General features: G+C 33.3%; 59 protein-coding genes (1 of these 59 running past the window's edge). 9 read left to right on the forward strand and 50 right to left on the reverse strand.

Features of this window, described 5'->3' with window-relative positions; translation table 11 throughout:
- Positions 1–124: 124 nt before the first annotated feature.
- On the reverse strand, positions 125–856 hold the full coding sequence (locus tag FQU21_RS11335) for a metallophosphoesterase family protein (protein ID WP_147678128.1): 732 nt from the start codon (positions 854–856) through the stop codon (positions 125–127).
- Positions 857–1,059: 203 nt separating this feature from the next.
- On the opposite strand from FQU21_RS11335, the gene FQU21_RS11340 reads away from it, so the two are divergent.
- On the forward strand, positions 1,060–4,512 hold the full coding sequence (locus FQU21_RS11340; RefSeq protein ID WP_147678129.1) for a pyruvate carboxylase: 3,453 nt from the start codon (positions 1,060–1,062) through the stop codon (positions 4,510–4,512).
- Between the two features lie 130 nt (positions 4,513–4,642).
- Here the strand turns inward: FQU21_RS11340 and FQU21_RS11345 are convergent, their stop codons facing one another.
- The 6 genes from FQU21_RS11345 to FQU21_RS11370 form a co-directional block, all read right to left on the reverse strand.
- Complete coding sequence (locus FQU21_RS11345) at positions 4,643–5,044, reverse strand: UPF0158 family protein (protein WP_147678130.1); 402 nt, start codon at positions 5,042–5,044, stop codon at positions 4,643–4,645.
- 1,112 nt (positions 5,045–6,156) lie between these two features.
- Positions 6,157–7,416, reverse strand: a complete 1,260-nt coding sequence (locus FQU21_RS11350; RefSeq protein ID WP_147678131.1) for a POTRA domain-containing protein — start codon at positions 7,414–7,416, stop codon at positions 6,157–6,159.
- Positions 7,416–8,165: a hypothetical protein gene (locus tag FQU21_RS11355; RefSeq protein ID WP_147678132.1), complete on the reverse strand. Its 750-nt coding sequence runs from the start codon at positions 8,163–8,165 to the stop codon at positions 7,416–7,418. The genes FQU21_RS11350 and FQU21_RS11355 overlap by 1 nt, the downstream gene beginning before the upstream one ends.
- The gene (locus FQU21_RS11360; protein WP_147678133.1) at positions 8,149–9,156 is read right to left on the reverse strand and encodes a glycoside hydrolase family 113; all 1,008 of its coding nucleotides are present in this window, start codon (positions 9,154–9,156) and stop codon (positions 8,149–8,151) included. The genes FQU21_RS11355 and FQU21_RS11360 overlap by 17 nt, the downstream gene beginning before the upstream one ends.
- A 36-nt stretch (positions 9,157–9,192) precedes the next feature.
- The gene (locus FQU21_RS11365; protein ID WP_147678134.1) at positions 9,193–10,104 is read right to left on the reverse strand and encodes a hypothetical protein; all 912 of its coding nucleotides are present in this window, start codon (positions 10,102–10,104) and stop codon (positions 9,193–9,195) included.
- Positions 10,105–10,127: 23 nt separating this feature from the next.
- Positions 10,128–10,844 carry a DUF547 domain-containing protein gene (locus tag FQU21_RS11370; protein WP_187269374.1) on the reverse strand — a complete coding sequence of 239 codons (717 nt, stop codon included), beginning with the start codon at positions 10,842–10,844 and terminating at the stop codon, positions 10,128–10,130.
- A 203-nt stretch (positions 10,845–11,047) separates the two neighbouring features.
- Here FQU21_RS11370 and FQU21_RS11375 point away from each other — a divergent pair, with 203 nt between their 5' ends.
- Genes FQU21_RS11375 through FQU21_RS11395 form a run of 5 tightly spaced genes read left to right on the forward strand, consistent with a single transcriptional unit; the run spans position 11,048 to position 16,669 of the window.
- On the forward strand, positions 11,048–12,391 hold the full coding sequence (locus FQU21_RS11375; RefSeq protein ID WP_147678135.1) for an NAD(P)/FAD-dependent oxidoreductase: 1,344 nt from the start codon (positions 11,048–11,050) through the stop codon (positions 12,389–12,391).
- Positions 12,392–12,394: 3 nt separating this feature from the next.
- Positions 12,395–14,017, forward strand: a complete 1,623-nt coding sequence (locus FQU21_RS11380; protein ID WP_147678136.1) for a 4Fe-4S binding protein — start codon at positions 12,395–12,397, stop codon at positions 14,015–14,017.
- The gene (locus FQU21_RS11385) at positions 14,017–14,493 is read left to right on the forward strand and encodes a toxin-antitoxin system YwqK family antitoxin (RefSeq protein WP_147678137.1); all 477 of its coding nucleotides are present in this window, start codon (positions 14,017–14,019) and stop codon (positions 14,491–14,493) included. The genes FQU21_RS11380 and FQU21_RS11385 overlap by 1 nt, the downstream gene beginning before the upstream one ends.
- Positions 14,490–15,182, forward strand: coding sequence for a glycosyltransferase family 2 protein (locus tag FQU21_RS11390; RefSeq protein ID WP_147678138.1), 693 nt, complete (start codon positions 14,490–14,492; stop codon positions 15,180–15,182). Before FQU21_RS11385 ends, FQU21_RS11390 begins: the two co-directional genes overlap by 4 nt.
- Positions 15,179–16,669 (forward strand): cellulose synthase family protein, encoded by a 1,491-nt coding sequence (locus FQU21_RS11395; RefSeq protein WP_147678139.1) that lies wholly within the window; start codon positions 15,179–15,181, stop codon positions 16,667–16,669. Before FQU21_RS11390 ends, FQU21_RS11395 begins: the two co-directional genes overlap by 4 nt.
- A 24-nt stretch (positions 16,670–16,693) precedes the next feature.
- On the opposite strand, the gene FQU21_RS11400 is transcribed toward FQU21_RS11395, so the two are convergent.
- The 7 genes from FQU21_RS11400 to FQU21_RS11430 all read right to left on the reverse strand — a co-directional run bounded on the left by FQU21_RS11400 (position 16,694) and on the right by FQU21_RS11430 (position 28,380).
- Entirely contained in the window at positions 16,694–18,667 is a 1,974-nt protein-coding gene (locus FQU21_RS11400) for a putative porin (protein ID WP_147678140.1), read from the reverse strand.
- A 221-nt stretch (positions 18,668–18,888) separates the two neighbouring features.
- Positions 18,889–20,202 (reverse strand): DUF4302 domain-containing protein, encoded by a 1,314-nt coding sequence (locus tag FQU21_RS11405; protein ID WP_147678141.1) that lies wholly within the window; start codon positions 20,200–20,202, stop codon positions 18,889–18,891.
- A gap of 46 nt (positions 20,203–20,248) precedes the next feature.
- Positions 20,249–21,199 (reverse strand): substrate import-associated zinc metallohydrolase lipoprotein, encoded by a 951-nt coding sequence (locus FQU21_RS11410; protein ID WP_147678142.1) that lies wholly within the window; start codon positions 21,197–21,199, stop codon positions 20,249–20,251.
- Between the two features lie 18 nt (positions 21,200–21,217).
- Positions 21,218–22,672, reverse strand: coding sequence for a RagB/SusD family nutrient uptake outer membrane protein (locus FQU21_RS11415; protein WP_147678143.1), 1,455 nt, complete (start codon positions 22,670–22,672; stop codon positions 21,218–21,220).
- Between the two features lie 4 nt (positions 22,673–22,676).
- Positions 22,677–26,198, reverse strand: coding sequence for a SusC/RagA family TonB-linked outer membrane protein (locus tag FQU21_RS11420; RefSeq protein ID WP_187269375.1), 3,522 nt, complete (start codon positions 26,196–26,198; stop codon positions 22,677–22,679).
- Positions 26,199–26,424: 226 nt separating this feature from the next.
- Positions 26,425–27,672: a FecR family protein gene (locus FQU21_RS11425; RefSeq protein ID WP_147678145.1), complete on the reverse strand. Its 1,248-nt coding sequence runs from the start codon at positions 27,670–27,672 to the stop codon at positions 26,425–26,427.
- A 90-nt stretch (positions 27,673–27,762) separates the two neighbouring features.
- Entirely contained in the window at positions 27,763–28,380 is a 618-nt protein-coding gene (locus FQU21_RS11430) for an RNA polymerase sigma factor (protein ID WP_147678146.1), read from the reverse strand.
- 382 nt (positions 28,381–28,762) lie between these two features.
- Between FQU21_RS11430 and FQU21_RS11435 the strand changes: the two genes are divergently transcribed.
- The 3 genes from FQU21_RS11435 to FQU21_RS11445 all read left to right on the forward strand — a co-directional run bounded on the left by FQU21_RS11435 (position 28,763) and on the right by FQU21_RS11445 (position 32,991).
- The gene (locus tag FQU21_RS11435; RefSeq protein ID WP_147678147.1) at positions 28,763–29,347 is read left to right on the forward strand and encodes a ribonuclease HII; all 585 of its coding nucleotides are present in this window, start codon (positions 28,763–28,765) and stop codon (positions 29,345–29,347) included.
- A gap of 115 nt (positions 29,348–29,462) precedes the next feature.
- On the forward strand, positions 29,463–31,892 hold the full coding sequence (locus tag FQU21_RS11440; RefSeq protein WP_147678148.1) for a ribonuclease HII: 2,430 nt from the start codon (positions 29,463–29,465) through the stop codon (positions 31,890–31,892).
- Between the two features lie 49 nt (positions 31,893–31,941).
- Positions 31,942–32,991 carry a nucleoid-associated protein gene (locus FQU21_RS11445; RefSeq protein ID WP_147678149.1) on the forward strand — a complete coding sequence of 350 codons (1,050 nt, stop codon included), beginning with the start codon at positions 31,942–31,944 and terminating at the stop codon, positions 32,989–32,991.
- 169 nt (positions 32,992–33,160) lie between these two features.
- Here the strand turns inward: FQU21_RS11445 and argS are convergent, their stop codons facing one another.
- The 36 genes from argS to fusA all read right to left on the reverse strand — a co-directional run.
- Entirely contained in the window at positions 33,161–34,936 is a 1,776-nt protein-coding gene (argS, locus tag FQU21_RS11450; protein WP_147678150.1) for an arginine--tRNA ligase, read from the reverse strand.
- Between the two features lie 89 nt (positions 34,937–35,025).
- Complete coding sequence (ctlX, locus tag FQU21_RS11455; protein ID WP_147678151.1) at positions 35,026–35,961, reverse strand: citrulline utilization hydrolase CtlX; 936 nt, start codon at positions 35,959–35,961, stop codon at positions 35,026–35,028.
- Positions 35,962–36,074: 113 nt separating this feature from the next.
- On the reverse strand, positions 36,075–36,989 hold the full coding sequence (locus tag FQU21_RS11460; RefSeq protein WP_147678351.1) for a dimethylarginine dimethylaminohydrolase family protein: 915 nt from the start codon (positions 36,987–36,989) through the stop codon (positions 36,075–36,077).
- Between the two features lie 73 nt (positions 36,990–37,062).
- Complete coding sequence (locus FQU21_RS11465; protein WP_147678152.1) at positions 37,063–38,349, reverse strand: citrate synthase; 1,287 nt, start codon at positions 38,347–38,349, stop codon at positions 37,063–37,065.
- A gap of 171 nt (positions 38,350–38,520) precedes the next feature.
- Positions 38,521–39,810 (reverse strand): phosphopyruvate hydratase, encoded by a 1,290-nt coding sequence (gene eno / locus FQU21_RS11470; RefSeq protein WP_147678153.1) that lies wholly within the window; start codon positions 39,808–39,810, stop codon positions 38,521–38,523.
- A 154-nt stretch (positions 39,811–39,964) separates the two neighbouring features.
- Complete coding sequence (carA, locus tag FQU21_RS11475) at positions 39,965–41,071, reverse strand: glutamine-hydrolyzing carbamoyl-phosphate synthase small subunit (RefSeq protein ID WP_147678154.1); 1,107 nt, start codon at positions 41,069–41,071, stop codon at positions 39,965–39,967.
- Between the two features lie 108 nt (positions 41,072–41,179).
- Positions 41,180–41,650, reverse strand: coding sequence for a 50S ribosomal protein L17 (gene rplQ / locus FQU21_RS11480; RefSeq protein WP_147678155.1), 471 nt, complete (start codon positions 41,648–41,650; stop codon positions 41,180–41,182).
- A 58-nt stretch (positions 41,651–41,708) separates the two neighbouring features.
- Complete coding sequence (locus tag FQU21_RS11485) at positions 41,709–42,701, reverse strand: DNA-directed RNA polymerase subunit alpha (RefSeq protein WP_147678156.1); 993 nt, start codon at positions 42,699–42,701, stop codon at positions 41,709–41,711.
- 95 nt (positions 42,702–42,796) lie between these two features.
- On the reverse strand, positions 42,797–43,402 hold the full coding sequence (gene rpsD, locus FQU21_RS11490; protein WP_147678157.1) for a 30S ribosomal protein S4: 606 nt from the start codon (positions 43,400–43,402) through the stop codon (positions 42,797–42,799).
- 193 nt (positions 43,403–43,595) lie between these two features.
- Positions 43,596–43,979, reverse strand: coding sequence for a 30S ribosomal protein S11 (rpsK, locus tag FQU21_RS11495; protein WP_092847718.1), 384 nt, complete (start codon positions 43,977–43,979; stop codon positions 43,596–43,598).
- A gap of 99 nt (positions 43,980–44,078) precedes the next feature.
- Complete coding sequence (gene rpsM / locus FQU21_RS11500) at positions 44,079–44,453, reverse strand: 30S ribosomal protein S13 (protein ID WP_147678158.1); 375 nt, start codon at positions 44,451–44,453, stop codon at positions 44,079–44,081.
- Positions 44,454–44,455: 2 nt separating this feature from the next.
- The gene (gene ykgO / locus FQU21_RS11505; protein ID WP_013305171.1) at positions 44,456–44,572 is read right to left on the reverse strand and encodes a type B 50S ribosomal protein L36; all 117 of its coding nucleotides are present in this window, start codon (positions 44,570–44,572) and stop codon (positions 44,456–44,458) included.
- Positions 44,573–44,582: 10 nt separating this feature from the next.
- Positions 44,583–44,798: a translation initiation factor IF-1 gene (gene infA, locus FQU21_RS11510; protein ID WP_147678159.1), complete on the reverse strand. Its 216-nt coding sequence runs from the start codon at positions 44,796–44,798 to the stop codon at positions 44,583–44,585.
- A gap of 10 nt (positions 44,799–44,808) precedes the next feature.
- Entirely contained in the window at positions 44,809–46,155 is a 1,347-nt protein-coding gene (secY, locus tag FQU21_RS11515; protein WP_147678160.1) for a preprotein translocase subunit SecY, read from the reverse strand.
- Positions 46,156–46,169: 14 nt separating this feature from the next.
- A complete protein-coding gene (gene rplO, locus FQU21_RS11520; protein ID WP_147678161.1) occupies positions 46,170–46,622 on the reverse strand; it encodes a 50S ribosomal protein L15 in 453 nt (150 codons plus the stop codon).
- An 11-nt stretch (positions 46,623–46,633) separates the two neighbouring features.
- On the reverse strand, positions 46,634–46,816 hold the full coding sequence (gene rpmD / locus FQU21_RS11525) for a 50S ribosomal protein L30 (protein WP_042499151.1): 183 nt from the start codon (positions 46,814–46,816) through the stop codon (positions 46,634–46,636).
- An 11-nt stretch (positions 46,817–46,827) separates the two neighbouring features.
- A complete protein-coding gene (gene rpsE / locus FQU21_RS11530) occupies positions 46,828–47,352 on the reverse strand; it encodes a 30S ribosomal protein S5 (protein ID WP_147678162.1) in 525 nt (174 codons plus the stop codon).
- Between the two features lie 6 nt (positions 47,353–47,358).
- Complete coding sequence (gene rplR, locus FQU21_RS11535) at positions 47,359–47,715, reverse strand: 50S ribosomal protein L18 (protein ID WP_147678163.1); 357 nt, start codon at positions 47,713–47,715, stop codon at positions 47,359–47,361.
- Between the two features lie 10 nt (positions 47,716–47,725).
- A complete protein-coding gene (gene rplF, locus FQU21_RS11540; RefSeq protein WP_147678164.1) occupies positions 47,726–48,268 on the reverse strand; it encodes a 50S ribosomal protein L6 in 543 nt (180 codons plus the stop codon).
- 18 nt (positions 48,269–48,286) lie between these two features.
- The gene (gene rpsH, locus FQU21_RS11545) at positions 48,287–48,685 is read right to left on the reverse strand and encodes a 30S ribosomal protein S8 (RefSeq protein WP_147678165.1); all 399 of its coding nucleotides are present in this window, start codon (positions 48,683–48,685) and stop codon (positions 48,287–48,289) included.
- 70 nt (positions 48,686–48,755) lie between these two features.
- The gene (gene rpsN, locus FQU21_RS11550; RefSeq protein ID WP_042499141.1) at positions 48,756–49,025 is read right to left on the reverse strand and encodes a 30S ribosomal protein S14; all 270 of its coding nucleotides are present in this window, start codon (positions 49,023–49,025) and stop codon (positions 48,756–48,758) included.
- A gap of 3 nt (positions 49,026–49,028) precedes the next feature.
- Positions 49,029–49,580 carry a 50S ribosomal protein L5 gene (rplE, locus tag FQU21_RS11555; protein WP_147678166.1) on the reverse strand — a complete coding sequence of 184 codons (552 nt, stop codon included), beginning with the start codon at positions 49,578–49,580 and terminating at the stop codon, positions 49,029–49,031.
- A 2-nt stretch (positions 49,581–49,582) separates the two neighbouring features.
- A complete protein-coding gene (gene rplX, locus FQU21_RS11560) occupies positions 49,583–49,894 on the reverse strand; it encodes a 50S ribosomal protein L24 (protein ID WP_147678167.1) in 312 nt (103 codons plus the stop codon).
- Between the two features lie 16 nt (positions 49,895–49,910).
- The gene (gene rplN, locus FQU21_RS11565) at positions 49,911–50,279 is read right to left on the reverse strand and encodes a 50S ribosomal protein L14 (RefSeq protein ID WP_147678168.1); all 369 of its coding nucleotides are present in this window, start codon (positions 50,277–50,279) and stop codon (positions 49,911–49,913) included.
- 2 nt (positions 50,280–50,281) lie between these two features.
- Entirely contained in the window at positions 50,282–50,539 is a 258-nt protein-coding gene (gene rpsQ, locus FQU21_RS11570) for a 30S ribosomal protein S17 (protein WP_019386276.1), read from the reverse strand.
- A gap of 13 nt (positions 50,540–50,552) precedes the next feature.
- Complete coding sequence (gene rpmC / locus FQU21_RS11575; protein WP_147678169.1) at positions 50,553–50,744, reverse strand: 50S ribosomal protein L29; 192 nt, start codon at positions 50,742–50,744, stop codon at positions 50,553–50,555.
- A gap of 13 nt (positions 50,745–50,757) precedes the next feature.
- Complete coding sequence (gene rplP, locus FQU21_RS11580; protein ID WP_147678170.1) at positions 50,758–51,177, reverse strand: 50S ribosomal protein L16; 420 nt, start codon at positions 51,175–51,177, stop codon at positions 50,758–50,760.
- A gap of 21 nt (positions 51,178–51,198) precedes the next feature.
- The gene (rpsC, locus tag FQU21_RS11585) at positions 51,199–51,927 is read right to left on the reverse strand and encodes a 30S ribosomal protein S3 (RefSeq protein ID WP_042499130.1); all 729 of its coding nucleotides are present in this window, start codon (positions 51,925–51,927) and stop codon (positions 51,199–51,201) included.
- A 9-nt stretch (positions 51,928–51,936) separates the two neighbouring features.
- On the reverse strand, positions 51,937–52,344 hold the full coding sequence (gene rplV, locus FQU21_RS11590; protein WP_147678171.1) for a 50S ribosomal protein L22: 408 nt from the start codon (positions 52,342–52,344) through the stop codon (positions 51,937–51,939).
- A 6-nt stretch (positions 52,345–52,350) separates the two neighbouring features.
- The gene (rpsS, locus tag FQU21_RS11595) at positions 52,351–52,629 is read right to left on the reverse strand and encodes a 30S ribosomal protein S19 (RefSeq protein ID WP_054851677.1); all 279 of its coding nucleotides are present in this window, start codon (positions 52,627–52,629) and stop codon (positions 52,351–52,353) included.
- Positions 52,630–52,632: 3 nt separating this feature from the next.
- The gene (gene rplB, locus FQU21_RS11600) at positions 52,633–53,460 is read right to left on the reverse strand and encodes a 50S ribosomal protein L2 (protein WP_147678172.1); all 828 of its coding nucleotides are present in this window, start codon (positions 53,458–53,460) and stop codon (positions 52,633–52,635) included.
- 10 nt (positions 53,461–53,470) lie between these two features.
- Complete coding sequence (gene rplW / locus FQU21_RS11605) at positions 53,471–53,761, reverse strand: 50S ribosomal protein L23 (RefSeq protein WP_072399589.1); 291 nt, start codon at positions 53,759–53,761, stop codon at positions 53,471–53,473.
- Between the two features lie 5 nt (positions 53,762–53,766).
- Positions 53,767–54,396, reverse strand: coding sequence for a 50S ribosomal protein L4 (gene rplD, locus FQU21_RS11610; RefSeq protein ID WP_147678173.1), 630 nt, complete (start codon positions 54,394–54,396; stop codon positions 53,767–53,769).
- Positions 54,396–55,013, reverse strand: coding sequence for a 50S ribosomal protein L3 (rplC, locus tag FQU21_RS11615; RefSeq protein WP_147678174.1), 618 nt, complete (start codon positions 55,011–55,013; stop codon positions 54,396–54,398). The genes rplD and rplC overlap by 1 nt, the downstream gene beginning before the upstream one ends.
- Positions 55,014–55,603: 590 nt before the next feature.
- On the reverse strand, positions 55,604–55,909 hold the full coding sequence (rpsJ, locus tag FQU21_RS11620; protein WP_007650482.1) for a 30S ribosomal protein S10: 306 nt from the start codon (positions 55,907–55,909) through the stop codon (positions 55,604–55,606).
- A gap of 12 nt (positions 55,910–55,921) precedes the next feature.
- Positions 55,922–57,671, reverse strand: partial view of an elongation factor G gene (gene fusA, locus FQU21_RS11625; RefSeq protein WP_147678175.1) — the 3' portion only. 377 nt of this gene lie beyond the right edge of the window; the window shows 1,750 of its 2,127 coding nt (coding positions 378–2,127); its start codon lies beyond the right edge, outside the window; the stop codon is at positions 55,922–55,924.

Here is a 57,671-nt window from a genome sequence, read left to right on the forward strand (position 1 = left end):
TCCGCGCTAAAAAATCATCGCTTTTGTTTTTTGTCATGTCGACAAAGGAGACATCTCACAAGCAACTAAAACCATGATTATGTGATGTCTCCTAACGTCGACATGACAAACTTTTCTAAAAAAACTAATCCTTATTACGCCCTTTTTCATTTGGGTATAATGCATAAACCGGATCACTTTGTAAAAAATCTTTGGTATCAATATCCATACCCGAAATACGTCCTTTAAAAGCCGCACCAGTATCCACATTCCAAATATTAACAGCGTTCATTGGTGTATCACATTTAAAATTAGTCGTTGGCGTATGCCCTATATATATTTCGTGATAATGTTTTAGTCTATTAGGGTAAAAATAAGAATCAACTTCTAAATTATTATCAATCGCTAAAGCCATTTCCCATAAGGTTCTATCAAAATACAAGGTTGGCGGATGCACTTCTTTTTCTACACCGTGCATAGAGGTAAAACCAGCATGCAGAAACAATCGGTTTTGTTCATCCAAATGATACATTTTTAAGTTATCAAAAAAGGAAATATGCGCCTGTTTTTCTTCATCTGTAAAACCTTGATAACTCGCCATGGTTTCCTTTCCCCCATGCACATACCACGTTTGGTCTACTTTTCCTGTTTTTAACCATTGTTGACACCAAACATCATGATTTCCACGAATAAATATACAGTCTATTTTTTCCGATAGATCAATTAAACACTGAACAACTTGAGCTGCCTCACTCCAGCCATCAACATAATCACCCATAAAAATAAGGTGATCTTCGTCTTTTATTTCCAACTTATTTAAAAGTTGAACTAACGCTTTTAATCCTCCGTGAATATCTCCAATTGCAATTGTTCGCATCTGTATTTTTTTTGGCAAAGCTAATAGAATATAAATAATATTAAAAAACAGACAGATTAAATTTAGATTAAAAATTATATAACAATTTTACCGTTTAACAACTGATTATATAATAATTATAACACTCTATAAAGAAACCTATTACAAATAATTTTTCTATATTTAATACCAAACAAAACTTATACTAATTAAAACCACTCGCATTGAAAATACAAAAAGTACTCGTTGCTAATAGAGGCGAAATTGCCATTAGAATTTTTAGAGCCTGCACTGAAATTAATATTAAAACCGTTGGTATTTATACTTTTGAAGACCGTTATTCTCTACACCGCTACAAAGCGGATGAATCTTATCAAATTGGGGAAGATAACGAACCTTTAAAACCCTATTTAAATATTGACGCTATTATACAAACGGCGCTAAAAAATGAAGTCGATGCTATTCATCCTGGTTATGGATTTCTATCGGAAAATGCCGATTTTGCACAAGCCTGTGAAGATAACGGCATTATTTTTATTGGACCAAAAGTATCGGTTTTAAAAGCTTTAGGCGATAAAATTACGGCAAAAACCGTTGCTGTAGAAAATAACATCCCTATTATTCAAAGTAATACCGCCCCGTTAACTAGTATTGATGTAGCGCTTTCGGAAGCTAAAAAAATTGGCTACCCAATAATGCTAAAAGCAGCATCTGGTGGCGGCGGACGTGGCATGCGGGTGATTCGAAAAGAAGACGAACTTAAAGGGGCTTTTAACGAAAGTAAACGTGAAGCTCTAAATGCTTTTGGTGACGACACCGTGTTTCTTGAAAAATTTGTAGAAAATCCAAAACATATAGAAATTCAAATTGTTGCCGATAGTTTCGGCAATACCGTTCATTTATTTGAACGCGATTGCTCGGTGCAAAGACGCTACCAAAAAGTGATTGAATTTGCGCCTTCTTTTGGCTTAAAAGATGAAACCAAACAGGCCCTTTACAACTATGCTATTAAAATTTGTAAAGCCGTAAATTACAATAATATTGGAACGGTTGAGTTTTTGGTAGACGATGATGATTCTATCTATTTTATTGAAGTAAACCCACGGGTACAAGTGGAACACACCGTTACCGAAGTGATTACGAATATTGATTTAATAAAAACCCAACTATTTATTGCTGGTGGTTATAAACTATCGGACGAGCAAATAAAAATACCGAGTCAAGAATCCGTTCATATCAATGGTTATGCATTACAATGTAGAATTACCACCGAAGATCCTCAAAATGATTTTAAACCCGATTACGGAACGGTTTCTGCTTACCGAAGTGCGTCTGGTTTTGGCATTCGTTTAGATGCAGGAAGTATTTATCAAGGTGCTACTATTTCACCGTTTTTCGATTCTATGCTGGTAAAAGTTACGGCACACGGCAGAACCCTCGATGGTGCTAGTAGAAAAATTCGTCGGGCTTTGGCCGAATTTAGAATTCGTGGTGTAAAAACCAACATGCCTTTTCTTGATAATATTTTAAAACATACTACATTTAGACAAGGCCTGGTTACTGTTAATTTCATTAAAGCTAATCCGGATTTATTCATATTTAAAGCGCCCAGAAATAGAGCCACAAAACTCATCACCTATTTAGGCGATGTTATTGTAAACGGTAATCCCGACGTTAAAAAAATAGATCACTCAAAAACCTTTATAAAACCTAAAGTTCCAAAGTTCGATGCCAATGCGGCTTACCCAGAAGGTACCAAAGATTTATTAACCAAATTAGGCCCCGAAAAATTCTCGCAATGGTTAATGCATGAGAAAAAAGTGCATTTTACCGACACCACCATGCGTGATGCGCACCAAAGTTTATTGGCCACACGCATGCGAACTTACGATATGATGAAGGTTGCCGAAGGTTACGCTAAAAACCATCCCGATATTTTTAGTATGGAAGTTTGGGGCGGTGCCACCTTTGATGTTTGCTTGCGTTTTCTTCAAGAAAATCCATGGGAACGTTTACGTATGTTACGTAAAGCCATGCCTAACGTCCTGTTACAAATGCTTATTCGTGGTTCTAACGGCGTGGGTTACAAGGCGTATTCCGATAATTTAATTGGCGAATTTGTAGCCCAATCTTGGGAAAATGGGGTGGATGTTTTTAGAATTTTCGATTCCCTAAACTGGATGAAATCGCTTGGACCATGCATAGAACATGTACGCACAAGAACTGGTGGTTTAGCCGAAGGTTCTATTTGCTATACCAATGATATTTTAAATCCCGAAAACACCAAATACAACTTAAAATATTACGTCAATTTAGCCAAAGAAATAGAAGGCGCTGGTGCTCATATTTTAGGCGTAAAAGACATGGCCGGTTTACTAAAACCTTATGCGGCCTACGAGCTTATTTCGGCATTAAAATCGGAGCTAAATATTCCTATTCACTTACATACGCATGATACCTCATCCATTCAATCGGCTACCTATTTAAAAGCGATTGAAGCGGGTGTTGATGTGGTTGATGTTGCACTTGGTGGTTTATCGGGTTTAACCTCGCAGCCCAACTTTAACTCGGTGGTCGAAATGCTAAAATTTCAAGACCGTGCTAGTAACATTAATATCGATTCTTTAAATGAATATTCTAATTATTGGGAAACCGTAAGAGAGTATTATTATCCATTTGAATCGGGCTTAAAATCGGGTTCGGGAGAAGTTTTTAAACATGAAATTCCGGGCGGACAATACTCTAACTTAAAACCGCAAGCTCGAGGCTTAGGTTTGGAAGATCGCTTTCACGAAATCACCAAAATGTACGGCGAAGTAAACAAGCTCTTTGGCGATATTATAAAAGTAACACCAAGTTCCAAAGTGGTTGGCGATATGGCGCAATATTTAGTGAGCAACAATTTAACCATTGAAGATGTAAAAGAACGAGGGGACACTATTTCCTTTCCGCAATCGGTAGTGGATTTATTTAAAGGTGAATTGGGGCAACCTGTTGGAGGATTCCCCGAAGCGCTTCAAAAATTAATTTTAAAAGATGAAAAACCATACACCAATAGACCGAATGCGCATATTCCACCTATTGATATTGATCAAGAATTTAAAGCCTTCAAAAAAATATTTGAATACGATTTAAGTCGCCGTATCGATTATACCGATTTTCTATCCTATCAACTTTACCCCAAAGTATTTACCGATGCTTTTAACAAGCATTTAAAATATGATAACCTGATGAATTTACCTACCAAGAATTTTTTCTACGGTATGGAAATTGGAGAGGAAACCATTGTTGAATTGGACAAAGGAAAAACCTTATTAATTACTTTAGATTCCATAGGAAAAGCTAATGATGAAGGCATGGTTAAAGTGTATTTTAAAGTTAATGGCCAAGGCCGAAGTGTTGAAATTAAAGACACGTCCATTAAAGTTAATAAAGTTGAAAACATAAAAGCCGATAAAGCGGATGCTAATGAAATTGGCGCACCGCTACAAGGAATGCTTTCGACTATTTTGGTAAAAAAAGGCGATAAAGTCACTAAAAACCAACCGCTATTTATTATTGAAGCCATGAAAATGGAAACTACCATTACGGCAACAGAAGACGCTACGGTGAAGAAAATTATTCTTAAAACAGGGTTTATGGTAAACTCTGATGATTTGGTAATGGTTTTAGATTAAACCCAAATAACCGCTAATAAAAAAGTTGCAAGTTTACATGCGAAGATTTCCACAAGAAAAACGGAACATGATAAACTTACAGCTTTCTTTTTTATAAGCGTTTTGCGCTGAGTTATTCAATAGTTAAGCGCTACTCTACTATTTTTTCGAGTGCATTTTGTTTAAACTCGAACCAATTTGTTCTAAAATTGGATTCCTCAACGAGATATTTAAATTTCTGAAAAGGTTTTTTATTTGCTAAAACAAATTCCAATTCCCCTTTAAGTGCTTCATCAGGTAATTGACCAACAAACTGTTCCATAATTTTAAAAGACTCAAAACTTTCTAACCCTTCCAATTTTATTAAATCCTTTTTTTGTTTTTTCACCTGTTTCAATTCGATTTCAAAAGCCTCTTTAAAATCATCTTCGTCCCACATATCCGAAAAATAAGGGATACTAATAATTTCGTCTGTTTTAGTATTATAATAACAGGTGTTTCCGCAATCTAATTCTTGCGCGATTTTGTTTAATATGGATTTAGACACTTTCATTCTACTATTTTAAAAAGGGTTTACTCCACAAGGATTTTATACCCCCATGCACTACTATTTTAAATTCTAATGCTGTAAATACTATGTCGTTATAGGTTGTAAAACTAGAACAATCGCTATCTTTTCATTCAGCATCGACTTTAAAATCAAAGATATAAATTTCCGAAACACTAATCTTTAAATTAACAATTTCGTTTTCCTCAGCCATAGAACATCCCTATAAGCCTTGATAGTACCTTCTGAAATAAATGTAATTGTAACAGTTTCAGCATTGTTTGAAACATTTATTTTTTCAATATTTTCAAAACCGTAAGCTCCGTTAACAAAAAGGATTTTACGAATAGTTTTTTTACAATTTCAAAAATTAAACATCGGTAACATGTAATACATTCTTGAATACAACAACTGGAATGATTTTGAACCTTAAGATTATTTATACTAAACTGACATTTTTTTTCATCTCATAGATACAAACACTTATTATAAAGATTGCTTTAAACTTGTAACCCTTTCATTGTCTTAAACTTACTTTTCATTAAAAACTATCTAAAATCCATAACGTTATTTTTTATAATTTTTTAACACATAAAACTTTGTATAGATTACTGGTTTTTAATACATTGCACTTACCAACCAAAAAAAATCCTACATATGAAAATTTGTCCAAAATGTAAGTCTCCTTATCGACATCGAACGAAAAGAAAACTACTTCCAAAATTAATTCCAGGAGCAAAATCGTATTCTTGTAATGCTTGCTACACGAAATACACTTGGTTTCCCATTATTAATCGCACTTTAAAGGTGTAAAAAATTAGTATCGGTAGTGAAGGGATTTAAAAAAATCTTAGCAAAACAACAAGTGTAGCTTTGCTACAACTTATTGTTTTTTTATTCCTACAATAAAAGTTAAATTTAATAAAGGTTTTATTAAATTTAACTTTTATCCTATTGATTTCGTTAAAATTTAAGAGTTCCCGAAAAATTAATAGCAATAATATTTATAATTAATTAAGGCTTGAGCATGAAGCCTTAGTGTTGCTAACGAGTATTTTTAGTTCACTTTTTTAGTCATTTTTCTTACTTTAAGTTTTGCTCTATATCCATTCGAAAAATTAAAAATACTGACCAATACCAAACACTAAACCCTGTGTGGCACCTTTAGAAACTCCATAGCCATAATCTATTCTAAACACCGCATTATATATTTTTTTATGAAAAAGGCGTACCCCAATTCCTGGATACAACTTCATGTTTTTGCTTTTACTAAAATCGGAAAGCTCGCCTCCCGGATTTCTCCAAGAACCTGCATCTATAAAAGCATTACCTTGTAAAACAAACCATTTTTTCTCAAAAAGCGTATGGCGGTACTCTGTATTTACCACAATTACTCCCGTACCTCTATCTATAGTATTCCCTACGCCACGAATATTTACGTTATTATCTACAGAAAAAGGCGCAAAAGGTGTATCATTATTAGATGCTAGACCTAGACGTATTCTGTTTGCCCAATTCCCTTTCTGGCCAACGCGTTTGAAAACAAAAAAATCGTTCCAGCCAATATAAAAATCTTCCATACCTTTTTGATTAGACGTTACAAACTGAAAATTAAACTGACTTCGGAATCCAGAAATATATTGGTAATAATAGTCTAAGGTGTTATAATCGTAAATTCCCTTTATAAGCCATTTTGGAATATTGAGCTCTAGCGGAACATTTTCACTAGTTTCTCCATTTTGATATTGGTAATCTTCTTCAAAACGGTTAAACCCAATTTCCAGTTTATTACTAAAATTGAATTCATAAAGACCAGAAACCTCTACAGACTTATTATTATACCTATAATTAGCCGATGTATTATTGAAAAACACAGGCTCCAATGTGGTTAAACTTTGTAAATTAAAAGCCAAACCTAGCCGTTTGGAAAACAAATAAGGCGCTCTAAAATTTAAAGCGTAACTTTTAAAAACATCTTTTTGATAAAAGCCTCCAATGGCAATATTTCTTCCAAAGGCATTAAAATCAGCTAAACCTATGCGGTAAGCAAACTCATCGTTATTAGTGGTATAAATATGAAGTGAAGGAATGAGTGTAAAATTTTCTTCAATACCATAAAACACATTATACTTACCATCTTCCGCAAAAAAAACTTGGTAATAAGCATGTGCAACAGATGGTAACCTTTTTAACCGCTTAATGTCTTGTTCAATAATAGTAGAATCTAAAGCGCTACCACCTTTTATTGATGCTAAACGTTTAATAAAACTCGTTTTTAATTTATTATTCCCTTGAATTTTTAAATCGGCGACCATATGGTTTTGCGCCATACCATGAGCAAAGGTTATTAATAAAATAAAAAGAATTGTTTTTTTCATTATTCAACAGTAAATGGCGTCATGATCACTTGGTTTACCCAATTATCGATGCTCACGTCCATTACTGTAAATATATAATTATTTCCCGATATTAAATTTGGCGGTGTATTTGGAGTAATATTGAGCACCACATTATCTAGTTTATAATATTGAAATTGATTTTTATAGGTGTAAGTTCCTGAGATCAAATCAGAACTCTCTGTAGTTAAAACCTCAAAGAAAATAGCATTGTTTTCTTCGGAAAGAATATCCCATGAAAATAAAGGCATTCCGGTTTCTTGCTGATTAATATTAACCTCATTAACCCATTGAGATGGTTGATTGCTTTTTTTATTTCGAATTGGGGTGGCTACTTTAACCACATCGTCTATTTGATAAACCACCGTAAACCAAGCGGCATTAGATGTCGTTTCGAAAAAACGCAACGCTCCATTAAAAAGAGGTTTGGTTGGTAAATCTATAAAATGATATTTTGAAAAATCCTTACCGTCTATTTCAAACTCATTGGTTTCATATAATTTAAATTGACTCGCACCTTCTTCTGGATAAAAATAAACATTAACAAGATTAGTATTCTTTTCACTGCTAGCGGCACAGGCTATTACAGCATCTTCTTCGAGAACTACCGCACTTAAAAACTGGGATAAAATAGTGTTATTATTTAAAACTAATTCTCCACTATCATTGCTTGTACAAGCATTAACAATTAAGTATATAATAACATATTTTAACTTACCGATATGCCTCATAATGCGATTTGATTATCTGTTCTACAGGTTTATTTTGTGGTGTAAACCTGGAGTTATTTTCTCCACCCGCACTTTCATGGTTATGGAACCATTTCCAAATAAATCCGCCTGCAAACCAATCTTCTTTCCAAAAGGTTTTAAACAATGCTTCAGAAGTGTTGGTTTGAGCTTCTAAGTTTACAGAATTCATTGCTCGATCACTACGCCAAGGTTCTTTACCTGTGAAATCTACACTTCGATAACCAAACTCGGTAAATAGTATCTGCTTTTTATAAGTTTCTGATGTGCTTTTAATAACCGCTTTATGTGTCCCCCAGTTAGCCATACATTCGGCAACTGTTGGTGTTTTGCTTTCGCTTACGGGAAAATAAGCATCTATACCAATATAATCTAGTTTATCCCAAAAAGGTGTACTTTTAAACTCATCCCAATTAGCAGCGTAGGTCAGTTTCCCCTTATAAACCATTTTAATTTCAGTTATTAAATTAGTCCAATATACAGGTCTATTGGCTATAAATTTTTCTAATTCTGTACCTATACAAAAAATATCGGCATTTAATTCTTCGGCTAACTTGGCATATTCTAAAATAAATTTAGAGTACGATGTTTCAAAAACCTTCCAATTCGCTTCCGTTGCCATTTCTATGTGCCCGGTATAAACCCCATGACTTACCCAAATTTGGGGTTTAATCATTATTTTTATATCGTGTTTTTTTAGCTCTACGGCATATTGCTGTGCGCCATGTTTAGTTTCGCCTAACCATTGTCTATGCGTGTTATAAACAATTTCGGGATGCGTAATATCTCTAATAAAACCAAAAGGCATAACGGCAGCAAAATTGGCATTTACATTAACAACGGGCATTACATTTTTTTGAGATATTGCTTCTCGAGAGGCAACAAAACTAACACCATTTATTTTTTTTGGTTGAGCATTACAACGCTGTAAAACAAACAGGGTAAGTAAAACCAGAAGTATATTTCTTTTCATTAAAAAGTTTTTTAGCTCCTAATTTACTACTAAACATTAAAACAATGCTCTTAAACCTATGTTAAAAGATTGCCCTAGCCCAGTATCATTACCTCTCACAAAACCTGTATAAAGGGTTTCTACATTAAGAACATCTGTTAATTGATACTTTAAACCACCTCCAAGTGCTGTAAAATCCTGAGAGAAATCATTTCCAGCATCAATTAATTGTGAGTGCTGTATCAACCCTAATACAGTAAATTTAGAACTCGGGAAATAACTTAAAAATACACCCGGAGTTAAGCGTAAACTATTGTTTGCAAAACTCCCTCCTACTTGAATTCCAGAGCTATCTCTTTCTAATTTTTTACCAAAGTTGAATTCTGAATTAAGCTCTGAAAACAATTGCCATTTTCCGCCAGAAAAACTGTAATCATAGAAAAAACGATTTTGAAATATAAACCCTTTTTGATCTAAAAAAACATTGTTTTCAGTTTCATTATCTATTAAAGGAATATGAAAAGCAGTTTGAATTGTAAAATTCCCCACACCTTTAATAGGATTAAATTTTATGGCCGGAGCAAAAGAGGTTAAACCAGAACGTGCGGAATTTGTTTCTCCATCAAATTTAAAAACATCTAAAGCGTCTCTACCACCAACAACATTAGAGCGAAACTCTAATAATAACCCAACATTTAATTTACTATTAGCTGAAATTCCAGTAAAAACATCTAATGTAGACGTGAAAAAGGTTTCTCTATCCTTATCTTGTTTTGCCCCATTTTCTCCAAATAAATCTTTGGTTTCCGTATATAAATTATTAAACCATTTTATATCCCATTGGCCACTACTTAATAGTTTTGATGGTGTATAGGTTTGAATATTACTTTTTTTATTTTCAGTAGTATCTTCTTGAGCAAAGCCTACTAAAGATATAGTTAACAGTAAAATTGTTAGTGTTTTTTTCATCATGCTGTGTTTTAAAATTTGTTTTAAAGTGCGTTAGTTTTCCAGTTATAAGAGAAGTAGCTCAATTTATAATTGGCAGGTATTTTTTCAGTTCTGTAAAGGTTTATAAAGTCAATTTCATTTTTTCCATTCATGGTAAAATCACCTTTATACCATTCCATAATTTGAGATGCCTCAACACGTTTCTTTTTAACATTTACTTTTAAAAAACTTCCGTTAAGGGCAATTTTAGTTTGTTTCGTCATTTGGCTATCTAATGTATTAGGCAAATACGCATTACTTATTAATGGCGGGCAACCTATAGCGCCACATACTAATACAAAGTGAAATCTTGCATCGTTAAAAACCTCACGTAACAGTTTATGTTCTATATTATTTAGGGTTGTGTTTTTACCACCTAAAGGATATGTTGTTTTATCAAAAAAGCCTTTTTTATCTAAAGGAGAGTTTAACGGATAGTTATCTATAATCCCTTTTATTACTGATAAATTATAAGCGTTTATCCAGAATGCCTGATAAACATTTGCATCTGTTTTTGATACAGAAATACCTTCGGCTAGCTTTAAAACCTCAATCAAAGTTTGAGGTTCGCTGTGTATTTTAGCATAATTAACTTTTCCGTTAAGCACATAGGTTTTAAAAAAAGCATCGGCTTTAGAAAAGAAATCGTTAGTGTTTTGAGCAAAACTGGTAACAGATAATATGCCCATGGCAAATAATACAATAATATGTTTTTTCATTTTATAAATTTTAATGATACAAAGTAAAGGTTCTTCTTTTTTTTAATTTGTTAGCCACCTTACAGTTTGAAAAAGTTTTTTTAAAAGTCTGTAAAACAAAGTTGCCCTTACAGAAAACTTCTATTTAAAATGATTATAAACTAACTACTAAAGTTAAGTTATTACCTTTAAAACGACCTAAAGAATCACAATTCTAAAAAATTATGGAACATATTGTTATAATCGGGAATGGAATTTCGGGTGTTACCGCAGCGCGACACATTAGAAAACTTTCTGACAAAAAAATTACTATTATATCGGCTGAAACCGAATATTTTTTCTCTCGAACCGCACTTATGTATGTATACATGGGACATATGACGTTTGAACATACGCAGCCCTATGAGAACTGGTTTTGGAAAAAGAACAGCATAGAACTAAAAAAAGCTTTTGTTAAAACCGTTGACACGGAAAACAAAACGCTCCATTTTGAAGATGGCGGATTTTTAAGCTACGATAAACTTATTATAGCTACTGGAAGTAAACCTAACAAATTTGGTTGGCCTGGTCAAGATTTAGATGGGGTTATGGGGATGTACCATAAACAAGATTTAGAAAATCTAGAAAAATATGCACCCAATAATAAGGTGTGCAAACGTGCCGTAATTGTTGGAGGTGGATTAATTGGTATTGAAATGGCCGAAATGTTGCACTCACGACATATTCCTGTAACTTTCTTAGTACGAGAGAATAGTTTTTGGAATGGTGTTTTACCTGAAGGTGAAAGTAATATGATAAACCGAGAAATTTTAAGTAGCGGTATCGATTTAAGGCTTTCAACCAACTTAAAAGAAATAGTTGCTGATGAGAACGGCCAAGTAAAATCGATTATTATTGATGAAACTGGAGAAGAGATTCCTTGCCAGGTTGTTGGATTAACCGCTGGTGTATCTCCAAACATAGATTTTATAAAAGATTCTAAAATTGAAATCGGACGCGGAATAAAAGTAAATCGCTATTTAGAAACCAATATAAAAGATGTTTACGCTATTGGTGATTGTGCCGAACAACACGAAGGTATTGCCCAACGCCGCCCTATTGAAGCCGTTTGGTACACGGGCCGTATGATGGGGGAAACCATAGCTCAAACTATTTGTGATAATAAAATACAATACAAACCTGGGCATTGGTTTAACTCTGCTAAGTTTATCGATATAGAATACCAAACTTATGGTTGGGTTTGGGCACAAACCAAAGACCATGAATCTCGATTTTATTGGGAGCACGAAAGCGGTAAAAAATGCATTCACTTAAATTATGATAAAACTACTCGCGAATTTATTGGAATTAACACCTTTGGAATTCGTATGCGTCACGAATTTTTTGACAAAATTTTAAATGTAAATCGTACGGTAGATTACGTTTTAGAACATTTAGCCGACGCTAATTTCGACCCTGAATTTTACAAACTTCACGAAAAGGAAATCGTTGCAAAATTCAACCAAGAAAACAATACTAACATTCAATTAAAAAAGAAAAGCTGGAAACGTATTTTTAGCAAATCATAAGATATGAAAGCAATAAAACAAACCGGGTTAAGCCTTTTTCTATTAGGCCTCGCCATATTTATAGGAACCATTTTTACAGGCTCATTTAACTTAACACAAGCTGAGTTAGATACGTTTTTAAAAGAAAAAAATTATAAAAGCGAAATAATAGCAGACGAGTTACAAAAAGCCATTGTAACCTCTGAAGGTTTAAATATTTTTCAATTTTCGAGTGGTGTTATAGGTGCCTACGCCGCATCGAACAAACATTATGATGATCTTATTAAAAAATATGATTCTGAAAAAAACTGGGATAAAAAAGGAGAGCAATTTCAATATAAAATATCGGGAAAACCGCATAGTTTAAGCTTTTCTTTAGCCAAAGCTGCAGGAAAAGGGCCTGTTCCGGACAGCACAGGACTAATGTGGTTTCTAACCTTTGGTTTGGCCATTATTGGAGCGCTCATGTATATTATTCCAGATGTTATTTTACTTGGAAAACCTGGAATTAAAAACAATGGCATCTTTTTAAATGCAGCTACAAACCGTGGTTGGATTGGTTGGTTCGCGTTTATATTTCTAGTTACTTTTTACATTCTACTTTATTTTTATCCAGACTATATAGTAAACTGGGTGTATTTAGTAGATCCTATAAGTAAATCGATAAGCGGAAATCCTGCAAGCCAATGGTTTTTATACGGTTTTTTATATTGCACCGTAATGACGGTTATGGCAATAAGAATGTATATAAAATATCGCCATAACAAATACCAAATATTAAGAACAACATCTGTTTTATTTTTTCAAATTGTATTTGCCTTTTTAATCCCTGAAATTCTAGTTCGTTTTGAGAAACCTTGGTACGATTTTAAAAATGCCTTTCCTCTTGATTACGATTTTTTCTTTAAATGGAATCTACAAGAACTTTTAGATAGTGGTGCTTTTGGTTTATTTATTTTAGTTTGGGGTATTGTTTTAACCATAGTTGTTGTGCCTGTTATGGTATATTTCTTCGGAAAAAGATGGTACTGCTCTTGGGTTTGTGGTTGCGGTGGTCTAGCCGAAACTTTAGGCGATCCATATAGACAACTATCTAGCAAAACATTATTGTCGTGGAGAATGGAACGTATTATAATTCACTCTGTACTTATATTTGTTTTAGTCATGACGGGTTTCGCGCTTTACACATTCTTTTCTGGACAAGGTGAAGTTTTAGGTGTTAAAACCCAAACCATACAAGATATATATGGATTTTTAATAGGATCTATTTTTGCAGGAGTTATCGGCACGGGCTTCTATCCTATTTTTGGCAACCGTGTCTGGTGCCGTTTTGGATGTCCTTTAGCTGCATATTTAGGTTTTGTTCAACGTTTTAAATCACGATTTAGAATTACAACCAATGGCGGACAATGTATTTCTTGCGGAAACTGTTCTACATATTGCGAACAAGGTATTGATGTTAGAGCTTATGCACAAAAAGGCGAAAATATAGTGCGCTCTAGTTGTGTTGGCTGTGGTGTTTGTTCTGCAGTATGCCCAAGAGGGGTGTTAAAATTAGAAAACGGTCCAGAAACAGGTCGTATAAACCCTACAGATGTTTTACTTGGCAATGATGTTGATTTAATGAATTTAGTAAATAAAAAATAATGACCTCCTTCTACTATCTAATTTTAATTTTTATTGCTTTTAATAATTTAAACGATACTACTTATCAAAAAGCATATTATAACAATGGAAATATTGCGTCTGAAGGATGGATTAAGAATAATAAAAAAGAAAAATACTGGAAGTTTTATTATGATAATGGTAAAATTAAAAAAGAAGGTCATTTTTCAAATAATAATCCTGTGGAATATTGGTATTTTTACGCTCAAAATGGTTTAAAAGAAAAGGAAGGTCACTATGCTAACGGACAAAAAACTAATTGGTGGGTGTTTTACAACAACTTAGGTCAAGTTAACCATAAATGCCAACTTAAGTTTAATAAAAAAAATGGCTACTGCCTGATGTATAAAAATCAAAAAATAGTTTCGGCCAGTAAATATGTAGATGGTAAAAAAATTAAAGCATGGCACAACCTAAAAGATTTTAAAAAAGAAAACAACCTACTTAATTTAAGATGACCCACATAAAAGTCATAATCCCTGCATACAATGAAGCAGATTCCATAACCCATGTTATAAACAACATTCCTACCGAGGTTAATGAGGTTATTGTAGTTAGTAATAATTCCACCGATAATACAGAAGCTAATGCAAAACAAGCTGGTGCCACCGTTTTAACAGAAACCAACAAAGGTTACGGCTATGCTTGCTTAAAGGGTATGGATTATATTGCTAAAGCCTCAAAAAAACCAGATATTGTTGTGTTTTTAGATGGCGACTATAGCGATTACCCCGAGGAACTTACCAAAATAGTTGCCCCAATAATTAACGATAATTTAGACTTTGTTATTGGTGCTCGTGTAAAAGCCCTACGAGAAGCAGGATCTATGACTAAGCCTCAAGTGTTTGGAAACTGGCTAGCCACCACTTTAATGCGCTTGTTTTTTGGTGCAAAATTTACCGATTTAGGTCCTTTTAGAGCCATTAAATACAACAAATTACTAGCTCTTAACATGGAAGATAAAACCTATGGATGGACGGTAGAAATGCAATTAAAAGCCTTAAAACAAAAATTATCGTATACCGAAATTCCTGTTAATTACAGAAATAGAATAGGCGTTTCTAAAGTATCAGGTACAATAAAAGGCGCTATATTTGCAGGCGTAAAAATCTTGGGATGGATTTTTAAATACAGTATAAAAAAATGATTTTAGAAAGTATAATTATTACCATTTACACCATTGCTTTGCTTCTTATTTTAATATATGCACTAGCACAACTAAACTTACTGTTTAATTATTTATCGGCGAAAAGAAAAGAAGACTCCTCGGTAAAATTCGATTTAACAAATCCAGATGAAATCCCTTTTGTTACCATACAACTTCCCGTTTATAATGAAATGTATGTTATGGAGCGTTTGCTGGATAATATTGCCTTAATAGAGTATCCAAAAGATAAATTAGAAATTCAGGTTTTAGATGATTCTACCGATGAAACCGTGGAAACAACAAAAGCTCAAATTGAAAAATTACGAGCCACTGGTTTAGATATTAAACACCTTACTAGAACCAATCGTGTAGGTTTTAAAGCCGGAGCACTAAAAGAAGGGTTAGAAATCGCCAAAGGTGAATTTATTGCTATTTTTGACTCCGATTTCCTCCCTAAAAAAGATTGGTTAAAGCAAACCGTTCCTTATTTTAAAAACCCAAAAATTGGCGTGGTACAAACGCGTTGGGGACATATAAATAGAAACTACTCTATACTGACTAAAATTCAAGCCTTTGCACTCGATGCGCATTTTACGCTAGAACAAGTGGGAAGAAACAGTAAAGGCCACTTTATAAACTTTAATGGTACGGCTGGATTATGGCGTAAAGCTTGTATCCTTGATGCAGGAAACTGGGAAGGCGATACATTAACCGAAGATTTGGATTTAAGTTACCGCGCTCAACTAAAAAATTGGGAATTCAAATATTTAGAAGATGTAGAAACTCCAGCCGAACTTCCTGTAGTTATTAGTGCCGCAAGATCGCAACAATTTAGATGGAATAAAGGTGGCGCCGAAAATTTCAAAAAAATGAAATGGCGTGTTTTAAAAAACAAGACCATTTCGACAAAAACCAAAATACATGGTTTGTTACATTTACTAAATAGTACCATGTTTTTTAATATTCTTTTAGTAGCAATTTTAAGCATTCCTATGCTTTACATTAAAAACGAATATGCGCACTTAAAAGGGTATTTTATTGTTATGAGTTTCTTTGTAATAAGCACCCTCATATTTTTTATATGCTACTGGGTGATGTATAAAAATATTTACGGTGGAGGAATAAAAAACTTTGTAAATTACATTGGTATGTTTTTCGTGTTTTTCTCTATTGCCATGGGATTTTCATTACACAATACTATTGCCGTAATTGAAGGCCATATTGGGAAAAAGAGTGAATTTGTTCGCACACCAAAATTTAACATCAGTAAAATTAAAGACAGTTGGAAAACCAATCAATACATCAAAAAAACGGTGTCGTTCAACGTTATTTTTGAAGGTTTACTCATGGCTTATTTTGCTTTTGGTATGTATAGTGCCTTTGTTGTTGGGGACCAAGGTGGCGATTTCGGACTTTTCCCTTTTCACCTGATGCTATTTTTAGGCTTCGGTTTTGTATTTGTAAAATCTATATTTTCTAAGGCTTAACTGTAAATATTCTGTTTTGATATTTTATAAGAAGAAATTCCAAACCAGTCCAAAACGCACTGTAAAATCTCGATAGGGATTGTTTGGTGCCGAAAAATAATTATACCCCGTAAAAGCCGAATTAAAATGCTCTGCTTTTAAGAAAATTCTTGTTTGGCGCACTTTTGCGTTTATGAAAAAGTCCAACCGTGGAAACTCACCAAATTCTTGGTCATTTTGCACATAAAACTCGGCTAAAACAGGATCGTAAGCATTCATATTATACTTTGTAAAATAATTTAAAGTTACCCCTGTTTGTAAATACAACGCCTTATTAAACAAATTACTCGCATAATACAGCGTGTTACGCATGTTTAACTCTGGAACATTGAGCACCCCGGTTCCGTTTTGTACATTTTGGTACATAAAGGTGTTGTTCAAAGCAAATTTTCCAACTCTAATTTCCTTATCGAGCTTCACTCTTAAATAATTAATAGTGCCGCCGTATTGTGTTGGTGTTACTAAGCCAGAAACATCATCTGTTTTAAAATAGGTGTAATCGGTAATGGTAGAATAATCGACACTTAGGTTTAGTAATTTATCCGATTTTAATTTAAAAGCCAATTGTTGCGTGTCGGTATTATTGAAATTATTCCGCCAGTTATAGTTTATATAATCGCTTTGATACAGTAAAAAATTATAATTAGGAGCTTTGGAACTATGATTTAAAGAAGCAATGGCCTGAATATCATTATTTAACCTAAAACTAGCTTCCCCTTTTATAAAGTTGCCATCAAAATCTCCAGAGATATTCACCCCTGCTTCACCCAATAAATCGAAACCTTTATAACGCTTATGATATTTTCCGCCAGCAGAAACCACGTCGCCTTTAAGTCTATTGGTAATGGTGTTCCCATTTAAAATAACCACTTTATTATACCCGTAATTAAAATTATCGTAACCTAAATTAAACTGTAAATCTCCAACAATATTATTACTATAATTTAATTGAAATTGATTGTGAAAATGTTCTAAGGTAGCACGGTCTTTTAAACTTGAATTTTTAAAAGCTTCTCCAAAAATATCTGTTGTAGCACTACTTTGGTTGTATTCAAAATACTTATCTTCAAAAGAAAGAACATGTCCTAAATTCAAATTATTTCGAGATAATGAATCTTTTTGATTAATAAACGCATAATTATGCTCTAAATGAAAACGTTTAGCTTTTAAAATACTTTTGGCATTTTCAAAGTTTACTTCTAAAATAGAACGGTCTAAAAACTCTTCTTCTCCATCTTCAAAATACGCCACATTATCGTCTTGGAGCCCTCCATTTTCTTCATTAAATAAATCCTGAGTTACAATATGTCCACGTAAATGATATCTATTATTTTCTGAAACATAGTTTGATGTAAATCTAAAATTACCCGTACTTGTTACCAAATGCTGATATTTACCAATAGATCGCATGCCTTTATAAGCAATTGAAAAATTAAAACGCGGACTGGTATTTACCGTAAAAAAAGCATCGAGAAGTTGCCCTTGCTCAAAAGCCGTTTTATACATTAACTCGGTTAACGGTGTTGGCACATGGTAGTAATTAATATCTTCAATTTCCATAAAGTTGAAATGCCTTGCTCGTGCTCCTAGGGCGGGCATTAACTTCGTGTTTTTAAAATTGTAGGTTAAACTATTATAGGTTTGTCCTAAATTTGAAAATGGAATTAACCCAAAATTATCTTTTCGTAAATAATTGAATTTATACTCTTTTTTAATGGATAGCGTGGTATCTACATAAGTAGTATCGTTTTCTGACGATATAATTAAGTAGGTTTGAATTTTAGGTTTTCCTTCTTTATCGTCTCCAAATACCGCTTTGGATAGTTTACTTTGAGATTTTACACTATCCTGCTCTTGAGATCGAGAATCTTTCCCATTGGGTAATTCACGTGGTCCCTCTTGCGCGTTTAACACATTAAACAACAGCAAACAAAAGAATGACAGAACTATTTTATTCATAAATACAAAAATCTTGCTTTGGTTTTACTTTCGCAAATATTACCGTTGCAAATGTAAATACAAAATATGATAACGTTTAAAAATGCTGTGAATTATTTATAGTAGTTGTTAAAATAAAAACAGTACCGATAAATAAGTGGGTTCCGTAAAAATAAAAACCGACTTTTAAAGGTATTAAAAGTCGGTTTTTTTAAAATAAAATATTAATTAAAATCAAATAATTATGATCCCCACTGGTAATAATTAATAGCATATTTAGGATTATCTCCATTAATCATGGTTACAGTAGGATTCGTATAAGTAGCAAAAGTACCATCATATTTCATGTAAAAACCAGAAACACTTTTAACTATGGCATCTACAAGCTCTACTACTGTTGCGCCTCTGCTCTCAGCATTACCACTTTGCCCAGTTACTTCAAAGTACATTTTTCCATCAATAATTTCACGTTCTAAATAGTAATTCATACTATAGCTAGTACTTCCACTCCAGTATTGTATGGAAAGGTAAGGATCTGCTGTTGCTGCAGGAAGTACATTGTATAGATAAAATCTATAAATAGTTCTACCGCCGTTAGCATTAGTAAAGTCTTCTTGAGTTCTTGCATAAAGTTCATTAAAAGCATTACTTGATCTTTCTGTATCTACGTAGTTATATCTTAAATTAGTAAAACCTTCAAACTTAGGAGGGGTTAAAGGTAGTCCTGGAATATTATCATAAATAATTTTCAACCCGTCTGTAGTATTTTCATACAGATTTTCAGTTTCATTAAAAGTAAAACTTGTTAAGGAGGTTTCGTTAATTACTAAAGGTTTTAAAAAACTAAATCCTGTAGCTGTAATTGCTATGGGAGCATTCTCTACAACAACAGAATCGTCTTTAAGGTAACTAACCGTTGCGAGTCTGGTTGAAACGTTATAGTTAAATGTAGCTATAATGTCATCGTTTAATAAAATATTTCTAAAAACAGAATTCGTGCCATCACCTGCTATCATTTCTGCCGAGTTGTATATGGGTTCAAAATCTGTACTTGTAGGACCTGCTGGAGTTAATGTCCATACGGTAACATCATTACCATAATCTAATTTACTTTCTAATATAATTTCTTCATCGGTAACAGAAAGAATATTGAATACAAACTCACCTTGATTAGCATTATCATTTAAAGAAAAAATTTCACTAAACACGGAGTATGACTCTAAGACCATTTCAATTTTTAAGGTTTTATCTAACCTATAAGTAATGGTATTATCATGGATTCCCTCGTCATAATCTGAATTTATTTTTACATTTCCATCTGCATCAAATTTCATCACCATAGCATAAGCTCCAAATGATTCGTTTGGCGAATAATATCCAACCCACCCATTATCTGGTTTAGTTAAAACATCTTGGTAGATGGTGATAAACTCATCTGTCCTTTCTTTTATAGATTTTTCGAATAATGGTTCTACATCATTATCTGTACAACTAGATACAAATAGTAATAGTAGAAACATACTTATTTTTCCAATAAGATTACATATCTTTTTCATTGTTATATTTTTAAGTTATTATATTTCTATTAATGCCCTTTTAACATTAATCAGGAATTTCTCCTGTCTCTACTACGTTATTCAATCTTTCCTGCACGATGTCTCTCACTTTCAATAAATCTATATCGAAATTAGTTTTATAATAATCTAATACGAGATCAACTTTTTGCTTAATTTTTAATCGTCCTTCGTTAAGTTCTCGACAGTTTATTATTTCATCTTCATCGGTTAAACTCGAACAATCTTGTTGTGTAATAAAATCTTCGGCAAAAGTAGCTTCGTCTACAACTACTAAATGAGATATTATTTCACAAAAATCTTCAAATTCATTTAGTGTTCCATAGTTTCTAACCATACCTAGTTTTATAGCGTCATCACGAGACACTCCATTACTCCAGTTTTGCCCTAAATACTTTTCAGATATGGAACTAAACCCTATAGGCATACCATAAGTTTGATGAACAATATGCGAAAATTCATGATGTACCGTTGCTAAAATGCCCCCACCCGGGTTGGCTAACCAAGTGCGGTTAGAAAAATCTAAGCTATTTAAATTTAATAAGGTAACGCGGGCTCCAGCTTCGGCATATCCTAATAACCTAGAACCATCATCATTATAAATGTAAGATCCAATGTAAACCAATTCTGCAGGAAATAAATCTGCTATTAATTGCTCTCCGCCTTCACCAGACGTAGAATAAGGTTCTATCCATAAATGATTTACTAATTTGGTTGACGGTACCACCAAATCTGAATACACTGGTGTTGCTCGTTGGGATGGATCGATAAAATTATCATTCCATCTCCAACGGGTTGCTGTTTTATACACTTCAAATAGACTCTCTCCGTTATTATCATATAAATATTGATCGTTAGGATGTGATAAATCTGGAGTGTCTGGTTGCACATATTTACTATTACTATCATCAGATGTATTACACTGGATGTTTACCATAGCCAATGTGATAATAGCAAAATATTTAATTATATTTTTCATTGTTTATTTTTTTAATAATTAATAACCTGGATTTTCCTCGATACCGTTTGCTATGGCTTTAGCTGGTATTTGTTCTGCCTTTCTAAGATCATCACTAGCTAATGTTACATCTTCTAAAATGTTTAAACCATCACCATCTGTTTGAATAATATGATATACCTCTAATTCTAAACGTTTAATATCGAACCAACGTAAACCTTCTCTTAGAAATTCTTTTCTGCGCTCTGATATTACAAAACTGAACATAGCTTCTTGTTCTGTTCCTCCATAATAATCATGAACTTCAGATAATGTTAATTGCCCACCTGTTTCATATCTTAAAGGAGCCATAACATTATAATCATTTAAAGCATCGTCTAATCTATTTAACATAACATAGGCTTCCATTCTATTTAATATTACTTCTTCACTACGCAATTCTGGCATTATAAAATATCCAAAACCTGTGGTTGAAGTAGTATATTCAAAAAGCTCTACGTATTTAGGCGGGTTTCTTGCTGAAGATGATGAAAAACCGTATGCTAAATCACGAAAATCATACGATCCTTGAGGATTATTGAAATCATAAATCTGACTAAATATTCCATTCGTAGGTTGAAAACCTCTGGTGTATCTATTCCAAAAACTTTCTTTTCTAACTACTAATAAATTGCTTGCTTCATCAACACTTATAAAGTTATTAGCCAAAACTACAGACCCTGAACCTGAATACACTTCTTCCATATCTCTCACAAAATTTAAGCTGGCAACGCCTTCTCCTAATAATTTATTCGAGTATTCTATACATTTAGCATAGTCTTTTTTAAATAGGTAAAATCGAGATGCAAAAGCATAAGCAGCACTTTTATTAAAATGATACTTACCCGTTCCAACATAATAACTATCTGAAATTAAAGAAATTCCTTCCAACAAATCTTGCTCGATAAGGTTGTATGTTTCTTCTAAAGTACCTCTATCATAAGCTACGCTTAATTTTGTTTCGGGAGCTGTGATATAAGGAATACCTAATTTTTCTTTGTTAGCATCACTGTAATGTAAAGCAAATACATTTGCTAATAAAAAATGGTTGTATGCTCTAGTCACTAAAGCTTCACCTCTTAATGCATTTCTAAAATCTTGATCGCCACCTACAACTTCTTCTAACCCAACCAAAGCTTGGTTTGCATGAGCAATAGCGGTGTATGTATTATCCCAAAAGTAAGTTGGGGTATCTTGCCCTTCAGATGAAACAACAGGTTTGTAGCTGTAATTTTCTGTCATCCAAGGATATTGGGTGTTTTCTATAATATAGGTTGAATTATCGGTTTTTGCTTCAATAAAATTGTAAGTTGCCTCAGAATAAGCAGAAACTAATAACTCAGAGATATCCTCCAACGTTTTTACGTCTTGCCTATTATCTGGAACCTCATCCAAATATGAATCACATGAGAAAAATGAAACAAGAGTAAGTATTATTATAAATCTTTTTTTCATAGCATTAAAAATTAAAGTTAAGGGTAAATGTATAGGTTTTTGTTAATGGTAATGAAACACCACCCGTTTGGAAAAACTCTGGATCTACACCGTTTAATTTATCATCGGAATAGATTAACCAAAGGTTATGCGCTGACAAACTCATAGATGCAGATTTCATCCAAGTTTTATCTATAAAACTACTAGGAAACCTATAACTAAGCTTTATATTTTTAAGTCTCACAAAATCGCCATCTGCAACTCTAATATCACTTTTATTATATAAATCAAAAGGGTTATAACCTTGAGATCTTAATGCTTCTACTGCTTGAGCAGAAAGAATAGCTGGAATATTTGTAACATTCTCATCTCCCGGTAAAGACCATCTGTTTATTAAATCTCCAGATTGGGAACTAAAATCATCATATAGACTTGAAGACCCGCTGCTTAAACGTACATCGTATAAATCATCCAAACGAATTTTGTTTCCACCTCGGTAAGAAAACCCAAAATTAAGATCTAAATTTTTATATGAAATAGTATTGTTAAATCCACCGAAAAAAGTAGGTTCTGTTGGTCCATCATAAATTACATAATCCAATACATCTTCTCTTTCTTGTAAGTTTAATGTTTGAATTGTTCCTCCATCTTTATCATAAAACGTTGGAATACCATTAGAATCTAAACCTGCAAATGGAATTGAAAATAATGCTCCGGCTGGATATCCAACAAAGTTACCACCATTTCTACTAATTGCATCACCTATGCGGTCACGCGATTGCCAATTTGTAATTTCACTTTCAGAAAAACTGTAATTAAAATTAGATGTCCATCTAAAATTTTCGGTTTCAATGTTAGTGGTTCTTAAAGTAAACTCAAAACCGTTTCGATCCAACTCGCCAATATTACCTAATTTTCTAGATTCTCCTCCAACTCCGTTAGTTTCTACCCATCCAATTAAATCTTCCGATTTTCTTCTATAATATTCAACTTCAAGTCCTAATCTATTGTCCAAAAATGCTGTTTCTAAACCAATATTCCATTCATATAATTTCTCGAAAGTTAATTCTGAATTTTCCAATTGATCTATAACTAATGCTATTTCTCTTTCTCCAGACTGTGGTCGTAATGGCTCTTCACCTCTAACGATTAAACCTGCACTTGCATCATAGGGGTTTGAACCAGATAAACCATAAGTAGATTTAAGTTTTAATAAGTTTACCCAATCTACATTATCCATAAAAGATTCTTTATGAATATTCCATGCTCCACTTATATTCCATGTAGGAAGGTAACGGGCGGTTTTAGATTTCCCTGTTCTATTATCACCATCATATCTAAAAGTAGCATTTGCAATATATTTTCCTTTAAAAGCATAAGCACCTGTAGCAAAGGTACCCCAAGCTCTATTTCTAGTTTCTTCTACTTCAAAATAATCATCCCCCCTTGAATCTAAATATCTAATAAAATTAGGATCACTAATAACTAGCCCTCCTTTATCAAATAAATATCCCCAGCCTTCACTATATTCTTTTGTTCTATCACTGGATCTTATTTCTTGTCCAACAAGAACATCTACTTGATGGTTATCACCAAATCTTTTAGAATAATTAAGGGTATTACGCATAAAGTAGTTAATAAGCGTATTATCTGTTGTTTTTCTAAAACCTCCATTAGGCAATACACTATAAGGCAATAGTTCAGGAGCCTCAGGATCATCAAACAAGAAAATATTGCTATTTGCTATAATGGGATTTCCTGCTCTATATGCTGCTGCATTATTAGAGTTTTCATGTACGGTTTGTACTGCAGCACTACTATACCATCTTCCTTGTAAAACGGTATTAAATGTAAAGTTCTCATTTATTTCCCAATTAAAACTAGTTTGTAAAGACAAATCTGTTAAATCTAAATCTGTACGGTTATGCTCTACTTCGTATAAAATATTAAAAGGCGCCCAGTTTCTTCTAAAAAATTGTAAATCACCATTTTCATCGTAAGGCGTCATACTTCTACTTGTGTATAAAGCAAAGTTAAACGGGTTAATATCGAAGTTTCTTTCAAACACTCCCGAAAGGGCGTCAAAAGTTCTATCTTGAGAAGCTGCAATTCTCTGATCTCTAACATTACCAGTTAATTTAAACCCAACACTTATGTTTTCTGCAATTTTAAAATCTGCATTTAAATTAGCCGTTAAATTTTTGGCATCATCAGCAATAGTTTGTCCTTCGTCATCCATATAGCTTATAGATGCTCTATATTTAGACTTCTCTGTACCAGAACTAAAACTTAAACTATTTGTTTTTACAAATGAATTCTTAAATAAAACATCAAACCAATCGGTATTTGCATCCGCATAACGTTGTAAATAATCATAATTAGGTGTACCTCCTGGCCCCCAGTTTATTTCATTCTCTCTAATTTTATAAAACATATCAGAAAACACTCCATGATTTCTAGCGGTATTAGAGGTCGCAATATCAATCCAGCCTTTTTCATATAATTCTTGATTAATAGCCATTTCATCACCAGAATTCAAGATATTAAATTGATCGTAAGTTGGCTTTGTTCTTGTTGTTAAGCTACTAGAGAAATTAATACGTGGTGTACCCGTTTCTCCTCTTTTTGTAGTAATAACGATAACACCATTTAAAGCTCGAACCCCGTACTGTGCCGTTGCCGAAGCATCTTTCAATACAGTAAACGATTCTATATCGTTAGGCCCAATACCTGCGGTAGACGAACTTAAAATAGTTTCTAAGTTTCCAGTAGTAATATCTTGGTTTGATAATTCTACTGCATCTTCCAAAACAACACCATCAATAACCCATAATGGTTTATTAATACCGTTAATTGAAGAGTTACCTCTAATTCTAATTACCGGAGCCGTACCAAAGGTCCCTGAAGCATTTTCAATTTCCACACCTGCAACTTGACCTTGTAGCGATCTTGCAACATCGGCAACTCCATCCAGTTTTACGTCTTCCATTTTAATAGTTGCCGCCGAACCTGTAAAAAGTTTTCTGTCAATTTTTTGATACCCGGTAACCACCACGGCATCTAGGCTTTCCACATCTTCAGTCATTACAACATCAATCGTGTCTGAAGTTCCAATAGTAATAAACTTAGTGCTTAAGCCTACAAAGCTAAATTTAAGCACTTCGCCCGTTTCTGCCTTAATAGCATAGTTTCCATCAAAATCTGAAACAACACCGCGTGTTGTACCATCTACAATAACAGTAACTCCAGCAACGGGAACTCCATTTGTATCGGTAATAGTACCCGAAATTGTTTGTTGTTGAATATTAGAAGCTTGTTCTTTTTTATCTAGAATAATTTGTCGCTCGTTAATAGAGTAACTAAATATATTGGTATCTAATATTCTTTCTAAAACTTTGTTTATCGTTTTATCCTTAATTTGAACATGTCCCACCACTTTTTTCAACTCAGGCAAAATATTATCTTTATAAATAAAAACAAATTCGCTTTGATCTTCAATTGTTTTAATAACATTCATTATTGTAGCTTCCTGAAGATCTATTTTCAATTTAGTGGTTTGAGAATAGGAATTTGAGAAAGAATAAAATGCAAACAGAAGTAAAAATAAACTGAGCCCTTTCATAATAAATAGAGTTTTATTCCTGAAATCCAATAAGATGTTACAAGAATTTTGATTTTTTTTCATAAATTTGATTGTTTTTAATTAAGCATTAATTAGCTGTTACTTTAACGGCGTTACATGCAGAGAATGTTGGCCCATTCTCTGTTTTTTTTTATTTTAAAATGTATTTCTCATTTCTTTTTTCTATTTTAAATTTTGTTATAAACATTAAGTTTTCAAGTGTTTTTTCAATCTTGTCATTTAAATCTAATTTTCCACTTATTTTAAATTTATAGACATCTAATTTTTCGTCTAATTCTATATTTATATTGTAAAAACGTTCAATTTTTCTAATAACATTTATGACAGATTCACTTTCAAAATGCAAGAGTCCTAAAGTCCATAGGGTGTATTTATATGCATCTACTTCTTTGACTTCAACCTTTTCTTCATTTTTATACCATGTAGCTAATTGACCTGGCTGTAATACTGTTTTTTTGTTGTTTAAAAATCCATTTTCCACAACATTAACCTTCCCTTCTGTTAAAGCTGTAAAAATATAGCCATCTGTTGGGTAGGCAGATATGTTGAATTTAGTACCTAGAACTTCTATTGAAAAATTTTCTTCCATGGTTTTCACAATAAAAGGGTGTTCTTTGTCTGGTTTTACTTCAAAAAAGGCTTCACCTGATAAAATAACAGTACGTTCTTTTAAAAGAAATTTTTCTGGAAATATAAATTTTGTGCCTGCATTAAGATGTACAACAGAGCCGTCGGATAAAGTTATTTTACTCCTTTTTCCATAGGGCACCAATAATTTATTATAAGTCTCCTCCAATTGGTTTTCATTAGTTACACTATTTATGGTATCATTAGCATTCACAATGATATTACCAGCATTAGTATATTTAATTTTCGATTCTTCCTTATTAATTAAAAATGGCTCTCCAGATTTTAAAACCAATTGCGTGTTGGTTATAGAATCTAACGACAATATCTCTAAATCTTTAACCAGAGCCTTACTTGTTTTATCATCCTTATTGATAAAAAACATACTTATTGCTAACATAACAAATAGCAGGGCGGCGTATTTAAAATATTTTTTAACAAAATTGAATTCTCTTGTAGGTTTTTTAGAGTAATCCATTTTATCCAAAAGGATTTTAAGCATTTCCTCTTTTTCTATTTCAGTTAAATTTTCATCGCCTGTTTTTATGGCTAACAAAATTTCTTTAAGGTCTGAAATTATCTTTCGCTCTTGTGGGTTTTTTAAGAGATAGGTTTCCCAATAAACGTCACTTTCAGGGGTTGGTTTATATATCCAATCTACAAAAAAGTTATCTTCAATATATTTAGAATAAGGTTTAATAATTTTAGGTCTATATATATACAGGGGGCAAAACTTTATTTTTGTGGACACTTTTTTTAAAGTTTTTTTAACGCAGAACTATTTTTCCAACATTTCGAGTTAAAAATTCTATGCTAAATACAGCATTAATTATGAGGTAAATTAAGTTAAACTAGGATATAGCATAAAAAAAATAATATTAGAATGCTCTTTAAAAATAGGGTTTTCACGTGCTTTTTTTATAGCCCTATAAACTTGTTTACGTACCGAATTATGATCTATCCCAATTATTTGCGAAATTTCGATATAATTAAATCCTTTTGTGAATTTTAAATACAAAATTTCCTGTTGCTTAGGCGTGAGTTCTTTCATTAATTGAGTCACAATTTCTTTTTTCCGTTTATCGATTTCTTTTCCAATAGTTTCATTCTCAATATTATATTCAGTAACAAAATCCATGGTACTTAACGGTCTAAAATCGTCAGCTTTTCTCTCTATTTTTAACTTTTTAAATATATTTCGTTTTAGTGCTTTAAATAAATAAAAATTAATATTATTAGGCACAGAAAGCTTTGCTCTATGTTCATAAACATCTAAAAAAACATCTTGAATGGAATCTTTCACAAAATCTCTATCTGGTTTCAATCGCATACCATAAGAAAATAAAGAATCTATGTGTAAACTATAAAGAGATGAAAAAGCATTTTTATCACCACTTACAAATTTAGACCACGTTTCCTCTTCTATTTTAGATTTCTGTTTAATGATAACAATGATAATTTAATGTATTAATATATTTATAAAACTCTTGCAACTGCCATTTTTATAAAACATGCTGAAGTTTAAAATTATATACATTTTACGATAAAAAAGAAAATGACAGTTAAATATCAAAAATTCACCTAATCCAATAAACTTTTGAAAAGTTTATAAAGACAAAACTCTTAATATAATCCTAAAAAAACAAAGAAAAGTATTAAAAAACAACACAAAACCTAACATTTAATGATTTTTACAAATAAAACTTTACGATTTTATTAAATACTCAAATTAACACAATAAAAAACATTAAATATTGATAGTTAAACAAAACCATAATATTTAGCTTGTAATACAAGTCTCACTGCTTAAAAGTTTTTATTTTTGAATCAATAAAACAAATATGCTTTTACACACACACTCCAACATCATTTTAGAATGCGGCACCGACGAAGCTGGCCGTGGTTGTTTGGCTGGCCCCGTTACTGCTGCGGCCGTAATTTTACCAGAAAACTTTAAGAATTCCATTTTAAATGATTCCAAACAGCTTAGTGAAAAAAAACGCGATATCTTAAAACCCATTATAGAAACACAAGCGTTAAGTTTTGCTGTTGCTCATGTTTTTCAAGAAGAAATAGATAGCATAAACATTTTAAACGCTTCTATTTTGGCCATGCATAAATCTATCGAGCAATTGGAACCCCAACCTAAATTTATAATTGTTGACGGGAATAGATTTAAACCTTTTAAAGACATTCCGTTTGAAACTATAATAAAAGGCGATGGTAAATATTTAAGCATTGCTGCAGCATCTATTTTAGCCAAAACTTATCGGGATTTATATATGAATAAAATTCATGAAGAATTCCCCATGTATAATTGGAAACAAAATAAAGGCTACCCTACCAAAGAACATCGCCGCGCTATAAAAGAATTTGGAGTGACCAAATACCACAGAAAAACCTTTAAACTTTTACCAGACGAATAATTATTTGTCTTTAATTTTTAAAGCTTTAAACAAACGCGATTTAACATTTCTAATCCTTACTTTTTTAATATTATAAAACTGAAAAACCGTAGTTTTGTAAAAACGAACTTATTTCATGCGATTTATTTCACTAACCCTCTTATTTCTTATAACTTTAAGCTGTACCAACACGAATAAAAAGCGTACAAACCTCATAGATTTTATTCCTAAAAACAGTACGGTTGTTATAAAAGCGAGAAATATTGAAAGCCTTCAAAATAGCATTAATAATAATGAGCTAATCCAAGAATTTTCAAAATCTAAAACGTATACTAATTTAGAAAGTAAACTCGAAAATCTAAACGTTTTAAAATCTAATAATCCTTTATTAATTTGTTTTTCTCAAACAAAAAAAGCATACTTAAATTATACAATTATTACAAAATATCACGACAGTTTATTTGTTACAGATTCGCTAGCCAACTATAAAAAAGAAATCCTTCCTTTTAAAAAGCATACCATTTTAAAAAGCACTCTCAATAAAAACAGCTTTTACAGTACGGTTATAGATAGTGTTTTTATAGCTTCTTCATCTAAAAAAAATATTGAAAATGCTTTTAACGAGACCACTTTAAATGAAGAAAAGCAAAAAATTTATAACAGTACCAACAACGCCAATTTATCGGTTATTATTAACAACAATACAAGGCTTTTAAAATCGCTATTTATTGACGATTCACTTCAGCTAAAAACCTTTACGAACATGCTTGCTTTAGATGCCGAACTTAGCCAAAGCGACTTATATTTTAATGGGATTACAAAAGCAACAGATTCTACCAAAAGTTTAATTAATGCCTTTAAAAACACCATTCCGCAGATTAACAAAACACAAGATATCACACCATCAAACAGTGATGGTTTTATCAGTTTCACCTTTAATAATTTCGAGGTTTTTAAAAACAACTTAGCCCTTTTCAGTAAACAAGATTCTACAGTTATTTCTACAAATTTGTTTGAAGATGTTCATGAAGTTGGCGTGATTTACGAAGGTAAAAATCGTGCTATAGTTTTAAACTCATCGGATATTATTGCCACCAAAGACGCTTTAATAGCCGAACAAACTGTAGCTGAAACCTATCGAGATATTTCTATTTATAATTTTAGTACACCTAACTTATTTTCAGAAGTATTTTCACCACTGGTTTCCACAAAACAAGCGACATTATATTGTATTTTAGATTACTTTTTTGTATTTGCCGAAGATTTAGAAATGCTTCAAAATATTATTTCCAACTACCAAAACAAAACAACGTTAAGCAGCAGAACTTATTTTAAAACTATTCAGGAAGAATTAAGCGATGCGGCTTCTATTTTAATGGTAACCAATTCAAATGGTTTAAAAGACCTTTTACAAAAAAATATAAAAGATTCTATAAATTTCAACTTGGATACTTATAAAACTTCAGCGTTACAATTTATATACGACACTAATTTTGCTCATGTTAACGGCATTATTAAAAAGAACAAAACCAAAGCAGCCGAACAATCGGTTTCCGAAGAATTTAATATAAAACTCGAAGCCGATTTACTAAACACCCCGCAGTTTGTAACCAACCACATTACCAAACAACAAGACATTGTGGTGCAAGACATTCAAAACAATTTATATTTAATCTCCAACAGTGGAAAAATACAGTGGAAAAAACAATTACACGGTCCCGTTTTAGGTAAAATTGAGCAAATTGATATTTATAAAAATGGACGCTTACAGTTAGTTTTTGCAACGCCAAATAGGGTTTATGTTTTGGATAGAAAAGGTAACGATGTATCGCCATTTCCATTGAAATTTAATGATGCCATTACGCAGCCACTTTCGGTTTTCGATTATGACAACAATAAAAGATACCGCCTTTTAGTAACCCAAGGTAAAAACGTTTTAATGTACGATGCCAAAGGAAAAACGGTAAAAGGTTTTACGTTTAAAGCGGCGAAAAACACCATTATTTCTCAGCCACAGCATTTTAGAATAGGCTCTAAAGATTATATTACCATTAAAACGGAAGACAAACTTTTAATTTTGGACCGCACAGGAAAAACAAGAGTGACACCCAAAACTACCCTGTCTTTTTCCAATAAACCTATGTATATTTACCTCAGTAAATTCACAACTACAACCAATAAAGGCGACTTGATAAGTATTGATTCCAAAGGAAATGTGGCTACGCAAAACTTAAATCTATCGTCCCAACATAACCTAGCTACAACCAGTAAAACATTGGTGTATCAATCGGAAAACAAACTCACCATTAGAAGTAAAACCCTAAATTTAGACTACGGAAATTACGCCGATGCCGCGATATTTTATATTAACAATAAAATTTATGTTTCGATAACCGATTTACAATCTCAGAAAACATATTTATTTGATAGTCAAGCAAAATTACTCCCCAACTTTCCTGTTTATGCCAATTCTAAAATAGACTTTGCAAACGCCGATAAAGACAGAAACTTAGAATTTGTGACCAAAGGAGATTCTAATTCAGTTTTACTTTATCAAATAAATTAACTTTTTTAGTTAACACTCAAACTATTCTACTTTTAAAAAAACACACTTAATGATTACAAGAAAAAACGCCGAAATTTCAAAATTTATCATTCATAAAGTTGGCAATAAATTTAACGATACCAAAAATGCCTTTTCCGATAAAACCGTAGAATTTGACGAAGCCAGTTACGAGCTTATGCTACCGTTTTTGCTTCGCCCTTTTGGGAGTGTTGTACAGAGTTATCGTTTTAACCATCACGCCAACATTACGCTAAACGAAATAAATAGTTACAGCGCTCAAATATTTAATGATGAAGAGTCTTTTATTGAAGTTTCTAAACACATCGTCACGCATTTATACGAACAATCTAGCTCGGCACAAATAAAAACAGGTGATGTTTTAGTCGTGATGTTCGAAGGAATTGAATTTAGAGATATCACCACAAATGCGCTTGGTATTTTTAAAATTGAAAGTAAGGTGAATTTCTTCCAAACCTATTTAGAAAACAACAACTATGATGTTTTAGTCCAAAAAGGAATTAGCTCTAAAAAAGTAGACAAAGGCTGCTTAATTTTAAACCAATCGGATGGTGAAGGCAATATTATTTTAAGTGTGGATAACAATAGTTATGATGCTGCATATTGGCTAAATCACTTTTTAAATATTAAGTATGCCGATGATGCCAACAACCACACACAACAATATATTGAACTTATAAAAGAGTTTTCTACCGAGGTTTTAAAACCTAATTACGGTGCCAAAGAGCAAAATACGTTTTTAGCAAAATCTATCGACTTTTTTAAAGAAAATGAAGTTGTAAATATAGAACGTTTTAAAGATGAATTGTTTGAAGAAGACAAACATAAAAAGGAATTCGACTCTTATAAAAAAGAATTTGAAGGCGAGCAAACCTACATTATAAGAAACCAGTTTGATGTTGCTGAAGCCGTTGTTACCAAAGAAAAACGCAAGATAAAAACCGATATTAAATTAGACACCAACATACAAATAAAACTAGATATTGATGCACCCGATGCCTCGGAAGAATATTTAGAACGTGGCTATGACGACGAAAAGAAAATGCACTATTACAAAGTGTTTTTTAATGAGGAAGCCTAGAAGGCTTTAGGCTTTAGGCTTTAGGCTTTAGGCTTTAGGCTTTAGGCTTTAGGCAAAATAAAAAGTCGGCTTTTCTTAAATGAAAAGCCGACTTTTTATTTTAACCACTACAATAAAATCTTGATTCTTGATTCTAACAGCGAAGCGGTCTTTTATCTTTTTATAAGCATTACATACGTTCCGGAACTTGAATTCCTAATAATGAAAATGCTGTTTTTATAGTATTTGCTACCGTTTGAGATAAAGCGACTCTTAATTGTTTTTCATCATTGTTATCGGCACCTAAAATAGATACGTTTTGATAGAACGAATTAAATTCTTTTACCAAATCGTAAGTATAATTAGCTATTAAAGCAGGACTGTGTTGCTCTGCTGCATTCTGTATAACCTCTGGAAACAACTGCAATTGCTTAATTAATTCTTTTTCCTTTGGATGTAAATCGGTACTTTTTATTTCAGAATCGTCAACATCAGCTTTTCTTAAAATAGATTGAATTCTCGCATAAGTATACTGAATAAAAGGTCCGGTATTTCCTTGAAAATCGATAGATTCTTTGGGGTCGAATAAAATACGTTTTTTAGGATCTACTTTTAAAATATGATATTTCAAAGCTCCTAAACCAATCACTTTATAAAGTGCTTGTTTTTCAGCTTCAGAATACCCATCAAGTTTTCCTAATTCTTCCGAAATCTCACCAGCGGTTTTAGCCATTTCATCTACTAAATCATCGGCATCAACAACGGTTCCTTCACGACTTTTCATTTTTCCGCTTGGTAAATCTACCATCCCGTAACTTAAATGATATAGATTTTCGGCCCAATCGAATCCTAATTTTTTCAGAATTAAAAACAAGACTTTAAAGTGATAATCTTGCTCGTTTCCTACGGTATAAACCATACCGCCAACATCTGGAAAATCTTTAATTCGCTGTATGGCTGTTCCAATATCTTGCGTCATATAAACGGCTGTTCCGTCCGAGCGTTGTACTATTTTTTTATCAAGCCCTTCTTCGGTTAAATCGCACCAAACCGAGCCATCGTCTTCTTTAGCAAAGACACCAGATTTTAGACCTTGCTCCACAAATTCTTTTCCTAATAAATAGGTGTTACTTTCATAATACAAGGTATCAAAATCGACACCTAAATTTTTATAAGTCACATTAAAACCATCGTAAACCCACCCGTTCATTTTCTTCCAAAGCGACACGACTTCATCATCACCAGCTTCCCATTTTAAAAGCATTTGCTGCGCTTCAACTAAAATAGGGGCGTTCTTCTTCGCTTCGTCTTCAGTGCTTCCTTTGGCTACTAAATCCTGAATTTCTTTTTTATATTCTTGGTCGAATTTTACGTAATAATTTCCCACTAATTTATCGCCTTTTAATCCGGTAGACTCAGGAGTTTCTCCTTCACCAAATTTAAGCCAAGCCAACATACTTTTACAAATATGAATACCACGATCGTTTATAATTTGGGTTTTATAAACTTTTTTACCCGAAGCTTTTAAAATTTCGGCAACACTATAGCCTAAAAGGTTGTTTCTTACGTGGCCTAAATGGAGTGGTTTATTGGTGTTAGGCGAAGAATACTCAACCATAACCGATTTATCATCTGCCGATGGCGACACTAAACCATAAGTCGTATCGTCTTTTATTGTATTAAAAGCATCGACAAAATAAGAATCGCTAATTTCAATATTTAAAAACCCTTTAACCACGTTAAAACCTTTAACAGTACTCACGTTTTCAACCAAATAATTCCCGATAGTTTCACCAATTTGAACAGGGTTTCCTTTTACAAAACGTAACATAGGAAAAACCACAACCGTAATATCTCCAGCGAATTCTTTACGAGTGGCTTGAAATTCAACTGTTTCTAATTCTACTTTATATGAAGCTAAAACAGCTTGTTTTACTTGATTTGATAAGGTTTCTTGAAGATTCATGTATTGTTACTTTAAGTGCGCAAAGATAAAATATTTATTTCGGAGCGCTTATAAAAAAGGTTTTTAGATGTATTTAAATTTAGAATTTTTTAGGCTTTTGGCAAAAACACTTCAGCCATCATGCAGCGCGCACTACCACCACCACAAACCTCAATCGTGTTTAATGAACTCGAAAGTATTTTAGTGTGCTGTTCCAATGTTTCTATTTGCTGTTTTGTTAAGCAATCGTAAGCCGTTTGACTCATAATTAAATACAATTCATTATCGGCTCCTTTTACTTGCAACATGTTTCCTGCAAAATTATTGACCTGCGCTTCCGTAATATCGATAATGGTTTTCCCATCATCCTTTAAATGCTTAATTACATTTTTACGTTCCTTTTTATCATCAATCGCACTTAAGCAAATTACAGCAAAAGTTTCGGCCACACACATCATCACATTGGTGTGGTAAATGGCTTTCCGTTTGCCGTCTACGGTTTGATTGGCATTAAAAATAACAGGAAAAAACTCGAAATCTTCACAAAATTCGATAAACAAATCTTCGTCTGCTCTTGGCGACAATGCGCAATAGGCTTTTCGGTTTACACGATCTAAAATCACACTTCCTGTGCCTTCTAAAAACACGGCTTCATCTTCTGCACTCGTGTAATCTATCACATTATTTATTAAAAAACCATCGGCTTCGAGAGTTTCTAAAATATCTTCACGACGTTCTGCTCGTCTATTTTCAGCAAACATAGGGTATAAACCCACATTTCCGTTTTCATGAAACGACACCCAATTATTTGGAAAAATAGAATCTGGGGTGTTTGGATTTTCTGTATCGTTAACCACAATCACGTTAACACCGATGTGTTTTAACTTGTCAACGTAAGCGTCAAATTCTTGCTGTGCTTTGACATTTACCGTTTTAGGCAGGGTATTTTCTAAATTCTTTTGGTAATAATTATTTACGGCGGTTTGCTCATTCATCCTGAAATTTACAGGACGAATCATTAAAATAGTATTCGTGGTTTGTTGCATAACTTGTAAAACTTATTCTGCAAAAGTATGATTATTTAACGGATAAAATTCAGATTGAAAACTTCTAAAATATATATGATTTTTAAAAGAAATGAATGATATCCTACCAAGTATTAATCTCGAATTAAAGGCATGGTGGAGCAACGCAACAAACCTTCTTGTTTGGCTATTTCGGAGTACGAAACCTCTTCTACTGTAAAACCTTCTGCTCTTAACCAGGTATTTAAACGTGTAAAGTTTTTTTCTGAAATAATAACCTCTTCTGAAATTGAAAACACATTACTATTCATATCATACATTTCTTCTTTAGTAATTTCGAAAACATGCTCCTTTCCGAAGAAATCCACCAACCACTGATATTCTTTTTCTATTAAAAATCCGTTTTTATGAAGGATTGCTTTACCTTTTCCTAAGGGTTGAAAACAGCAATCTAAATGCAGTGCGTTTTCTTTAGCATTGGTATTCGATTTCCGAAGTTCGAAAGACTTTACTGTTTTCTCGGGAAACAATTCTTGTATGGCGATAACAGCGTCCATATTAGTCCGTGCTGTAATTAAATCGGCATAATCTTCACCAGAATATGTTCCAATAAAAATATAATCATCCCATGGCATCACATCACCACCTTCCACATGGCAATCTTCGGGTAAAATAATTCTATTTTCAAATTCTATTTGATCGCATATATACTGAATAGCCTCGACCTCTTCTTCTCTATTGGGCAAAATATTGGCACGAATAATTTTATCTTCAATAACAAAAGCGATATCTCTTGAAAAAATTTGATTACAATTTGGTATTACTTCAGGCCTATAAACTTTAACATCGTACTTTTTAAAAACTTCAGCAAGGGCTTCCATTTCAGAAATCATATCGGTTTCTTTCGGGTAGGTTCCTGCCAATACATGCTCTATACTTTTTGGATCGTAACAGGCCGAAACTTTTGGAACGCCTCCATTGCTTTCTGCTGTTCCTAAAACAACTGCTCGAAGACGAGACACTTCATTTTTGACATTAAGTTTTATCATACCGTAAATATAAAAAAGCTCCATAACAATTAAGTTATGAAGCTTTCTTTATTTTACTATATCAGCTATTATTTTATCTTTCCTCTACAGGTACAAAACTTCTTAAAGTTTCACCTATATATAATTGTCTTGGACGACCAATTGGTTCCTTCTTTAATCGCATTTCACGCCATTGAGCAATCCAACCTGGTAGACGCCCTAAAGCGAACATTACAGTAAACATATCAGTTGGAATTCCCATACCTCTGTAAATAATTCCAGAATAGAAATCTACATTAGGGTATAAGTTTCTTTCAACGAAATATGGATCTTCTAAAGCTTCTTTTTCAAGACCTTTTGCAACATCCAAAATAGGATCTTCAACACCTAAATCTCCTAAAACTTCATCGGCTGCTTTTTTAATTATTTTTGCACGTGGGTCGAAGTTTTTATAAACACGGTGTCCAAAGCCCATTAAACGGAAAGGATCTGATTTATCTTTAGCTTTAGCCATATATTTTTTGGTATCGCCACCATCGGCTTGGATAGCTTCAAGCATTTCCAAAACCGCTTGATTGGCACCACCATGAAGTGGTCCCCAAAGTGCAGAAATACCAGCAGAAATAGATGCAAATAATCCAGCATGTGATGACCCTACAATTCTTACCGTAGATGTAGAACAGTTTTGCTCGTGATCGGCATGTAAGATTAATAATTTATCTAAAGCGTTAATTAAAATTTCATTATGTACATACTCCTCATTAGGTTCTTTAAACATCATTTTAAGAATGTTTTCAACATAACCTAAATTTTTATCTCCATAATCTAAAGGTAATCCACTCTTTTTACGCATCGTCCAAGCTACTAATACTGGAAATTTTCCTAATATTTTTACTACAGAACGATACATATCTTCTTCTGAATCGACATTTACAGAGCTTGGATTAAAAGCTGTTAATGCACTGGTTAAAGATGATAACACGCCCATTGGATGGGCAGATTTAGGGAAAGCATCTAAGATTTTATGAACGTCTTCATCAACTATTGAATTTTTCTTGATATCATCATGAAATTTATCAAGTTGTTGTTTATTTGGAAGTTCTCCAAAAATTAAAAGAAAAGCAACTTCTAAAAAGTCTGCTTTTTCCGCTAATTCTTCGATAGAATACCCTCTATAATGTAAAATACCTTTTTCACCATCTAAAAATGTTATAGCACTTTCACACGATCCTGTATTCTTAAAACCTGGATCTATAGTTATTACACCACCTGTTACGCCCCTTAGCGTTTTAATATCCATGGCTACTTCATTCTCCGAACCTGTAATTAAAGGAAACTCGTGTTTTTTGCCGTTTATTTCTAGTATAGCTTTGTTTGACATAATATTTATAAAAAGTTTAAATTTAAGTTGCGCTAATTTACAAAATATCTACTTATATATTTTAGAATCGAGTAAACGATTTATGTATTTTAAGAATTCTTAACAAGAGTTGTAAATAAAAAGGCGATTATTAAAAAATAATCGCCTTTTCAATATAAACTTAAATAAAAATTACTTTACATTAAAAGCATTTCCTTGAGGAAAATAAGCCACATCTCCTAACTCTTCTTCAATACGAAGTAGCTGGTTATACTTAGCCATACGGTCACTACGAGATGCCGAACCTGTTTTAATTTGACCACAATTTAATGCTACTGCTAAATCGGCAATAGTATTATCTTCGGTTTCTCCAGAACGGTGAGACATTACCGTGGTATATCCAGCATTTTTTGCCATGTTTACCGCCGCAATAGTTTCGGTTAAAGAACCAATTTGGTTTACTTTAATTAAAATTGAGTTTGCTATACCTTCCTCTATTCCACGAGCTAAACGTTCTACGTTAGTTACAAATAAATCATCACCAACTAACTGTACTTTATCGCCAATTAATTCAGTAAGATATTTAGTACCTTCCCAGTCGTTTTCATCCATTCCGTCTTCAATAGAGATAATTGGATATTTTGCGGTTAATTCAGCTAAATATTCAGCTTGTTCTTTTGAAGTTCTAATCACACCTTTATCACCTTCGAATTTCGTGTAATCGTACTTTCCATCAACAAAAAATTCAGCAGAAGCACAATCTAAAGCAATTTTTACTTCATCACCAAACTTATAACCTGCGTTTGCAACTGCTTTACCAATAGTTTCAATAGCATCTTCAGTTCCGTCTAAAGTTGGAGCAAATCCACCTTCATCCCCAACAGCTGTACTTAAATCTCTATCGTGCAATACTTTTTTTAGGTTATGGAAAATTTCAGAACCCATTTGCATAGCATGTGTAAAGTTCTTAGCTTTTACAGGCATAATCATGAACTCTTGAAATGCAATTGGCGCATCACTATGCGATCCACCGTTAATAATATTCATCATTGGTAACGGTAAGGTGTTAGCCGAAACACCACCTACATAACGGTATAAAGGTAAACCTAGCTCTCCTGCTGCAGCTTTAGCAACGGCTAAAGACACTCCTAAAATAGCATTAGCTCCTAATTTTGATTTGTTTGGAGTTCCATCTAACTCAATCATCATCTTATCGATAAGATTTTGTTCAAAAACAGAAACACCTAATAATTCTTGAGCAATAATTGAATTAACATTATCAACGGCTTTTAAAACACCTTTGCCCATGTATGTATCGCCCCCGTCTCTTAATTCTACGGCTTCGTGTTCACCAGTAGATGCACCAGATGGTACAGCAGCTCTTCCTAAAACATCATTTTCTGTTACAACGTCTACTTCTACAGTAGGATTTCCTCTAGAATCAAAAATTTGTCTAGCATGGATATTAATTATTATGCTCATAATTTTATATTTTTTAATCTTTAATTACTTCAAATTTACGGTTAAATCTTGTAAATTTTTACATGTTTTCAAAGAAATTTATTAAAACAATTCTACAACGTTTTAGTAAAAAAAAACCTCAAACTATACAAGCATTGTTTGAGGTTGGTTTTCTTTATTTATTTTTAATATTTTCGATAAACTGATCGAATAAATATTCAGAATCATGTGGTCCTGGACTTGCTTCTGGGTGATACTGCACTGAGAAACAATTTTTATTTTTCATTGCTAAACCAGCTACTGTATTATCATTTAGATGTACGTGAGTAATTTCTAAATTGTCATTAGCCTCTGCTTCTTCTCTATTTACAGCAAATCCGTGATTTTGAGAAGTGACTTCACCTTTACCAGTTTTTAAATTTTTTACCGGGTGATTAATACCGCGATGTCCATTATACATTTTATAGGTTGATACGCCGTTTGCTAAAGCAATTACTTGATGCCCTAAACAGATACCAAATAACGGTAAATTACGTTTTATTATTTCTTTAGCAACAGCCTGAGCTTCTACCAAAGGCTCTGGGTCTCCAGGACCATTAGATAAGAAGTAACCATCTGGATTGAAGGCTTCTAAATCCTCAAAAGTGGCATTATATGGAAACACTTTGATATAAGCATCTCTTTTGGCAATATTTCTTAAAATATTCTTTTTTATTCCAATATCTAAAGCCGCTACTTTATAAGTTGCGTTTTCGTTACCGAAAAAATAAGGTTCTTTGGTTGAAACTTGAGAAGCTAATTCTAATCCCTCCATATTTGGTTGTTCTGCCAATTGTTGCTTCAAACCTTCAATATTATCTACATCGGTAGAAATAACCGCATTCATAGCACCATGATCTCTAATATAGCTTACCAAAGCACGAGTATCCACATCTGAAATGGCTAATAAGTTATTTTTATCTAGAAACTCTTCTAAAGAAGCATCTGCATCATCTCTAGAATATTCATAGCTAAAATTTTTAACTATAAGTCCTGCAATTTTAATAGAATCAGATTCTACTTCATTTGAATTTGTACCGTAATTACCAATGTGTGCATTAGTTGCAACCATTAATTGTCCATAATACGAAGGATCGGTGAAAATTTCCTGATACCCAGTCATTCCAGTATTAAAACATACTTCGCCAAACGCCGTTCCTTGTTTATTAGCAACTGCTTTACCGTAAAAAATAGTACCATCGGCTAACAAAATGATGGCTTTTTGTCTTTTTTGATATTTCATATAATTGAGATAAGATTCCTGTTAGGGAACAAAAGTTTTACAAAATTGCGCAAAAAAAAGGATAAACTAAAATAGTTTATCCTTAATATATTAAATGCTTATTAACATTTATTCTTCTTCGTTTGATGCTTTAGTCTCAACTGGAGCAGCAGCAGGCTTTGAACCACCTCTTCTACTTCTTCTAGTTGTTTTCTTCTTAGCCTTATCAGCATTATAAATCTCATTATAATCAACAAGCTCTATCATTGCCATATCAGCATTATCACCTAAACGATTTCCAAGTTTTATAATTCTTGTATATCCACCTGGTCTATCAGCAACCTTTGCAGCTACATCTCTAAATAATTCTGCAACAGCTTCTTTTTGTCTTAAACGAGCCATCACAATACGTCTGTTATGTGTTGTATCTTCTTTAGACTTGGTAATCATTGGTTCAACAAATTGTTTTAAAGCTTTAGCTTTTGCAACTGTTGTGTTAATACGTTTATGCTCTATTAAAGAACAAGCCATATTAGCTAACATTGATTTTCTGTGGGCAGTTTTTCTACCTAAGTGGTTTATTTTTTTTCCGTGTCTCATGACATTTGTGTTATCATCTTGCTACTAAACTCGACATCGAGGAGCAAAATATGATTAATTAATCTTTATCTAATTTGTATTTTGATAAATCCATTCCGAAGTTTAACCCTTTAACATTTACAAGCTCTTCAAGCTCGGTTAAAGACTTCTTACCGAAGTTTCTGAATTTCATTAAATCATTTTTGTTGAAAGATACTAGGTCACCTAAAGTATCTACTTCAGCCGCTTTTAAACAATTAAGAGCACGAACCGATAAATCCATATCGATTAACTTTGTTTTAAGCAACTGACGCATATGAAGAGATTCCTCATCATAAGTTTCAGTTTGTGCAATTTCATCAGCCTCTAAAGTGATACGCTCATCAGAGAATAACATAAAGTGGTGAATTAATGTTTTAGCGCCTTCTGTTAAAGCATCTTGTGGGCTTATCGAACCATCTGTAATGATTTCAAAAACCAATTTTTCATAATCCGTTTTTTGCTCAACACGATAGTTTTCAATGCTATACTTCACATTTTTAATAGGAGTATAAATTGAATCGGTAAAAATTGTACCTATGGGAGCAGATGCTTTTTTATTTTCCTCAGCAGGGACATATCCTCTACCTTTTTCAATTGTAATTTCCATATTGAAATTTACTTTTGGATCCAAATTACAGATTACTAATTCTGTATTTAACACTTGAAAACCAGATATAAATTTTTGAAAATCTCCAGCGGTAATTTTATCTTGTCCCGAAATTGAAATTGAAATCGATTCGTTATCAATATCTTCAATTTGTCTTTTAAAACGTGCTTGTTTTAAATTTAAAATAATTTCAGTTACATCCTCAACTACGCCTGGTATTGCTGAAAATTCATGATCTACACCTTCTATTCTAACCGATGTAATAGCGAAACCTTCTAATGAGGATAATAACACTCTTCTAAGAGCGTTTCCTATTGTAAGTCCATAACCTGGTTCTAGTGGTCTGAATTCGAATTTACCTTCGAAATCAGTAGAATCAATCATGATTACTTTATCAGGTTTCTGAAAATTAAATACTGCCATATTATTCTTCGTTTTAATTGTTATTTAGTTGCGCGGTTTATAAGCTTGAAGAAATACAAATAAACCCTTTGGCCAAATACCAATATGGTTAATTATTATTTAGAGTATAATTCGACGATGAATTGCTCATTTATGTTTTCTGGAATTTGAATTCTAGCAGGAACAGAAACGTAAGTTCCTTGCTTAGTATCATTATTCCAAGTAATCCATTCAAATACTTGACTTGAATTTTGAAGCGATCTATCAATAGTTTCTAATGATTTAGACTTTTCTCTAACAGCCACAACATCTCCTGCTTTTAATGAATAAGATGGAATGTTTACCAACTCACCATTTACAGTAATGTGTCTATGAGAAACTAATTGTCTAGCAGCACTTCTTGTAGGAGCAATACCCATTCTAAATACTACGTTGTCTAATCTAGACTCACAAAGTTGTAATAACACCTCACCTGTAATACCTTGAGCAGCTCTTGCTTTTTTAAATAAACCTCTAAATTGACGCTCTAAAATACCATAAGTATATTTAGCTTTTTGTTTTTCCATTAACTGGATTGCGTATTCAGATTTTTTACCACGACGTCTAGCGTTTCCGTGTTGTCCTGGAGGATAATTTCTTTTTTCAAAAGATTTATCTTCTCCAAAAATTGCCTCGCCAAATTTACGAGCTATTTTAGTTTTAGGACCAGTATATCTTGCCATTTTAAATTGTTTTTAAAGAGTGATTATGAATTAAGGTCTTAATCTTATCCTTCGATAATCGTTGATCTCTTTGTTAGTGATACTTGTTTTAATTTCAGTTTGCAAATATATACAAAAAATTAATACCACCTACAACGAGATGATATTAATTTTTTGTACTTATTTCATTTAACACACGTTAATAAAAACGTGATTAAACTCTTCTTCTTTTAGGAGGACGACATCCATTATGTGGTAATGGCGTAACATCAATAATTTCTGTTACTTCGATACCTGCATTATGAATAGAACGAATAGCAGACTCTCTACCATTTCCTGGTCCTTTAACATAAACCTTTACTTTCTTTAAACCAGCTTCAGTTGCTACAGCAGCAGCATCTTCAGCAGCTAATTGAGCCGCATAAGGTGTGTTTTTTTTAGACCCTCTAAATCCCATTTTACCAGCAGAAGACCAAGAAATTACGTCTCCTTTTTTATTGGTAAGTGATATAATGATGTTATTGAAAGAAGCAGTAACGTGTGCTTCTCCAACAGCATCAACAATAACTTTACGTTTTTTTGTGCTTGTTTTTGCCATTTTCTTTTAGCTTTTAGTTTTAGTGATAGTCGCTAGAATCCTAAACTATTATAATTTCAAACAGATTCCTTCCAACGTCTAAATACCAAAGACTAATTATTATTTAGTTGCTTTCTTTTTGTTAGCAACAGTTTTTCTTCTACCTTTTCTAGTTCTAGAGTTGTTTTTAGTACGTTGTCCTCTTAAAGGAAGACCCGATCTATGACGAATACCTCTGTAACATCCAATATCCATTAATCGCTTAATGTTTAATTGTGTTTCAGAACGTAACTCACCTTCAATAGTAAAAGTTCCAACTACTTCCCGAATGTTTCCAATCTCGTCGTCAGTCCAATCTTGTACTTTAGTACTTTCATCAACTTTAGCTTGTGCTAAGATCTCTTTTGCTCTACTTCTACCTATTCCATAGATATAAGTTAAGGAAATTACTCCTCTTTTGTTTTTCGGTATGTCTACACCTGCAATTCTTGCCATAATTACCCTTGTCTTTGTTTAAATCTAGGATTCTTTTTGTTTATCACGTAAAGTCTGCCTTTTCTGCGCACGATTTTACAATCTGCACTTCTCTTTTTAACTGATGCTCTTACTTTCATCGTCTTCGTATTAGTATCTATAAGTTATTCGAGCCTTAGATAAATCATAAGGGCTCATTTCCAATTTTACTTTATCTCCTGGTAACAATTTTATGTAGTGCATACGCATCTTTCCAGAGATATGTGCTGTTAAAATGTGACCATTTTCTAACTCAACACGAAACATAGCATTAGATAATGCTTCTGTAATTGTCCCGTCTTGTTCTATTGCTGCTTGTTTTGCCATAGTATATATATTAAGCTACTGCCTTTCTATTTTTACCTGTCTTCATCAAACCATCATAATGTCTATTTAACAAATAAGAGTTTATTTGCTGCATAGTATCTATTGCTACCCCTACCATAATTAATAGTGATGTTCCTCCAAAAAATAAAGCCCAACCTTGTTGTACCCCCATAAGTTTAACAATAAATGCTGGAAATATAGCCAACACTGCTAAAAATATAGAACCAGGTAGAGTGATTTGCGACATTATTTTGTCTAAGTACTCTGAAGTTTCAGATCCCGGACGTATACCAGGAATAAATCCACCACTACGTTTTAAATCGTCTGCCATTTTGTTAGTTGGAACCGTAATAGCCGTATAAAAGTATGTAAACACAATTATTAATAAGCCAAAAGTTAGGTTATACACAAAACCAAACATGTCAGAATAATGTGTTTGCAACCACATTCCAGTAGATGTGTCCTTCAAGAAAGAGGATCCTCCAATTAGACTAGGCACAAACATAATAGCTTGAGCAAATATAATAGGCATTACTCCAGATGCGTTAAGTTTTAAAGGAATGTATTGTCTAGAACCAGCTATTGCCGCCTTTTCATAACCACCCGTCGCGGTTCTTCTCGCATATTGTACGGCAATTTTTCTAACGCCCATTACTAACATAATAGCTCCAAGAATAATTACAAACCATATTACCAATTCAAAAAGAATTAACATCACATTGTTACCTTCCAATCTAGTGGCTGCATTTTGCAAAAATGCTTGTGGTAGCCTAGCGATAATACCCACCATAATTAAAAGTGAAATACCATTACCTATACCTTTATCTGTAATCTTCTCACCTAACCACATAGCGAATATACACCCTGTAACCAAAATACTAACAGATGAAAAATAGAATAAAGGCCCTTGTCCTAATAAAAACGCTGAATTAGGAATACCTAAAGCAGGTAAACTCGCCAAATAACCTGGTGCTTGAAGCAAACATATTGCTATTGTTAACCAACGTGTTATTTGGGTAATTTTCTTTTGACCACTAGCACCTTCTTTTTGCAATTTCTGCAAATAAGGAATAGCAATACCCATTAATTGTACAACAATAGAAGCTGAAATGTAAGGCATAATACCTAAAGCAAATACCGATGCATTAGCAAAAGCACCTCCTGTAAAGGCGTTTAAGATCCCCAATATACCACTATCCGTTTTATCTGCTAAACCACTTAATTGGGCAGCATCAATTCCAGGTAGTACTACTTGTGCACCAAAACGATAAACTAATAACAGACCTAAAGTTACAATAATTCTGTTTCTAAGTTCTTCAATTTTCCAAACATTCTTTAATGATTCTATAAATTTCATACTAATAACAAGTATTATAAAGTTACAACTTCTCCTCCAGCAGCTTCAATAGCAGCTTTTGCTGAAGCAGTAAATTTATGAGCAGTTACTTTTAATTTTGATTTTAATTCACCACGTCCTAGTATTTTAACTAAATCATTTTTACCTACTAAACCGTTTGTGAATAATGTTGCAAAATCAACTGTATCTTCAATTTTCTTTTCATCAACCAATTGTTGTAATGTATCTAAATTGATACCTTGAAATTCAACACGGTTAATATTTGTAAAACCAAATTTAGGAACACGTCTTTGAAGAGGCATTTGACCACCTTCAAAACCTAATTTCTTAGAATAACCAGAACGCGATTTAGCACCTTTGTGACCACGTGTAGCGGTACCACCTTTACCAGAACCTTGTCCACGACCTATTCTTTTTCCTTGATTTTTTATTGAACCTTCTGCAGGTTTTAAATTACTTAAATCCATTTTCAGTTATATTATTTTGTTTCTTCAACAGAAACTAAATGTGAAACTTTAGCAACCATACCAAGAATATTTGGTGTAGCCTCATGCTCTTTTACCTGACCAATCTTTTTAAGACCAAGAGCTTCTAAAGTTCTTTTTTGTCTTAGCGTACGATTGATTGCGCTTTTAACCTTTGTTACTTTAATTTTTGCCATCTCTGTCGTTATTAAGCGTTAAAAACTTGTTGAAGTGAAATACCTCTATCTTTCGCAATAGCATTCGCATCTCTTAATTGCAATAAAGCATCAAAAGTTGCTTTAACTACGTTATGAGGGTTTGAAGAACCTTGAGATTTAGATAATACATCGTGTACACCAACAGCCTCTAATACTGTACGTACAGCACCACCAGCAATTACACCTGTACCAGGGGCAGCAGGAATAATGTTTACTCTAGCTCCACCGTATTTACCTTTTTGTTCATGAGGTAAAGTTCCTTTAATGATAGGAATTCTAACTAGGTTTTTCTTAGCATCTTCAATAGCTTTTGCAATTGCACTAGCTACATCTTTAGACTTCCCTAAACCTTGTCCTACAACACCTGCTTCATCACCTACTACAACAATAGCTGAAAAACCAAATGCTCTACCACCTTTAGTTACTTTAGTTACTCTTTGCACACCAACTAAACGATCTTTAAGATCTAATCCACCTGGCTTTACTAATTCTGCGCTTTTATATTTTTTGAACATAATTTCTTAAAATTTAAGTCCTGCGGCTCTGGCGCCATCAGCTAATGATTTAATTCTTCCGTGGTATAAATATCCACCTCTATCAAAAGCAATAGTTTCAACACCTGCCTTTAAAGCTTTTTCTCCTATTGCCTTACCAACTAGTTCAGCAATTTCAGACTTACTACCTTTTGCAGTACTTATGTCTTTATCTCTAGATGATGATGACGCTACGGTAACCCCTGAAACATCATCGATAACTTGAGCATAAATTTCTTTATTACTTCTATAAACAGCCAATCTAGGTCTAGCTTCTGTTCCAGAAACTACCTTGCGAATTCTGTTTTTAATTCTTAGTCTTCTTTCGTTCTTTGTCAATGCCATAACTAAATTATTATGCTGATTTACCAGCTTTTCTTCTTAATACTTCACCAACAAACTTCACACCTTTACCTTTATAAGGCTCTGGTGGTCTAAATCCACGAATTTTCGCAGCTACTTGACCAACTAATTGTTTATCGAAAGAAGTTAATTTTATAATTGGGTTTTTTCCTTTTTCAGATACCGTTTCAACTTTTACTTCAGGAGCTATGTTTAAAACAATATTATGAGAAAATCCTAAAGCAAGATCCAATTTTTGTCCTTGATTAGATGCTCTATAACCAACACCTACCAATTCTAATTCTTTAGTCCATCCTTTAGATACACCTTCTACCATGTTGTTCATTAAAGATCTATACAAACCGTGTTTAGCTTTTTGATCCTTAGTGTCTGATGAACGTGCCACCATTACATTACCGTCTTCTACTTTAATTTCAACAGAGTCGAAATTTTGAGTTAACTCTCCTAATTTTCCTTTTACAGTCACTACGTTATCTTTAACGTCTACTGTTACACCTTCTGGAATGGCTACTGGATTATTTCCTATTCTTGACATTTCTTTCTGGTTTATAAATTAGTAAACATAACATAAAACTTCCCCACCTACGTTATCTCTCTTAGCTTGTTTACCAGTCATAACTCCGTGAGAAGTTGAAACAATAGCAATACCAAGTCCGTTTAAGATTCTAGGTAAATCATTAGCACCAGCATACTTTCGTAAACCTGGTGTACTAATACGTTGAAGTTTTTTTATTACTGGTTCTTTTGTTTCTTTATTGTATTTAAGGGCTATTTTAATAGAACCTTGTACAGTAGAATCATCAAACTTGTAACTTAAAATATATCCTTGTTCGAATAATATTTTAGTAATGTCTTTTTTTAAATTAGATGCTGGAATCTCTACCACTCTGTGGTTAGCACGAACCGCATTTCTAATTCTTGTCAAATAATCCGCAATTGGATCTGAGTACATAATGAATTGATTTTGTGATTTCGGTTTTCAACGTTGGCGTTGAACCTAAAATCTGATTATTTAAATAATATTACCAACTAGCTTTTCTTACACCAGGGATAAGACCTTGATTGGCCATTTCTCTGAATGTTACACGTGAAATCCCAAAAGTTCTCATGTATCCTTTTGGCCTTCCTGTTAATTTACATCTATTATGCTGACGAATAGGTGATGCATTTTTAGGTAACTTTTGTAATGCTTCATAATCTCCAGCTTCTTTTAAAGCTTTACGTTTCTCAGCATATTTAGCTACTGTTTTTGATCTTTTTACCTCACGGGCTTTCATTGATTCTTTAGCCATATCTTAGTTCTTTTGAAAAGGTAATCCTAATTCGGTTAATAATGATTTTGCTTCTTTATCAGTATCGGCAGTCGTAACAAATGTAATATCCATTCCTGAGATTTTGTTTACCTTATCGATATTAATCTCTGGAAAAATAATTTGTTCTGTAATTCCCAAGTTGTAATTACCACGTCCGTCGAATCCTGTAGCTTTAATTCCGTTAAAATCTCTAACACGTGGAAGTGCTGAAGTTACTAAACGATCTAAAAACTCATACATACGTTCTCCTCGCAAAGTTACTTTTGCCCCAATAGGCATCCCTTTACGTAATTTAAACGTGGCAACATCTTTTTTAGATAACGTTGCAATAGCTTTTTGTCCAGATATAGATGCTAATTCTTCTACTGCGTAGTCAATTAACTTTTTGTCTGCAACAGCAGCCCCAACACCTTTAGATATTACTATCTTGGTAAGTTTAGGAACTTGCATTACATTTTTATATCCAAATTCGTCTGTAAGAGCTGCAATTACTTTGCTTTTATACTCTTCTTTAAGTCTAGGTGAATATGCCATAACTATATTACTTCATTAGATTTTAATGAAAATCTTACTTTTTTATCTCCTTCAACTCGGTATCCAACTCTAGTTGCTTCTCCTTTTGAGGTTAGCAAAGATAAGTTAGAAATATGAATTGCGGCCTCTTTTTCTACGATTCCTCCTTGTGGGTTTTGTGCACTTGGTTTAGTATGTTTCTTAACCAGGTTAACACCCTCAACAATCGCTTTGTTCTTTTCTATCAATACTTTTTGAACTGTACCTTCAGATCCTTTATGATCTCCAGCAATAACTCTCACAGTATCTCCAGTTTTTATTTTAAGCTTTCCCATCTTAATATTTTCTGTATTAAAGCACCTCTGGTGCTAATGATACAATCTTCATGAATGATTTATCACGAAGCTCTCTAGCAACAGGACCAAAAACACGCGTTCCTCTCATCTCACCCGTTGGGTTTAACAAAACACAAGCGTTATCATCGAATCTAATATAAGATCCATCTGGTCTTCTTACTTCCTTCTTTGTACGTACAACTACTGCCGTAGAGACAGCTTTTTTCTTAATGTTTCCATTAGGCGTTGCATCTTTAACAGAAACAACTATTTTGTCTCCAACAGAAGCATATCTTCTTTTAGTACCTCCTAATACACGGATAACCAAAACTTCTTTTGCTCCAGTATTGTCTGCTACTTTTATTCTTGATTCTTGCTGTAACATAATTATTTAGCTCTTTCTAGGATTTCTACTAATCTCCAGCATTTAGATTTAGATAAAGGTCGTGTTTCCATGATCTTAACTGTATCTCCAATGTTGCAGTCATTTGTTTCGTCGTGTGCTACGTACTTTTTCGTTTTTAAAACGAATTTTCCATACATAGGATGTTTTACTTTTTTAACCTCTGCAACAACAATTGATTTTTGCATTTTGTTACTAGTAACAACTCCTATACGTTCTTTTCTTAAATTTCTTGTTTCCATCTTTTCGGCAGAATTATTGTAATTCTCTTTTAGTTAATTCGGTCGCAATTCTAGCAACTGTTCGTCTCACCGAACGTAATTGAATTGGATTTTCTAAAGGAGATATTGCATGAGCCAATTTTAGGTCTGAATAACTCTTTTTTGTTTCACTAAGTTTCTCTTGTAACTCAGCTACAGATAATTCTTTAATTTCTGATTGTTTCATAATATCAAATAAATTATGCTTCGTAATCTCTAGCGATTAAAAACTTAGTTTTTACAGGTAATTTTTGTGCTGCTAAACGTAAAGCTTCTTTTGCAACGTCTAAAGGCACACCACCTATTTCAAATAATACACGTCCTGGTCTACAAACGGCTACCCAATACTCTACGGCACCTTTACCTTTACCCATACGTACCTCAAGAGGCTTTTTTGTGATAGGCTTATCTGGAAATATCTTTATCCAAAGCTGCCCTTCTCTTTTCATGTAACGAGTGGCGGCGATACGTGCTGCTTCAATTTGACGAGACGTTATAAAAGTTGCGTCTAATGCTTTTATCCCAAAAGTTCCACTTGAAAGTTGATGCCCTCTTGTGGCATTACCTTTCATACGTCCCTTTTGCTGTTTACGAAATTTTGTTCTTTTAGGCTGTAACATTTTTCTTTAATTTATAAAAAATTACTTTCTACGACGTGGTTTGTTGTCTCTGTTTCCGCCACGTCCTCCGGCTCCACCTTTTCCTTGCTTCTTAGATAATCCAACAAGCGGAGAAAGTTCTCTTTTACCATATACTTCACCTTTCATGATCCATACTTTTACACCCAGTCTACCATAGGTAGTGTGTGCCTCAACTAAAGCATAGTCAATATCGGCTCTAAAGGTTGATAAAGGAATACGTCCTTCTTTGTAGTGTTCAGATCGCGCCATTTCAGCACCATTTAAACGTCCACTAATTTGGATTTTAATTCCTTCTGCATTCATACGCATTGTAGCAGCAATAGCCATCTTAATTGCACGTCTATATGAAATTCTATTTTCAATTTGACGAGCGATACTTGATCCTACTAAAAACGCATCAAGTTCAGGTCTTTTAATTTCAAAAATATTAATCTGAACTTCTTTTTCAGTAATTTTCTTAAGCTCTTCTTTTAACTTGTCTACCTCTTGTCCACCTTTTCCGATAATAATACCAGGTCTAGCAGTAGTGATAGTAACGGTTACAAGTTTAAGAGTTCTTTCGATAATTACTCTACTTACACTAGCTTTAGATAAACGCGCGTGAACGTATTTTCTAATTTTATCGTCTTCGGCAAGCTTATCTCCATAATCATTACCTCCGTACCAGTTAGATTCCCATCCTCTGATAATACCTAAGCGATTTCCGATTGGATTTGTTTTTTGTCCCATACTTCTATCTTAGCTTTGTGTGTTATTTTTTGCTCCTACTACGATGGTAACGTGGTTTGAGCGTTTTCTAATTCTGTGTGCACGACCTTGAGGTGCTGGACGCAATCTTTTTAACATAGACCCACCATCAACTCTAATTTCTTGAACAATTAATCCAGCCTCCTCGATGTTAGCATCTTCGTTTTTAGCTTGCCAGTTTGCTATTGCAGACAGTAACAATTTTTCTAAACGACCAGAAGCTTCCTTTTGGTTGAATTTTAATATATTCAGTGCATGTTCTACCTTTTCGCCTCTTACTAAATCAGCTACTAAGCGCATTTTTCTCGGTGATGTAGGACAGTTATTAAGTTTAGCAAAAGCAACGTGTTTTTTTGCTTCCTTAATAGCGTCTGCCATTTGTTTTTTACGACTTCCCATAGCTTACTACTTTTTACCTTTATTTTTAGCACCTGCATGTCCACGGAATGAACGTGTTGGTGAAAATTCTCCTAATTTATGACCTACCATGTTTTCAGTAACGTATACTGGAACAAATTGACGGCCATTGTGTACTGCAATTGTTTGTCCAACGAAATCTGGAGTAATCATAGAGGCTCTAGACCATGTTTTGATTACTGTTTTTTTGTTAGATTCAACATTCGCAGCTACTTTCTTTTCTAATTTATAATGAACGTAAGGTCCTTTTTTTAGTGATCTTGCCATGTCTTATTTCTTTCTACGTTCTACAATATATTTATTACTTGCTTTAGTTTTAGAACGGGTTCTGTAACCTTTAGCTGGTATACCGTTTCTAGAACGAGGATGTCCACCTGCAGACTTACCTTCTCCACCACCCATTGGGTGATCAACTGGATTCATCACTACTGGTCTCGTACGTGGTCTTCTACCTAACCATCTTGTTCTACCTGCTTTACCACCTACTAATAATTGGTGATCTGAATTAGATACAACACCGATAGTTGCCATACAGTTAGCAAGAATTAATCTTGTTTCACCAGAAGGTAATTTTACCGTAGCAAACTTACCATCTCTTGCCATTAATTGAGCAAAAGCTCCAGCACTACGTGCCATAACAGCACCTTGCCCTGGACGTAACTCTATACAAGAAATAATAGTTCCTAATGGAATTTCACTTAAAGGCATTGTATTTCCAATTTCTGGAGCAACTCCTTCTTTTCCAGATACTACATTTTGCCCAACTTGAAGTCCATTTTGTGCAATAATATATCTTTTTTCGCCATCTTGATAATTCAATAATGCAATAAAAGCTGTTCTGTTTGGATCGTATTGAATTGAGGCAACTTCACCAGGAATCCCAGCTTTGTCTCTTTTAAAATCGATAATACGATACTTTCTTTTATGACCACCACCAATGTAGCGCATAGTCATTTTTCCTTCACTGTTTCTACCACCAGATCTTTTGTTCGGAACGAGTAAACTCTTTTCCGGCTTATCAGTAGTAATGGCATCATATCCATTTACTACTCTAAATCGCTGTCCTGGGGTGATTGGTTTTAATTTTCTTACTGACATCTGTCTTTAATTACATGTTACTGTATAAATCAATCATTTCACCTTCCGCCAGTTGTACAATTGCTTTTTTAACAGCATTTGTTTTACCATGTTGAATACCAGTTTTTGTAAACTTAGTACTTCTATCTGGACGGACATTTATAGTACGAACTTTTTCAACAGAAACACCATAAGCAGCTTCCACCGCTTTTTTGATTTCTACCTTGTTCGCCTTAGTCTTCACTGCGAAAGTATAGCAGTTTCTTAACTCGCTATTAGCTGTCGCTTTTTCTGTGATTATAGGTTTAATTAAGATACTCATTATTTCTATTTACTTAAGTTTGTTTCAATTCCTTCTAAAGCGCCTTCTAAAAGAACCACTTGATTTGCATTCAAAATCTTGTAAGTACTAATTTCTGAAGAAGTTATCACCTCAGAACTTTTTAAATTACGTGAAGACAAATAAATATTCTTATTCGTATCACCCATTACAAACAATGATTTTTTGTTCTCTAAATCTAAGGCTTTCAATACTGCAGTAAAGTTTTTTGTTTTTGGAGACTCAAAAGTAAAATCTTCTAAAACAACAATTGATTTCTCATTTGCTTTAATACTTAGTGCTGATTTACGAGCTAAACGCTTAAGGTTTTTATTAAGTTTAAAACTGTAGTTTCTAGGTCTTGGACCGAACATACGACCACCACCTTTAAATACACCAGACTTAATAGAACCTGCACGAGCTGTACCTGTACCTTTTTGTTTTTTAATCTTACGTGTAGATCCGGAAATCTCAGCTCTTTCTTTCGATTTGTGAGTTCCTTGACGTTGGTTTGCTAAATATTGTTTAACATCCAAATATACCGCGTGATCATTAGGCTTAATAGCAAACACATCTTTAGAAAGGTCTGCCTTTCTACCTGTGTCTTTTCCGTTTATATCTAAAACTGCTACTTTCATTATTTTCTAATAATTACATAAGCGTTTTTATGGCCAGGAACACATCCTTTTACCACAAGTAAGTTCTTTTCAGCAACTACTTTTAAAACTCTTAAATTTTGAACTTTAACTGTGTCTCCACCCATTCTACCTGCCATTTTCATGCCTTTAAAAACACGAGCAGGGTAAGATGCAGCTCCAATAGATCCTGGCGCACGTAAACGGTTATGTTGACCGTGAGTAGCTTGACCTACACCACCGAAACCATGACGTTTTACAACACCTTGAAATCCTTTACCTTTTGATGTTCCTGCAACATCCACAAATTCGCCTTCAGCGAAATGATCTACAGTAATGGCATCACCTAATTTGTACTCCTCATCAAAACCTTTGAATTCAACAACTTTGCGTTTTACAGAAGTACCCGCTTTTTTAGCATGACCTAAGTCTGCTTTGGTAGCGCTTTTTTCTGTCGCGTCATCGAAACCAAGTTGAATAGCTTTATAGCCGTCAACCTCTTCAGTTCTGACTTGGGTAACGATACATGGTCCAGCTTCGATTACTGTACAAGGAATATTTTTCCCGTTTTCATCGAAAATGCTGGTCATACCGATTTTCTTTCCAATTAACCCAGACATATTTAATTATTTATTAATGATTTACTATTTATTAAAAACATTTAAGGCTGAAAATACCTTTCAGCCTTGAAGTGTATTTTTACCGTTTTTCCCGCAACCGCATTGGTGGGACATGTAAATATGTAGTAATCTCTACATATTTTGGAGTGCAAATGTAGTTATTTATTTTGGTTTAAAAAAATGATTTTTAATTATTTCAGTATAAAATCTTTACAACCATATATTTAACACATCTTAACCTCACTTTTAACGTTACAAAAACCTTATACTCTCTAATAAACCAGCAAAAAACCTCGTTAATTTTTTGCTAACTATAAAAAAGATTTACACCATTTAAATGATTAGATTCAAAACCAAAACGTATAATAAAATGGACAATTAATCATGAAATCACTTTTTTACAGCCCTTTATTTTAGTTGAAACCCATTACTTAAGTCGAATTAAAAATAGAAACAACTTACTTTACCGAAAAAAAACTGAAATATCACGACACAACCTGAATCCCTATAAAACAAAAAAGCACCAAAATAATTTCTTATTTTGATGCTTAATTTATGATGTAATTACAAGCTAAAAACTTGCACTACACTTAAACTTTAATCTCTACTTCAACACCACTTGGCAACTCTAATTTCATTAAAGCGTCAATTGTTTTAGAAGATGAAGAGTAAATATCTAATAAGCGCTTGTAAGAGCTTAATTGAAATTGTTCTCTAGATTTCTTATTAACGTGCGGTGAACGTAATACAGTGAAAATTTTCTTGTGTGTTGGTAATGGAATTGGTCCAGTTACAACAGCTCCCGTACTTTTTACGGTTTTTACAATCTTATCAGCAGACTTGTCTACTAAGTTATGATCGTAAGACTTTAATTTTATTCTAATTTTTTGACTCATTTTCTTAACTTTTTAAGATTGTTCTCCTTTAGCTGCTTTAATCACTTCTTCAGATATATTAGAAGGCGTTTCAGCATAGTGTGAAAATTCCATTGTTGATGTTGCTCTACCTGAAGATAAAGTTCTTAAAGTAGTAACATATCCGAACATCTCTGATAATGGTACGGTAGCTTTTACAGTTTTTGCACCTGCTCTATCTCCCATATCACTAACTTGACCTCTTCTTCTATTTAAATCTCCAACAATGTCACCCATGTTTTCTTCAGGAGTAATAACCTCAAGTTTCATGATAGGCTCCATGATTACCGCTTTTGCTGCTTTAGCACAAGCTTTAAATCCTAATTTAGCCGCTAATTCGAAAGATAATTGATCCGAATCCACATCGTGATAAGAACCATCTTTCAATGTTACTTTCATAGCATCAATTTCGTAACCTGCTAAAGGTCCGTTAACCATTGCTAATTTAAATCCTTTTTCAATTGAAGGTATAAATTCTTTTGGAACGTTACCACCTTTAATAATAGATTCAAATTGAAGTCCAACAACACCTTCGTCAGCTGGTTCAACAGTAAATACAATATCTGCGAATTTACCACGACCACCAGATTGCTTTTTATAAACCTCTCTATGATCTGCAGCTTGTGTAATAGCTTCTTTGTACTCAACTTGTGGTTGCCCTTGATTTACTTCAACCTTAAACTCACGTTTAAGACGATCTACAATAATATCTAGGTGAAGCTCGCCCATTCCAGAAATAATTGTTTGACCAGAAGATTCATCTGTTCTTGCTGTAAATGTTGGATCTTCTTCAGCTAATTTAGCTAAAGCCATACCTAATTTATCAACATCTGCTTTAGTCTTAGGTTCCACTGCAATACCGATTACTGGATCAGGGAAGTCCATAGATTCTAAAACAATTGGATGTTTTTCATCAGACATGGTATCACCAGTCTTAATATCTTTAAACCCAACTGCTGCTCCAATATCTCCTGCTTCGATATAATCGATAGCATTTTGTTTATTAGAGTGCATTTGATAAATACGAGAAATACGCTCTTTTTTACCCGAACGGTTATTTAAAATATAAGAACCTGCATCTAAACGTCCTGAATAAGCACGGAAAAAAGCTAAACGTCCTACGAAAGGATCGGTAGCAATTTTAAACGCTAATGCAGCAAACGGTTCTTTAACAGAAGGCTTACGTCTTTCTTCTGCATCTGTATCAGGATTTGTTCCTATTACACTTTCTCTATCTAAAGGAGAAGGTAAATAACGACAAACAGCATCTAATAAAAACTGAACGCCTTTATTTTTAAATGAAGAACCACAGATCATTGGTATAATAGCCATATCCATTACAGCAGCACGAAGTGCAGCGTGCACTTCTTCTTCTGTGATAGAATCTTCATCTTCCATGAATTTTTCTAATAGATCCTCGTCATAACCTGCAACTTCTTCAATTAAAAGTGCACGATACTTACGAGCTTCTTCTTTCATATCGTCTGGAATTTCAATAACATCGAATGTAGATCCGTAATTATCTTCATGCCATACAATAGCTCTATTTTTAACTAAATCAACAATACCTTTAAAGTCACCCTCATCACCAATATTTAAAACAATTGGCACTGCGTTAGACTTCAACATATCTTTTACTTGTTGACAAACACCTAAAAAGTTAGATCCTTGACGGTCCATTTTATTAACGAAACCAATTCTAGGTACTTTATAGTTATCCGCTAGTCTCCAGTTAGTTTCAGAT

It is taken from the genome of Algibacter pacificus, assembly GCF_008033385.1.
GTDB lineage: Bacteria > Bacteroidota > Bacteroidia > Flavobacteriales > Flavobacteriaceae > Algibacter > Algibacter pacificus.

Coding starts and splice junctions, on each gene's coding strand:
- FQU21_RS11335 (WP_147678128.1), bottom strand. CDS start 856: ATGCGAACAATTGCAATTGGAGATATTCACGGAGGATTAAAAGCGTTA.
- FQU21_RS11345 (WP_147678130.1), bottom strand. CDS start 5,044: ATGAAAGTGTCTAAATCCATATTAAACAAAATCGCGCAAGAATTAGAT.
- FQU21_RS11350 (WP_147678131.1), bottom strand. CDS start 7,416: ATGAAAAAAACAATTCTTTTTATTTTATTAATAACCTTTGCTCATGGT.
- FQU21_RS11355 (WP_147678132.1), bottom strand. CDS start 8,165: ATGAGGCATATCGGTAAGTTAAAATATGTTATTATATACTTAATTGTT.
- FQU21_RS11360 (WP_147678133.1), bottom strand. CDS start 9,156: ATGAAAAGAAATATACTTCTGGTTTTACTTACCCTGTTTGTTTTACAG.
- FQU21_RS11365 (WP_147678134.1), bottom strand. CDS start 10,104: ATGAAAAAAACACTAACAATTTTACTGTTAACTATATCTTTAGTAGGC.
- FQU21_RS11370 (WP_187269374.1), bottom strand. CDS start 10,844: ATGAAAAAACATATTATTGTATTATTTGCCATGGGCATATTATCTGTT.
- FQU21_RS11375 (WP_147678135.1), top strand. CDS start 11,048: ATGGAACATATTGTTATAATCGGGAATGGAATTTCGGGTGTTACCGCA.
- FQU21_RS11380 (WP_147678136.1), top strand. CDS start 12,395: ATGAAAGCAATAAAACAAACCGGGTTAAGCCTTTTTCTATTAGGCCTC.
- FQU21_RS11385 (WP_147678137.1), top strand. CDS start 14,017: ATGACCTCCTTCTACTATCTAATTTTAATTTTTATTGCTTTTAATAAT.
- FQU21_RS11390 (WP_147678138.1), top strand. CDS start 14,490: ATGACCCACATAAAAGTCATAATCCCTGCATACAATGAAGCAGATTCC.
- FQU21_RS11395 (WP_147678139.1), top strand. CDS start 15,179: ATGATTTTAGAAAGTATAATTATTACCATTTACACCATTGCTTTGCTT.
- FQU21_RS11400 (WP_147678140.1), bottom strand. CDS start 18,667: ATGAATAAAATAGTTCTGTCATTCTTTTGTTTGCTGTTGTTTAATGTG.
- FQU21_RS11405 (WP_147678141.1), bottom strand. CDS start 20,202: ATGAAAAAGATATGTAATCTTATTGGAAAAATAAGTATGTTTCTACTA.
- FQU21_RS11410 (WP_147678142.1), bottom strand. CDS start 21,199: ATGAAAAATATAATTAAATATTTTGCTATTATCACATTGGCTATGGTA.
- FQU21_RS11415 (WP_147678143.1), bottom strand. CDS start 22,672: ATGAAAAAAAGATTTATAATAATACTTACTCTTGTTTCATTTTTCTCA.
- FQU21_RS11435 (WP_147678147.1), top strand. CDS start 28,763: ATGCTTTTACACACACACTCCAACATCATTTTAGAATGCGGCACCGAC.
- FQU21_RS11440 (WP_147678148.1), top strand. CDS start 29,463: ATGCGATTTATTTCACTAACCCTCTTATTTCTTATAACTTTAAGCTGT.
- FQU21_RS11445 (WP_147678149.1), top strand. CDS start 31,942: ATGATTACAAGAAAAAACGCCGAAATTTCAAAATTTATCATTCATAAA.
- argS (WP_147678150.1), bottom strand. CDS start 34,936: ATGAATCTTCAAGAAACCTTATCAAATCAAGTAAAACAAGCTGTTTTA.
- ctlX (WP_147678151.1), bottom strand. CDS start 35,961: ATGCAACAAACCACGAATACTATTTTAATGATTCGTCCTGTAAATTTC.
- FQU21_RS11460 (WP_147678351.1), bottom strand. CDS start 36,989: ATGATAAAACTTAATGTCAAAAATGAAGTGTCTCGTCTTCGAGCAGTT.
- FQU21_RS11465 (WP_147678152.1), bottom strand. CDS start 38,349: ATGTCAAACAAAGCTATACTAGAAATAAACGGCAAAAAACACGAGTTT.
- eno (WP_147678153.1), bottom strand. CDS start 39,810: ATGAGCATAATAATTAATATCCATGCTAGACAAATTTTTGATTCTAGA.
- carA (WP_147678154.1), bottom strand. CDS start 41,071: ATGAAATATCAAAAAAGACAAAAAGCCATCATTTTGTTAGCCGATGGT.
- rplQ (WP_147678155.1), bottom strand. CDS start 41,650: ATGAGACACGGAAAAAAAATAAACCACTTAGGTAGAAAAACTGCCCAC.
- FQU21_RS11485 (WP_147678156.1), bottom strand. CDS start 42,701: ATGGCAGTATTTAATTTTCAGAAACCTGATAAAGTAATCATGATTGAT.
- rpsD (WP_147678157.1), bottom strand. CDS start 43,402: ATGGCAAGATATACTGGTCCTAAAACTAAAATAGCTCGTAAATTTGGC.
- rpsK (WP_092847718.1), bottom strand. CDS start 43,979: ATGGCAAAAACAAGCACAAAAAAACGTAAAGTTATTGTTGATGCTGTT.
- rpsM (WP_147678158.1), bottom strand. CDS start 44,453: ATGGCAAGAATTGCAGGTGTAGACATACCGAAAAACAAAAGAGGAGTA.
- ykgO (WP_013305171.1), bottom strand. CDS start 44,572: ATGAAAGTAAGAGCATCAGTTAAAAAGAGAAGTGCAGATTGTAAAATC.
- infA (WP_147678159.1), bottom strand. CDS start 44,798: ATGGCAAAACAAGCAGCAATAGAACAAGACGGGACAATTACAGAAGCA.
- secY (WP_147678160.1), bottom strand. CDS start 46,155: ATGAAATTTATAGAATCATTAAAGAATGTTTGGAAAATTGAAGAACTT.
- rplO (WP_147678161.1), bottom strand. CDS start 46,622: ATGGATTTAAGTAATTTAAAACCTGCAGAAGGTTCAATAAAAAATCAA.
- rpmD (WP_042499151.1), bottom strand. CDS start 46,816: ATGGCAAAAATTAAAGTAACAAAGGTTAAAAGCGCAATCAATCGTACG.
- rpsE (WP_147678162.1), bottom strand. CDS start 47,352: ATGTTCAAAAAATATAAAAGCGCAGAATTAGTAAAGCCAGGTGGATTA.
- rplR (WP_147678163.1), bottom strand. CDS start 47,715: ATGGCATTGACAAAGAACGAAAGAAGACTAAGAATTAAAAACAGAATT.
- rplF (WP_147678164.1), bottom strand. CDS start 48,268: ATGTCAAGAATAGGAAATAATCCAGTAGCCATTCCAGAAGGTGTAACA.
- rpsH (WP_147678165.1), bottom strand. CDS start 48,685: ATGTACTCAGATCCAATTGCGGATTATTTGACAAGAATTAGAAATGCG.
- rpsN (WP_042499141.1), bottom strand. CDS start 49,025: ATGGCTAAAGAATCAATGAAAGCCCGTGAGGTAAAAAGATCAAAAACA.
- rplE (WP_147678166.1), bottom strand. CDS start 49,580: ATGGCATATTCACCTAGACTTAAAGAAGAGTATAAAAGCAAAGTAATT.
- rplX (WP_147678167.1), bottom strand. CDS start 49,894: ATGGGAAAGCTTAAAATAAAAACTGGAGATACTGTGAGAGTTATTGCT.
- rplN (WP_147678168.1), bottom strand. CDS start 50,279: ATGTTACAGCAAGAATCAAGAATAAAAGTAGCAGACAATACTGGAGCA.
- rpsQ (WP_019386276.1), bottom strand. CDS start 50,539: ATGGAAACAAGAAATTTAAGAAAAGAACGTATAGGAGTTGTTACTAGT.
- rpmC (WP_147678169.1), bottom strand. CDS start 50,744: ATGAAACAATCAGAAATTAAAGAATTATCTGTAGCTGAGTTACAAGAG.
- rplP (WP_147678170.1), bottom strand. CDS start 51,177: ATGTTACAGCCTAAAAGAACAAAATTTCGTAAACAGCAAAAGGGACGT.
- rpsC (WP_042499130.1), bottom strand. CDS start 51,927: ATGGGACAAAAAACAAATCCAATCGGAAATCGCTTAGGTATTATCAGA.
- rplV (WP_147678171.1), bottom strand. CDS start 52,344: ATGGGAAGTCGTAAAAAACAAATGGCAGACGCTATTAAGGAAGCAAAA.
- rpsS (WP_054851677.1), bottom strand. CDS start 52,629: ATGGCAAGATCACTAAAAAAAGGACCTTACGTTCATTATAAATTAGAA.
- rplB (WP_147678172.1), bottom strand. CDS start 53,460: ATGTCAGTAAGAAAATTAAAACCAATCACCCCAGGACAGCGATTTAGA.
- rplW (WP_072399589.1), bottom strand. CDS start 53,761: ATGAGTATCTTAATTAAACCTATAATCACAGAAAAAGCGACAGCTAAT.
- rplD (WP_147678173.1), bottom strand. CDS start 54,396: ATGAAAGTAGCAGTTTTAGATATAAACGGAAAAGACACAGGTAGAAAG.
- rplC (WP_147678174.1), bottom strand. CDS start 55,013: ATGTCTGGGTTAATTGGAAAGAAAATCGGTATGACCAGCATTTTCGAT.
- rpsJ (WP_007650482.1), bottom strand. CDS start 55,909: ATGAGTCAAAAAATTAGAATAAAATTAAAGTCTTACGATCATAACTTA.